This is a genomic window from Burkholderia sp. 22PA0106, from assembly GCF_047497155.1.
Taxonomy (GTDB): Bacteria; Pseudomonadota; Gammaproteobacteria; order Burkholderiales; family Burkholderiaceae; genus Burkholderia.
In genome coordinates, this window is sequence record NZ_CP163163.1 from 3309872 (window position 1) to 3367542 (window position 57671).

The 57671-nt window shown below is 65.5% G+C and carries 48 protein-coding genes and 1 tRNA gene (2 of these 49 running past the window's edge); 23 read left to right on the forward strand and 26 right to left on the reverse strand.

Annotation, left to right across the window (positions count from 1 at the left end; translation table 11 throughout):
- Positions 1-212, forward strand: the final stretch of a protein-coding gene (locus tag AB4850_RS29710; protein WP_414442985.1) for a DUF2946 family protein. The gene continues 385 nt to the left of window position 1, outside the view; only the last 212 of its 597 coding nucleotides appear in the window; its start codon lies beyond the left edge, outside the window; it ends in the stop codon at positions 210-212.
- 39 nt (positions 213-251) lie between these two features.
- On the opposite strand, the gene AB4850_RS29715 is transcribed toward AB4850_RS29710, so the two are convergent.
- Positions 252-2036, reverse strand: coding sequence for a M48 family metalloprotease (locus AB4850_RS29715; RefSeq protein ID WP_414442986.1), 1785 nt, complete (start codon positions 2034-2036; stop codon positions 252-254).
- A 148-nt stretch (positions 2037-2184) separates the two neighbouring features.
- Between AB4850_RS29715 and moaC the strand changes: the two genes are divergently transcribed.
- Complete coding sequence (gene moaC, locus AB4850_RS29720; protein ID WP_414442987.1) at positions 2185-2664, forward strand: cyclic pyranopterin monophosphate synthase MoaC; 480 nt, start codon at positions 2185-2187, stop codon at positions 2662-2664.
- A 96-nt stretch (positions 2665-2760) separates the two neighbouring features.
- Here the strand turns inward: moaC and AB4850_RS29725 are convergent, their stop codons facing one another.
- Both AB4850_RS29725 and AB4850_RS29730 read right to left on the reverse strand, forming a co-directional pair.
- Positions 2761-3222, reverse strand: coding sequence for a hypothetical protein (locus AB4850_RS29725; protein ID WP_414442988.1), 462 nt, complete (start codon positions 3220-3222; stop codon positions 2761-2763).
- Between the two features lie 129 nt (positions 3223-3351).
- A complete protein-coding gene (locus AB4850_RS29730) occupies positions 3352-4446 on the reverse strand; it encodes a porin (RefSeq protein ID WP_414442989.1) in 1095 nt (364 codons plus the stop codon).
- Here AB4850_RS29730 and AB4850_RS29735 point away from each other — a divergent pair.
- Entirely contained in the window at positions 4445-4663 is a 219-nt protein-coding gene (locus AB4850_RS29735) for a hypothetical protein (protein ID WP_414442990.1), read from the forward strand. The genes AB4850_RS29730 and AB4850_RS29735 overlap by 2 nt on opposite strands.
- 133 nt (positions 4664-4796) lie before the next feature.
- On the opposite strand, the gene AB4850_RS29740 is transcribed toward AB4850_RS29735, so the two are convergent.
- The 8 genes from AB4850_RS29740 to recA all read right to left on the reverse strand — a co-directional run bounded on the left by AB4850_RS29740 (position 4797) and on the right by recA (position 13953).
- Entirely contained in the window at positions 4797-5159 is a 363-nt protein-coding gene (locus AB4850_RS29740) for a TonB family protein (protein ID WP_414442991.1), read from the reverse strand.
- A 157-nt stretch (positions 5160-5316) separates the two neighbouring features.
- The gene (locus tag AB4850_RS29745; RefSeq protein ID WP_414442992.1) at positions 5317-5790 is read right to left on the reverse strand and encodes a DUF2501 domain-containing protein; all 474 of its coding nucleotides are present in this window, start codon (positions 5788-5790) and stop codon (positions 5317-5319) included.
- A 288-nt stretch (positions 5791-6078) separates the two neighbouring features.
- Positions 6079-7866 (reverse strand): PglL family O-oligosaccharyltransferase, encoded by a 1788-nt coding sequence (locus AB4850_RS29750; protein ID WP_414442993.1) that lies wholly within the window; start codon positions 7864-7866, stop codon positions 6079-6081.
- 150 nt (positions 7867-8016) lie between these two features.
- A complete protein-coding gene (locus AB4850_RS29755) occupies positions 8017-8658 on the reverse strand; it encodes a pilin (protein WP_414442994.1) in 642 nt (213 codons plus the stop codon).
- A gap of 218 nt (positions 8659-8876) precedes the next feature.
- Positions 8877-9758 carry a succinate--CoA ligase subunit alpha gene (gene sucD, locus AB4850_RS29760; protein ID WP_206129369.1) on the reverse strand — a complete coding sequence of 294 codons (882 nt, stop codon included), beginning with the start codon at positions 9756-9758 and terminating at the stop codon, positions 8877-8879.
- Between the two features lie 65 nt (positions 9759-9823).
- Complete coding sequence (sucC, locus tag AB4850_RS29765) at positions 9824-11005, reverse strand: ADP-forming succinate--CoA ligase subunit beta (RefSeq protein WP_414445653.1); 1182 nt, start codon at positions 11003-11005, stop codon at positions 9824-9826.
- Positions 11006-11776: 771 nt separating this feature from the next.
- Positions 11777-12865 carry a recombination regulator RecX gene (gene recX, locus AB4850_RS29770; RefSeq protein WP_414442995.1) on the reverse strand — a complete coding sequence of 363 codons (1089 nt, stop codon included), beginning with the start codon at positions 12863-12865 and terminating at the stop codon, positions 11777-11779.
- On the reverse strand, positions 12865-13953 hold the full coding sequence (gene recA, locus AB4850_RS29775; protein ID WP_414442996.1) for a recombinase RecA: 1089 nt from the start codon (positions 13951-13953) through the stop codon (positions 12865-12867). The genes recX and recA overlap by 1 nt, the downstream gene beginning before the upstream one ends.
- 201 nt (positions 13954-14154) lie before the next feature.
- Between recA and AB4850_RS29780 the strand changes: the two genes are divergently transcribed.
- The 7 genes from AB4850_RS29780 to AB4850_RS29810 all read left to right on the forward strand — a co-directional run bounded on the left by AB4850_RS29780 (position 14155) and on the right by AB4850_RS29810 (position 21923).
- The gene (locus AB4850_RS29780; RefSeq protein WP_414442997.1) at positions 14155-14898 is read left to right on the forward strand and encodes a response regulator; all 744 of its coding nucleotides are present in this window, start codon (positions 14155-14157) and stop codon (positions 14896-14898) included.
- A 19-nt stretch (positions 14899-14917) separates the two neighbouring features.
- Complete coding sequence (locus AB4850_RS29785) at positions 14918-16576, forward strand: sensor histidine kinase (RefSeq protein ID WP_414442998.1); 1659 nt, start codon at positions 14918-14920, stop codon at positions 16574-16576.
- Positions 16577-16796: 220 nt separating this feature from the next.
- Positions 16797-18455 (forward strand): MFS transporter, encoded by a 1659-nt coding sequence (locus tag AB4850_RS29790; RefSeq protein WP_414442999.1) that lies wholly within the window; start codon positions 16797-16799, stop codon positions 18453-18455.
- An 84-nt stretch (positions 18456-18539) separates the two neighbouring features.
- Positions 18540-18616 (forward strand) — tRNA-Met (locus AB4850_RS29795).
- Between the two features lie 78 nt (positions 18617-18694).
- Complete coding sequence (locus AB4850_RS29800; RefSeq protein ID WP_414443000.1) at positions 18695-20065, forward strand: site-specific integrase; 1371 nt, start codon at positions 18695-18697, stop codon at positions 20063-20065.
- Positions 20066-20174: 109 nt separating this feature from the next.
- On the forward strand, positions 20175-20504 hold the full coding sequence (locus tag AB4850_RS29805) for a hypothetical protein (protein ID WP_414443001.1): 330 nt from the start codon (positions 20175-20177) through the stop codon (positions 20502-20504).
- A 309-nt stretch (positions 20505-20813) separates the two neighbouring features.
- Positions 20814-21923 (forward strand): relaxase/mobilization nuclease domain-containing protein, encoded by a 1110-nt coding sequence (locus AB4850_RS29810; RefSeq protein WP_414443002.1) that lies wholly within the window; start codon positions 20814-20816, stop codon positions 21921-21923.
- 671 nt (positions 21924-22594) lie between these two features.
- Here the strand turns inward: AB4850_RS29810 and AB4850_RS29815 are convergent.
- Both AB4850_RS29815 and AB4850_RS29820 read right to left on the reverse strand, forming a co-directional pair.
- Positions 22595-23290, reverse strand: coding sequence for a DUF2971 domain-containing protein (locus tag AB4850_RS29815; RefSeq protein ID WP_414443003.1), 696 nt, complete (start codon positions 23288-23290; stop codon positions 22595-22597).
- Between the two features lie 49 nt (positions 23291-23339).
- Positions 23340-23558, reverse strand: coding sequence for a helix-turn-helix domain-containing protein (locus AB4850_RS29820; RefSeq protein WP_414443004.1), 219 nt, complete (start codon positions 23556-23558; stop codon positions 23340-23342).
- Between the two features lie 67 nt (positions 23559-23625).
- On the opposite strand from AB4850_RS29820, the gene AB4850_RS29825 reads away from it, so the two are divergent.
- The gene (locus AB4850_RS29825) at positions 23626-24054 is read left to right on the forward strand and encodes a hypothetical protein (protein WP_414443005.1); all 429 of its coding nucleotides are present in this window, start codon (positions 23626-23628) and stop codon (positions 24052-24054) included.
- A 281-nt stretch (positions 24055-24335) separates the two neighbouring features.
- Here the strand turns inward: AB4850_RS29825 and AB4850_RS29830 are convergent, their stop codons facing one another.
- Positions 24336-25391, reverse strand: coding sequence for a methyl-accepting chemotaxis protein (locus tag AB4850_RS29830; protein ID WP_414443006.1), 1056 nt, complete (start codon positions 25389-25391; stop codon positions 24336-24338).
- 328 nt (positions 25392-25719) lie between these two features.
- Positions 25720-26874 (reverse strand): methionine aminotransferase, encoded by a 1155-nt coding sequence (locus tag AB4850_RS29835; protein WP_414443007.1) that lies wholly within the window; start codon positions 26872-26874, stop codon positions 25720-25722.
- A gap of 228 nt (positions 26875-27102) precedes the next feature.
- On the opposite strand from AB4850_RS29835, the gene AB4850_RS29840 reads away from it, so the two are divergent.
- Complete coding sequence (locus AB4850_RS29840; protein ID WP_414443008.1) at positions 27103-27828, forward strand: NAD-dependent epimerase/dehydratase family protein; 726 nt, start codon at positions 27103-27105, stop codon at positions 27826-27828.
- Positions 27829-27918: 90 nt separating this feature from the next.
- Here AB4850_RS29840 and AB4850_RS29845 read toward each other — a convergent pair whose 3' ends face one another.
- The 6 genes from AB4850_RS29845 to AB4850_RS29870 form a co-directional block, all read right to left on the reverse strand.
- Positions 27919-29277, reverse strand: coding sequence for a sensor histidine kinase (locus AB4850_RS29845; protein ID WP_414443009.1), 1359 nt, complete (start codon positions 29275-29277; stop codon positions 27919-27921).
- The gene (locus AB4850_RS29850) at positions 29270-29947 is read right to left on the reverse strand and encodes a response regulator (RefSeq protein WP_414443010.1); all 678 of its coding nucleotides are present in this window, start codon (positions 29945-29947) and stop codon (positions 29270-29272) included. Before AB4850_RS29850 ends, AB4850_RS29845 begins: the two co-directional genes overlap by 8 nt.
- A gap of 20 nt (positions 29948-29967) precedes the next feature.
- Positions 29968-31263: an MFS transporter gene (locus AB4850_RS29855; protein WP_414443011.1), complete on the reverse strand. Its 1296-nt coding sequence runs from the start codon at positions 31261-31263 to the stop codon at positions 29968-29970.
- A 108-nt stretch (positions 31264-31371) separates the two neighbouring features.
- Positions 31372-32361 carry a quinone oxidoreductase family protein gene (locus tag AB4850_RS29860; RefSeq protein ID WP_414443012.1) on the reverse strand — a complete coding sequence of 330 codons (990 nt, stop codon included), beginning with the start codon at positions 32359-32361 and terminating at the stop codon, positions 31372-31374.
- Positions 32362-32417: 56 nt separating this feature from the next.
- Complete coding sequence (locus tag AB4850_RS29865) at positions 32418-33455, reverse strand: ABC transporter substrate-binding protein (protein WP_414443013.1); 1038 nt, start codon at positions 33453-33455, stop codon at positions 32418-32420.
- Positions 33456-33875: 420 nt separating this feature from the next.
- Complete coding sequence (locus AB4850_RS29870; RefSeq protein ID WP_414443014.1) at positions 33876-34700, reverse strand: phosphate/phosphite/phosphonate ABC transporter substrate-binding protein; 825 nt, start codon at positions 34698-34700, stop codon at positions 33876-33878.
- A 194-nt stretch (positions 34701-34894) separates the two neighbouring features.
- On the opposite strand from AB4850_RS29870, the gene AB4850_RS29875 reads away from it, so the two are divergent.
- A complete protein-coding gene (locus tag AB4850_RS29875; protein ID WP_414443015.1) occupies positions 34895-35917 on the forward strand; it encodes a fatty acid desaturase in 1023 nt (340 codons plus the stop codon).
- 1 nt (position 35918) lies between these two features.
- Here AB4850_RS29875 and AB4850_RS29880 read toward each other — a convergent pair whose 3' ends face one another.
- On the reverse strand, positions 35919-37568 hold the full coding sequence (locus tag AB4850_RS29880) for an MFS transporter (protein WP_414443016.1): 1650 nt from the start codon (positions 37566-37568) through the stop codon (positions 35919-35921).
- 110 nt (positions 37569-37678) lie between these two features.
- Between AB4850_RS29880 and AB4850_RS29885 the strand changes: the two genes are divergently transcribed.
- From AB4850_RS29885 to AB4850_RS29895, 3 genes are all read left to right on the forward strand, one after another.
- The gene (locus tag AB4850_RS29885; protein ID WP_414443017.1) at positions 37679-38554 is read left to right on the forward strand and encodes a LysR family transcriptional regulator; all 876 of its coding nucleotides are present in this window, start codon (positions 37679-37681) and stop codon (positions 38552-38554) included.
- 126 nt (positions 38555-38680) lie between these two features.
- Positions 38681-39661, forward strand: coding sequence for a hypothetical protein (locus tag AB4850_RS29890; RefSeq protein WP_414443018.1), 981 nt, complete (start codon positions 38681-38683; stop codon positions 39659-39661).
- Between the two features lie 284 nt (positions 39662-39945).
- Positions 39946-43080 (forward strand): transglycosylase domain-containing protein, encoded by a 3135-nt coding sequence (locus tag AB4850_RS29895; RefSeq protein WP_414443019.1) that lies wholly within the window; start codon positions 39946-39948, stop codon positions 43078-43080.
- An 85-nt stretch (positions 43081-43165) separates the two neighbouring features.
- On the opposite strand, the gene AB4850_RS29900 is transcribed toward AB4850_RS29895, so the two are convergent.
- Together AB4850_RS29900 and AB4850_RS29905 are read right to left on the reverse strand one after the other, a co-directional pair.
- Positions 43166-44845, reverse strand: a complete 1680-nt coding sequence (locus AB4850_RS29900) for a purple acid phosphatase family protein (protein ID WP_414443020.1) — start codon at positions 44843-44845, stop codon at positions 43166-43168.
- Positions 44846-45114: 269 nt separating this feature from the next.
- Positions 45115-46023 (reverse strand): CerR family C-terminal domain-containing protein, encoded by a 909-nt coding sequence (locus AB4850_RS29905; protein WP_414445654.1) that lies wholly within the window; start codon positions 46021-46023, stop codon positions 45115-45117.
- 91 nt (positions 46024-46114) lie between these two features.
- Between AB4850_RS29905 and AB4850_RS29910 the strand changes: the two genes are divergently transcribed.
- From AB4850_RS29910 to AB4850_RS29920, 3 genes are read left to right on the forward strand one after another with little or no spacing between them, the layout of a single operon-like run.
- Positions 46115-47227, forward strand: a complete 1113-nt coding sequence (locus AB4850_RS29910; RefSeq protein ID WP_414443021.1) for an HlyD family secretion protein — start codon at positions 46115-46117, stop codon at positions 47225-47227.
- The gene (locus AB4850_RS29915) at positions 47220-48830 is read left to right on the forward strand and encodes a DHA2 family efflux MFS transporter permease subunit (protein ID WP_414443022.1); all 1611 of its coding nucleotides are present in this window, start codon (positions 47220-47222) and stop codon (positions 48828-48830) included. Before AB4850_RS29910 ends, AB4850_RS29915 begins: the two co-directional genes overlap by 8 nt.
- Positions 48831-48843: 13 nt before the next feature.
- The gene (locus AB4850_RS29920; RefSeq protein WP_414443023.1) at positions 48844-50421 is read left to right on the forward strand and encodes an efflux transporter outer membrane subunit; all 1578 of its coding nucleotides are present in this window, start codon (positions 48844-48846) and stop codon (positions 50419-50421) included.
- Positions 50422-50451: 30 nt separating this feature from the next.
- Here AB4850_RS29920 and AB4850_RS29925 read toward each other — a convergent pair whose 3' ends face one another.
- The gene (locus tag AB4850_RS29925; protein WP_414443024.1) at positions 50452-51132 is read right to left on the reverse strand and encodes a FadR/GntR family transcriptional regulator; all 681 of its coding nucleotides are present in this window, start codon (positions 51130-51132) and stop codon (positions 50452-50454) included.
- 143 nt (positions 51133-51275) lie between these two features.
- On the opposite strand from AB4850_RS29925, the gene dgoD reads away from it, so the two are divergent.
- The gene (dgoD, locus tag AB4850_RS29930) at positions 51276-52424 is read left to right on the forward strand and encodes a galactonate dehydratase (RefSeq protein ID WP_414443025.1); all 1149 of its coding nucleotides are present in this window, start codon (positions 51276-51278) and stop codon (positions 52422-52424) included.
- Positions 52425-52564: 140 nt separating this feature from the next.
- Here the strand turns inward: dgoD and AB4850_RS29935 are convergent, their stop codons facing one another.
- Entirely contained in the window at positions 52565-53503 is a 939-nt protein-coding gene (locus tag AB4850_RS29935) for a CopD family protein (protein WP_414445655.1), read from the reverse strand.
- A gap of 507 nt (positions 53504-54010) precedes the next feature.
- Between AB4850_RS29935 and AB4850_RS29940 the strand changes: the two genes are divergently transcribed.
- The 3 genes from AB4850_RS29940 to AB4850_RS29950 all read left to right on the forward strand — a co-directional run.
- A complete protein-coding gene (locus AB4850_RS29940) occupies positions 54011-54793 on the forward strand; it encodes a c-type cytochrome (RefSeq protein ID WP_414443026.1) in 783 nt (260 codons plus the stop codon).
- A 19-nt stretch (positions 54794-54812) separates the two neighbouring features.
- Positions 54813-56120, forward strand: coding sequence for a cytochrome c (locus AB4850_RS29945; protein WP_414443027.1), 1308 nt, complete (start codon positions 54813-54815; stop codon positions 56118-56120).
- 132 nt (positions 56121-56252) lie between these two features.
- Positions 56253-57671: the 5' portion of a DEAD/DEAH box helicase gene (locus AB4850_RS29950; RefSeq protein ID WP_414443028.1), read on the forward strand. The gene runs 72 nt beyond the window's last position; only the first 1419 of its 1491 coding nucleotides appear in the window; the start codon lies at positions 56253-56255; the stop codon falls past the right edge of the window.

Here is a 57671-nt window from a genome sequence, read left to right on the forward strand (position 1 = left end):
CGCGCGTGGCCGCGCTGCACGATCACGATCTCGACCTGTTCGCCGATCACGCCACGCTCGACGACGGCGGCACCGGCGGCTGCTTCCACTGGCGGCCCGGCGTCGATCTCGCGCTCGCCGAAATTCGCCGCGACGCGGTGCCGGCGCACTTCGCGTTCGTCGCCAGCCCGGCCGAAAAGGCACAGGCCGAGGCCGCCCCGCCCGCGCGCTGATCTCGTACCCGGCCGATCGCCTCGGCCTCGACCTCGGCCTCAGCCGCGATCGTCGTCCTTGTCGTCCTGCTCTTCCTTGTAGCGCCGCTCGAAATCGTGCAGCCGCGCCGTGATGATCGATTGCTCGTAGAAACTGACCGCCTTGTCGTCGCGCGCCTCGCGCAGTTGGCGGATCGCCGACGGCCAGGCGCCGTCCAGCGCGAGCTTTTCGGCCTGCGCGCGCCGCCGCAGGATCGCATCGCCGCTGCCCTGCGCCGCCTGCGCGAGCCAGGCCCACCAGTCGGGCTGACGCGGATCGGCATCGGCCTGCCGCTGCGCGAGCGCCTGCGCCTCGCCAAACCGCTTCGCCGCCACCAGTGCCTGCAGATGCACGACGATCGCCGCGTGCGAGCCCGGCCAGCGCTGCTGCGCGCGTTGCGCGAGACGCACCGCGTCGGCGGCGCGGCCCGCGCGGCGCGCGATCTCGGCGGCCAGCACGTCGAGGCTCGGGGTGCTCGGGGCGCCTGACGCATTCGATACATTCGACGCGCCGGCCGCCACCGCGCCCTCGTCGCGCTGCACGGTCTCGAAGCGCTCGCGCGCGGCCGCCAGCGCCCGGTCGGCGTCGTCGAGATTGCCGAGCAGCATCTGGCCCAGCGCGATGCCGTACCAGTTCGCGGCCACGTTCGGCGCGACGCGGTCGTCGAGCTCGCCGCGCATGCGGCGTACCTCGGCTGCGATATCGGACGGCGTATGCGGCTGCAAAATCCGCAGCCGCGCGCGCACCAACGCGTATTCGGCCGACTGGCGCGGCTGCCGGTATGGCGCGCGGCGCGCGCGGTCGTCCATGTCGGCGATGCGATCGGTGGTCAGCGGGTGCGTGCGCACGTATTCGGGTACACCGGCGTCGCCCATCGTCGAGCGGTCGAGCCGCTCGAAGAAACCGGGCATGCCGTACGGGTCGTAGCCCGCGCCGGCCAGCAACTGGAAGCCGACGCGATCGGCCTCGCGCTCCGCGCCGCGCGAGAAGCGCAGTTGGTTGTCGACCAGGTAGGCCTGGCCGCCGAGCGCGATCGCGCTGCCGAGATCGCCGCTGCGCGCGAGCACGCCGGCCAGCACCCCCACCAGCATCGAGGCCAGCGCCGCGTAGCCGGATTTCTCGTTCGCGCCGATCATCCGCGCGATATGCCGCTGCAACACGTGGCCCATCTCGTGGCCGAGCACCGAGGCCAGCTCGGATTCGGTGCGCGTCATGATCACCAGGCCGCTGTTCACGCCGATGAAACCGCCGGGCAGCGAGAACGCGTTGATCTGCGGATCGCGCATCGGGAACAGGTCGAAATCGGGCCGCTCGCCGCCGATGAACTGCGCGGCCGCGGCGGCCGACAGCTTCGCCGCGACCGCGTCGAGATAGTCGCGCACGAGCCAGTCGTCGAGATAGTCGGGATCGCGCCGCACCTCGCGCATCACGCGCTCGCCGAGCCGGCGCTCGGCCTGCGGCGTCAGCGCGCCGCCGGAGCCATCGCCGAGGTCGGGCAACTGCTGCGTCTGCAACGGGCGGCGCAGGCTCGGCGTCGAGGCCGGCGTGCCCGACAGCCGCGCGCGCTCGCCGCCATAGGTGCCGAACACGCCGGGGGCGATCGCGTCGGGAATCTCGGGCGCACTGGAGAGGCCGTCGAGCAGGCGCGGCAGCGGCGCGCCGGGCGTGGATGGCGTGCGCGGGTCGGACGTGGCCGCATGCGCCGGGCTGCCGGGCGGCACGGCCAGCGCGATCGACAGCGAGACGGCGAGCAGCGACGACGGGATACGGGACGAGATACGGAACGAGATACGCATGAGCGGCATCGGACGCGGAAGCGGATCGGAAGCGATCGGCAACGATCGGGACGCCGGCCGAGCTCGTGCAGAGCACGCCGAGGCCCGGCTGGCGGCAACGGCTGCCATTGTAATGGCGGGGCGCTGCTATGATGAGCGCCCATCTCAGGAGCGAATCATGTCAGGACTTACTCACTTCGATGCGGCCGGCCACGCGCACATGGTGGACGTCGGCGACAAGCAGGAGACGCGGCGCATCGCCGTGGCGCGCGGCGCGATCCGCATGCTGCCCGACACGCTCGCGCTGATCCGCGACGGCCGTGCGAAGAAAGGCGACGTGATCGGCATCGCGCGCATCGCGGCGATCCAGGGCGCGAAGCGCACCGCCGACCTGATCCCGCTTTGCCACCCGCTCGCCCTGACGCGCGTCGCCGTGGATTTCGAGTTCGACGACGCGCTGCCCGGCGTGCGCTGCACGGCACAGGTCGAGACGTTCGGCCGCACCGGCGTGGAGATGGAAGCGCTGACCGCCGTGCAGGTCGGGCTGCTGACCGTGTACGACATGTGCAAGGCGGTGGATCGCGGGATGATCATCACCGACGTGGGCGTGGCCGAGAAGCGCGGTGGAAAATCGGGCGACTGGAAAGCCGAGGCGTGAAGCAACGCCACCTCGCCTGACAAAAAACCAAGGCCGCTTCGTCGCTACCGAAGCGGCCTGGTTATTTGATGCGGCTCGTTACCCGTATCGCGCGACTCAGGCGATTTGCGCCGACGAGAGCTTGGTTTCCAGTTGCGACTGCAGTTGATCGATAGTAAACGACGATTCGATGCGCTCCACTTCAAAACCCTTCGCCACCAGATCGCGGATATACATCTTGTTGTAAATCACCGCGAAAACGATGCCGGGGACGATCGCGCCGATCCCCATCGTGACCAGCGAAATGGCGCAGGTCGCGCCGAAGATGATGGCGGCCCACTTGAAATCGCCGCGAAACAGCGCCGGGAAAAAGCCGAAAAACAAGGTCGTCCAGGAAAAGCCGACCGGGGCTTTCTTGATCGAGCCGAACGTCGGATGCTTGAATACGATTGCGGAATGCGCCATTAATCCCCCGTAGTGCCGTTGTAAATACGTGTTCGCGGATTTTACACAGACAGGAATGAAAGGCAAGGCACTGAAAACGTATTCAGCGCGAATATTCGTGCGGCGATAGCGCATTCGCTACATCAGGCCTATTCAATTCATTTTAAAATCGCCATCGTGCAACACCGAATTTTCATATCAAAATAAAACCGGGCGGCATGTGCGATACATGCCGCCCGGTTCTTCAAACACTCGCTGCGCCAATCAGAACGCCGTGCGAATCCCGACGCGCGTCACCGTCTGATTATGCGAGGACGACTCGCCCAGGCTGCCGATCGAGGCAAACTGATTCCCCGACGTATGCTGATACAGCGCCTGCGCATACACCTCGGTGCGGCGCGACAGGTGATAACCGGCCGTCGCGCCGATCTCGTTGTAATGCGGATCGTTGCTGCGCCCCGCGATCTTCACCGACGAGTTCGTATAGAGATACATCGCGCCAACATAGAACGCCGACGTGAAGTCGTACTTCGCGTTGACTTCGACGTTGTCGAACTTCACGTTGCGCAGGACGCCGGCCAGCGGCGCCGCATCGAGGATCGTGTGCGTGTAGACCAGGCCGAGGGTGGCCGAGCCGAGCACGTAGCTCACGCCGGCCGCCGCCACGCGCTGCGTGCCCGCGTGATACGGCGAGCCGACCACCGCGCCCGAGGTGTTCTGATCCTCGCCGCCCGCGTTCATGTACGCCGCGGCGGCCGTCAGCGGGCCGCCGTCGTAGCGCGCACCGACGCTCCAGGCGCGGTTGGTCGCGAACTGGCCGGCCTGATTGCTGAAGCCGTACAGGCCGCCGAACTGCACGCCCGAGATTTCCGCGCTCGTGTATTTCACCGCGTTGTTGATGCGGAACGATTCGTCGAGGTTGTCGGCGTCGAACGGATGGCCGAACAGACCGCCGCCCCAACTGCCGGCCGCGCTCAGGGGCGCGACGTAGTCGACCACCGAGTCGTACTGGCGGCCGAGCGTCACCGTGCCGAAGCGGTCCGACGACAGCCCGACGTAGGCTTGGCGGCCGAACATCTCGCCGCTATCCGCCAATTGGCCGGTGCTGACACTGAAGTTGTTTTCGAGCCGGAAAATCGCGTGCAGGCCGCTGCCGAGATCCTCGCTGCCTTTTATGCCCCAGCGGTCGCCGAGTTGCCGGAGATTGCTGGCGAGCACGTAATTCGAATGCCCTGCCTGATTACTGATGTAATCGAAACCTTCATCGATCGTGCCATACAACGTGACGCTGCTCTGTGCATACGCCGTGCCGGCGGAAACGGCCAGTAACGCCGGGATCAGCGATTTTGCGATTCTCATGATTTCCCCAGGGAGTGAAGCGCGCATGGTTAATGGTTTGGTGGCGCGCTTCATGAATATGGCGAACGGGATTCTAGAGAAGCGAGCTTTCGGCACGATTACCGGTGTCGCCGTTGCGCAACAGCTTGCCAATCACGCGATTCAGGGCGCGGCTTGCCGCGCCCGAGCGCTTAAGGCGCGGGGGCTTTTCAATGCAAAACCCGACAATGAAAATTGACTACGCTTATCGAGTGACGCAGCGAATATCGGCGTATCTGTTTTTCAATTTACTTTCCGATTTCTGACGATTATCGATAACTACGCGGCAATATCGAACGGCAACGCGCCGGGCACACACCCGGCGCGCCGCGTCATTTCTGCGTCGCGCCTTTCGGCTCGAACACGAACGGCTGCGTCAGCGTAAACGGCGAGGGCATGGCCCCGTAGGCGCCCTGCTGCGTGCAATGGGCATGCGACATCGCCGCCACGGCCGCGCGATCGGCCGCGGGATTGCGGCTGCCGGTCGTGATCGTCACGTTTTCGGGTTCGCCCGCCGCGGTGATCAGCGCGCGCACCAGCACCGTGACCTGACGGTCCAGCGGACGTGCATCGTCGGGATAGATGGCCACGGGAATCTTGCAGGACAAGGTATTTTCGTGCGGCAGGAACATGGCGCAGCCGGCCAGTTGCGCGGCAACGAGCGGCAAGGCGAAATACTTCGCGTGGCGAATCATGACGAGGCTTCCCCAGGGTATGAACGTCGCGTTGGTCAGGCGCGATGGCCAAGCGGCGCCGGGGAGCGCGACGACGCCCGGCTGGGCGGAGCATCGCGCGCCTCGGCGCCGCTTGGCGGGTAATGAGCGTTTTTTCGTGTGCTGCCGAGTGCGCAGCTTACAGCAGCGACTTCGCCTGCGTCAGCACCTTGTCGCACACCTGCTTGGTCAGTTGTTGCTTGACGCCCGCACCGCTCAGGTCGAGCGTCTTGCCGTTGCCGGCGTCGAGGATGCCGCTGCTGCCGCTCGTGAACCCGCTGTCCGACTGCGGGTTGCCGCCGAGCTTGCCCAACAGTTGATCCTTGACCGAGCCGGCGCTGCCGCCGCCCAGGTATTGGTTCTGGATGCAGAACTGCAGCACGCCCGCGACATTGCCGAGGCTCGACGGCATCAACGACGAACCGCCTCCGCCCAGTGCGCCGCCCAGGCCACTCAAGCCGCCGAGGTTGCCGGCAAGGCCGCCGGAATTCTGCGTGGCGCCGCTGCCGGCTTGTTTCAGCATGTCGCCGAGTTGGGCGTAGGCACCGGTCGCCGTTAGCGACAGGCCGATCAGGGCGCCGGCTGCAATCGCCCGGCCAGTACGAAGCTTCATCATGATCCTCCCAGGTTACGAGATGACGGCGGCACTCACGATGTGCCGGAATGCCGGCAGCCAGCATAACCGAAGCGCCGGGGCGAACCGCGTCGCGAGTCGCGGATCGGGGCCGGGATTGACGATGTTTGACGGAATGGGCGTTGGCGGTGGGCGGTGGGCGGTGGGCGGTGGGCGACCGGATGGTGGCATCGCGCCGGCGTGGTGCGCGTGGGTGCGGGTGACTGCGTCAGCCATCGACGCGCCGCGGCGAAACTGCCGCGGCACCATGACAAGACTGCGAGCCGATCAGTCGTCGGAATCGTCACTGTCGTCGTCTTCGTCGCTGCTTGCCGCGCCGGCCGGTTTGCCGTAGCGCATCACCAGCGATTGACGGAAACCGGCCAGCGACGGTTGCGCATCCAGGAGCTTGTAGAGCGCGGCAAGTTGCACGGGCCAGTCGTGCAGTTCCTGCGCGAAGATCTTCAGGCGCGCGACCGTATCGAGCGCATCGCCCTCGCGGCCATCGAGCGCCTCGAGCACGGCATAGCGACGCAGCACGGTTTCGCCGGGCAGCAACGCAATGGCATGCTGATGTGCGGCGAGCTTGGCCGGCAGGTCGTCGCGCGAGATCGGCATCAGCGTGGCCGCCCCGTATTCGCCCCACGAGCCGAACAGAAACGACGGCGATTCGCGATACTGCTCGGCCGGATTCGAACCGTAATACAGCACCTCGGCGCGCTGGTAATCGCGCAGGATCGGATACAGCGCAAGCAGCGCCGCGACCGACACGACCGCGAACACGCCATAGGCCACGCGCCCCGGCAGCACGCGCATCGGCCGCGTTTCGAGCAGCCCGATCACGAACATCGCCGGCAGCGTGAAGAACGTGTACTGCTGCGGATACTCGACGAGCGCGTGCATCAGCAACACGCCGAGCAGCGCCAGGCCGAACAGGCGCTCGCCCGTGTGCGGCACCCGCAACACGCGCACGAACCAGAACGCCAGCGTGACCAGCAGTGCGCCCAGGCCCAGCACGCCCGACTTGGCAAGCAGGTCGATGAAGATGTCGTGCGAGTTGTTGGCGATTTCCACGCCCCCCAGCGCGCGCACCAGTTCGAACTGATGCAGCGGGAATTCGCCCCAGCCCACGCCGAGCCACGGATGCTCGCGGAACATCGTCAGCCCGTATTTCCACAACGCGAGGCGCGGCGCGATCTGCCCGGCGTCGCGCATGCGCTCGGCAGCCGATTCGGCCAGCCCGAGGTGGTAGCGCAGGTTGGCCCAGCGCACCGCGATATTGACCACGACGAACACCACCGCCAGCGCCAGCGGATACAACCATGCCGCACGATGGCTGCGCCCGCGCCGCGCCGCGGCCAGCGCCGTCCAGAGCCCGGCGACGACCATCACCGCCACCTGCAGCCACGGGCCGCGCGACACGGTGAAGGCCAGCCCCGCCGACAACACGATCGACAGCGGCAGCCAGCCCCACACCGGCAGCCGGCGCGCCTGCGCCAGATACAGCGTGCTGGCAAGCGCGAACGCGATGTAGGTGGCAAGGTGATTCGCCTGCGCCATGTTCCCGTACGGGCGGCGCTCGACCGTCACGCCGTAGTTCACGACGAACGGCGAGAACGTGTGCTCGAGATGCAGCAGCTGCACGACCTGGCAAGCCACCGCGAACACGCCGCCGACGACCATCGCGCCCGCCATCATCCGCGTGACGGTTTCGACCGAATGCACGCGGCCGAGCATATAGCCCGACTGCATCGCGATCAGCGCCGCCAGCAGGTAGCCGATGGCCAGCCAGTTCATCGCGGGCTGCGCGAGCGGCAGCACCAGCGTCTGCACGATCAGCACCGCGCCGAACGCGAGCGGGGTGGCCCAGCCGAGCGGCGCGGCGAACGGCTGCGCCGCTCGCTCGCCGCGCACGAGCAGCACCACCAGCCCGCCGAGCAGCGCATACAGGCCGAATGCCGTGAATTCGGAATAGAACGTCGGGATCGGATAGGTGTGATTGGTGACCGCGTAAGGCAGGATCAGGGCAACAGCAAGCGCAATCAGCGATAACGAACGCAGAACGGAAGAAGGCATGAGCGAACCGGATGTCAGCAACCGGCGCACTATACAAAAAATTTCCGGTGCTGAGTCGCTCGTGTGCCGTTCTGTCGGCTCATCGACAGTAAATCGCCGGTTACGCCACGGTCTGCCCCCGATTCATGCGCTCGCGGCCGCCACGCCAGGCTAGGTGCGGCACTCGGGCGGCGACAGCTTGCCGGCCAGCGTCGGCGCTTCGGACGGCACCGGCCCGGAGCCGGGCGGCGGCAGCGACGAGGCCGTCTTGCCGGCCGCGAAACATTCCCAGGTGATCGAGCCGGCCTGCAGTTGGCCCTGCTGGAGCGCCACGCGCGCGGTGGGTGCTTCGGCGTTGTCGGGCGCCGACGGCATCAGCACCAGCGTGTTGGCGCCGCTCGGCGCGACCCGCGTGGTGTAGGCGATGCGGATCTGGCCGGTATCGTTGCTCACCGTGATCGATTCGACGTTGCGCGTGGCCGGCGGCGACACATAGCCGCCCGACATGGCCGTGCCGCTTGCGGCGTTCTCGGCCACCGCAAGCCGCGCCGACGCGGCCAGCGCCATGCCCTCGCCCACCCGGCTGCGCGCGAGGTAATCCTGATAGGCCGGAATCGCATAGGCCGCCACCACGCCGACAATCGCCAGCACGATCATCAGTTCGATCAACGTGAAGCCGCACGGCTCGCGCGGCCGCAGGCGAGGCAGGCGCGGCACGAAACGCACGCGGCACGAGCGGCACATGCCGGCCGGCGCATGACGCAGGCGCCTTGAGAATTGATGGAACAGGGTGACGGACAACGCTTCGAACATGACGGGCTCCGGAAACGAAACAGGCCTGCCGACAGGGCAGACAGATCGATCGTAGCCAGCAGGCCTCGCGCCGGACAGTCGGCCGGATGGCCTAGGCGCGGTGCGTAGCGGCCCGTCGCATCGTCACGTTCGCATTGCGCGCGCGCATAAAAAACGCCGGCACGAGGCCGGCGTTCTGGCGAAGCGCGCAATGCCGCGGGACGAGCCCGCGAGCGCGCTTAGATCGCTGCCTTGAGCAGGCGACCCATTTCCGACGGATTGCGCGTGACCTTGATGCCGCACGCATCCATGATTTCCAGCTTGGCTTCGGCCGTATCGGCACCGCCCGAGATCAGCGCGCCGGCGTGGCCCATGCGCTTGCCCGGGGGCGCCGTGACGCCCGCGATGAAGCCGACGACCGGCTTCTTCATGTTCGACTTGATCCACTCGGCTGCCGTCGCTTCGTCCGGGCCGCCGATTTCGCCGATCATGACGACCGCATCCGTATCCGGATCGTCGTTGAACATCTGCATGACGTCGATGTGCTTCAGGCCGTTGATCGGATCGCCGCCGATGCCGACTGCCGACGATTGGCCGAGACCCAGCGCCGTCAGCTGTGCAACGGCTTCATACGTCAGCGTGCCCGAACGCGACACGACGCCGATGCGGCCCTTGCGGTGGATGTGGCCCGGCATGATGCCGATCTTCAGTTCGTCCGGCGTGATCGTGCCCGGGCAGTTCGGCCCGAGCAGCAGCGTCTTGCGGCCTTCGCGACGCATGCGGTCCTTCACTTCGATCATGTCGCGAACCGGAATGCCTTCCGTGATGCAGATCGCGAGATCGAGGTCGGCCTCGACGGCTTCCCAGATCGCGGCCGCCGCGCCTGCCGGCGGCACGTAGATGACCGACACGGTTGCGCCCGTTTCGGCCTTTGCTTCCTTGACGCTGGCGTAGATCGGAATGCCTTCGAAATCTTCGCCGGCCTTCTTCGGGTTCACGCCCGCGACGTAGGCTTCGCGGCCGTTCGCGTACTCGCGGCAAGCGCGCGTGTGAAACTGGCCAGTCTTGCCGGTGATGCCCTGCGTGATGACCTTCGTATCTTTGTTGATCAGAATCGACATGTATTGACCTCTGTTCGATCGGCGTCGCGTCTGCGCGCCGCCATGCGTGTTCAATGCAACGATGCTTACTTGCCGGCGGCCGCTGCAACAACCTTCTGCGCAGCTTCTTCCATGCTGTCAGCCGAGATGATCGGCAGGCCGGATTCGGCGAGCATCTTCTTGCCCAGGTCTTCGTTCGTGCCCTTCATGCGCACCACCAGCGGCACGCCGAGGTTCACGGCCTTCGAGCCTGCGATCACGCCTTCCGCGATCACGTCGCAACGCATGATGCCGCCGAAGATGTTGACGAGGATCGCCTTCAGGTCCGGGTTCTTCAGCATCAGCTTGAACGCTTCCGTGACCTTCTCGGTCGTCGCGCCACCGCCGACGTCCAGGAAGTTCGCCGGTTCGCCGCCGAACAGCTTGATGGTGTCCATCGTGGCCATCGCCAGGCCGGCGCCGTTCACGAGACAGCCGATGTCGCCGTCGAGCGAGATGTAGGCCAGATCGAACTTCGACGCTTCGATTTCAGCCGGATCTTCTTCGGCCAGGTCACGATACGCGACGATTTCCGGATGGCGGAACAGCGCGTTCGAATCGAAGTTGAACTTGGCGTCGAGCGCGATCACCTTGCCGTCGCCGGACACGTTCAGCGGGTTGATTTCGGCCAGCGATGCGTCGGTTTCCCAGAATGCCTTGTACAGGCCTTGCAGGATCGCGCGTGCTTGCGGAATCGAAGCAGCCGGCACGCCGATCTTCGCGGCGAGGTCGTCGGCCTGTTCGTCGAGCAGGCCCGTCGACGGCTCGACGATGACATGGTGGATCAGTTCCGGATGCGTTTCGGCAACTTCCTCGATGTCCATGCCGCCTTCGCTCGAACCCATCAGAACGATCTTTTGCGACACGCGATCGACGACGAGGCTGACATACAGTTCCTGCTTGATGTCCGCGCCTTCTTCGATCATCAGACGGTTGACCTTCTGGCCTTCCGGACCGGTCTGGTGCGTGACGAGCTGCATGCCGAGGATCTGTTCGGCGTATTCACGAACCTGCTCGAGCGACTTGGCGACCTTCACGCCGCCGCCCTTGCCACGGCCGCCTGCGTGAATCTGCGCCTTGACGACCCATACCGGGCCGCCCAGCTCTTCCGCCACCTTCAGCGCCTCGTCCACCGAGAACGCCGGCTTGCCGCGCGGGACCGCGACACCGAATTTCCGCAGGATTTCCTTACCCTGGTACTCGTGAATCTTCATGCGTGATTCCTTCAGTCTGGAGAGTTGGATTAAAAGTCGATTGACCGTCGCTTCTTTCTACTAATAGTTTCCGATTATTCGTGCGAGCCGCCCGCACCACCCGGTGCAAGGCGGCCCACGCCGGGCCATGTCGGAGTGAGCACCCGGTCGGCCGGGCATCGCACCGCGCGCCCTGCCGCACCGCGCCGTCGCGCAGCGGCGCCCGACTCCACCGCACGACGCCCAGCCGGTTGCGCAAGGCACGAACCGGTAACGGCGAATCGAACGGTGGAACGAAGCGGGAAGCGGCGGGAGAAAACGGGGCGGGGAACAGCGGAAAAAGCGGAGAGGCGGTGAGCGATGCGTGCTCGGCAGGCGGGGACGACGGCTTGGCTGCTGCGATCGGAACGGCAATTCCGGCCGGACGACGCGGCGGCGCCGGCGACACGGGGTTCGCGATCGGAGCGCATGTTGGGCCTGGGTTCATGGATCGGCTGTCCACTCGGCTGCATCACCTTGATCGCCGCCGCGCAATGCGACAGGACCGATGGATCGACGACGCTGCCCCACACGCCACCCCGTCGGTCGGTGAACGCCGGAGCGGCGCGCCAGAAGCGCGACGGGCGTGACACGGGCTTGGATGACGGCATGCGCAAGGTTGAAGCCGATAAGGAAAACCGCACGATCTTAGCATTATCGAGGGTTTGCCGCATCGCCACGAATATCCGGTTAGACCCTTATTGGCAACAGGATGCAGTGCAGCATCGAGGGCCGGACCCGGCTAAAAAGACAGCACGAAACAAGGGCTTAGGCGCCCTCGAACTCGTCCTCGCCGCCCTTCAGGATCTTGACGATCGTGCTGCTGGAAAAGCCGCGCGACGCCAGGAAGCGCGCCTGCTTGGCTCGCTCGGCCGGCGAGCCGGGCAGGCTGCCGAACTTCTTGCGCCAGACGGCCTGCGCACGGCTGAACTCGGTTTCGCGAAGCTGCTCGGTCACCGATTCCACCAGTTCGCCGTCTACCGAATGACGCTTCAGTTCGCCCAGGATGCGGGCCGTACCGAGGCGCGACGCGCGCCGATGCACGAGGCTTTCGGTAAACCGGGCGTCGGACAGCCAGTTCTCGCGCTCGAGCGCATCGAGCAAGGCCTCGGGATCCTCGCCCTCTTCCACGTACGGCGCGAGCTTGCGCGCCAGTTCGCTGCGGCTGTATTCACGGCGCGAAAGATAGCCGAGCGCCCGGCCCTTCAGCGAGCGCGCCGGGCGCGCGGGCGCGGCGCGGCGCGTGCCGCTCTCGGGCACGGATGCTTCGCGAGCGGAGGAAGAAGCGGCGGATGACGTGGCTTCGCCGCGTTCGCCGCGGCCGCTTCGCGCGTCGAACGGGCTGCTGGTGCGCCGCCGCGAGCGGCGCGTGGCCTGCTCGCTGGTGCGCGAATATTGATCGCCGCCGGTATTTTCGAAGTGACCCTGCCGGGCTGGAGCGCGGGTAGCTGACTCGAACGGTTCGGACGCCGGCGCTTCGCGACGTGACGCCAGCGGTTGTGATACCCCGGTTGCCGGGGTGGACGAGCCGCCCGCCCGCGACAGGCCGGTGGAGGCTGCCCGGCTTGCACCGTTGCGCACGGTACGGCTGCGGATGCCGCGCGCCGTATCGTGTGCGTCGAACGATTCGTCGGGATCGAACAGGTCGGCGGGATCACCGGGCGCGCCGACCCCACGCTGAAACGCAACGAGGGCATCGTCGGATGCCCTCGTTGCGGAGCGGCCATCCGGCCGCCCCTCCTGCGATTGCGCAGCACCGGAGCGCACTGGTCGGCTCGTTTGCCGTTCATCGGCCGCGCGATCCTCGCGCGACGACGTGGCCGACGAATCGTCCGGGCGCTCCCGGCCGCGACGCATCACTCTTCTTCGTCGAGGATCTCGTCCTCGGCAGCGCCGGCGCCAGCAACCACGCCGCCTTGCGGCATGGCCACCACACCAAGCGATTCGCGGATGCGATTCTCGATCTCGCGAGCGACATCGCTGTTCTCGCGCAGGAATTCACGCGCGTTGTCCTTGCCCTGGCCGATCTTCTCGCCGTTGTAGCTGTACCAGGCGCCGGCCTTGTCGACGATCTTCGCCTGCACGCCGAGATCGATGATTTCGCCCTGACGCGAAATGCCTTCGCCATACAAGATATCGAAGATCGCCTCGCGGAACGGCGGCGCGACCTTGTTCTTGACGACCTTGACGCGCGTTTCGTTGCCGATCACCTCGTCGTTCTTCTTGATCGAGCCGATCCGGCGGATGTCGAGACGCACCGACGCGTAGAACTTCAGCGCATTGCCGCCCGTGGTGGTTTCCGGGTTGCCGAACATCACGCCGATCTTCATGCGGATCTGGTTGATGAAGATCACCAGGCAGTTCGTGCGCTTGATCGTGCCCGTGAGCTTGCGCAACGCCTGCGACATCAGGCGAGCCTGAAGGCCCGGCAGCGAATCGCCCATTTCGCCTTCGATTTCGGCCTTCGGCACCAGCGCCGCGACCGAGTCGATCACGATCATGTCGATCGAGCCCGAACGCACCAGCGCATCGGTGATTTCCAGTGCCTGCTCGCCCGTGTCCGGCTGCGAGATCAGCAGCTCCGGCACGTTGACGCCGAGCTTCGAGGCGTACTGGACGTCGAGCGCGTGTTCCGCGTCGATGAACGCCGCCGTGCCGCCGAGCTTTTGCAGTTCGGCAATCACTTGCAGCGTGAGGGTGGTTTTACCCGACGATTCCGGGCCGTAGATTTCGACGACGCGGCCGCGCGGCAAGCCACCGACGCCGAGCGCGATATCGAGACCGAGCGAACCGGTGGAGACGACCTGGATGTCTTCCATGGCCTCGGCATCGCCGAGCTTCATGATCGAGCCCTTGCCGAACTGCTTCTCGATCTGGGCCAGCGCTGCCGCCAGCGCCTTGCTCTTTTCCGCGGTCAGCCCGGCGCCTTTCTTACTATCTTCCATGAATCGTCCTTTGCTATGATGAGCAGCGTCTGATTGGGGCGCACCGGGCGACAAGCCGTTAGGTGCACGAATGCAGACACTGTATAAAAAAACAGTAGTTTGTGCAAGCTCGAATTGCGGGTTCCGCACGACTCATCCCGACCCTCCGGAGACACCCGCGCAGGCGCCCGCACGCCGCCTCGCCCGCCGCGGCCACGCACCATGCGAATCCTGATTGCCGAAGACGACAGCATACTCGCGGACGGTTTGACTCGATCACTCCGCCAATCGGGCTATGCCGTCGATCACGTCGCGAACGGCGTCGAGGCCGATACCGCGCTGTCGATGCAGACGTTCGACCTCCTGATTCTCGATCTCGGCCTGCCGAAAATGCCCGGCCTCGACGTGCTGCGGCGCCTGCGCGCACGCAACTCGGTCTTGCCGGTGCTGATACTGACCGCCGCGGACAGCGTCGACGAACGCGTCAAGGGCCTCGACCTCGGCGCCGACGACTACATGGCCAAGCCCTTCGCGCTGAACGAACTCGAAGCGCGCGTGCGCGCCCTCACGCGGCGCGGCGCGGGCGGTGGCCCGACGGTGATCCGCCACGGCTCGCTGAGCTTCGACCAGGTAGGCCGGCTCGCTTACGCCAATGAACGCGTGCTCGATTTGTCGGCGCGCGAGCTCGGCCTGCTCGAAGTGCTGCTGCAACGGATCGGCCGGCTCGTCTCGAAGGAGCAGCTCGTCGATCACCTGTGCGAATGGGGCGAGGAAGTCAGCAACAACGCGATCGAGGTCTACGTGCACCGGCTGCGCAAGAAGATCGAGCCGAGCGGCGTGCGCATCCTGACCGTACGCGGGCTCGGCTATTGCATGGAGAAAACGTCAGCCGAACCGGCCGCGAGCGCCGCCACGGGCCCCGCGGCCACGTCGGAAGCACCGGCGGCGCTCCCGCCGCTGCGCTGACGGGCCGCCGCGCCCCGCGATGGCCACGCCGTTCCGCCCGCCGCGCGCCCGGCCCAGGCCTCGGCCGCAAGATCCGCACGACGCCGAACGCGACGCGCGCTACGAGAACCCGTTCGCGCCGCCCGACGAGGGCGAATCCACCGATACCGGCCGCCCGCGCTCGCTGTTCGGCGAAATCCTCGACTGGATGCTGGCGCCGCTCTTGCTGCTCTGGCCGATGAGCATCGCCGTTACCTATCTGGTGGCGAAAACCATCGCCGACGGCCCGTTCGACCGTGCGCTCGAAACCGACGCCTACGTGCTCGCGCGACAGATCACGCCCGTCAACGGCGTGGCCGAGCTGGTGCTGCCCAAGGCCACGCTCGACCTGCTGCGCACCGACAACGTCGACAGCGTCTACTTCCAGGTGCTCGGCACGCGCGGCGAACTGGTGGCCGGCGAAGCCGACCTGCCGCTGCCGCGCGACGACGACCGCCCGCCGCCCGGCCTCGTGCTGTTCCGCAACGACCTGCTGCGCGGCAACGACGTCCGCGTCGCCTACACCACCGTCGCGCTGCCCGGCGCGAGCGGCGCGCAACCGGTGCTGGTGCAGGTGAGCGAGACGCTCGACAAGCGCAACGCGCTCGCCAACGACATCATCAAGGGCGTGATCCTGCCGCAGTTCGTGATCCTGCCGCTGGCAATCGTGCTGGTGTGGTTCGGGCTGTCGCGCGGCCTCGCGCCGCTGACGGCGCTGCAGGCGCACATCCGCAACCGCCGCCCCGACGATCTCTCGCCCGTCGATGCGCAACGCGCGCCGCCCGAAATCGAGCCGCTCGTCACCTCGTTCAACGATCTGCTCGCCCGACTCGAACAGAGCATCGCGCTGCAAAAGCGCTTCATCGCCGACGCCGCCCATCAGATGAAGACGCCGCTGGCCGGGCTGCGCACCCAGGCCGAATTCGCGCTGCGTCACGAGGTTTCGGCCGAGGTCGGGCACTCGCTCGAACAGATCGCGGCCAGCTCCGAGCAGGCCGCGCGGCTCGTCACGCAATTGCTGGCGCTGGCGCGCGCCGAGAATCGCGCGAGCGGGCTGACGTTCGAGCCGGTCGATCCGCTGGCGCTGGCCCGCGTGACCGTGCGCGACTGGGTACAGGCTGCGTTCGCGAAACGCATGGATCTCGGCTACGAAGGGCCGGACGACATGCCGGACGCCGAAAACAGCGAGCCGCCCGACGAACCACCGGCCGGCAACGCACCGCCTTCGCCGCCTGCGCTCATCGACGGCAACCCCGTGATGCTGCGCGAGATGCTCGGCAACCTGATCGACAACGCGATCCGCTACACGCCGGAAGGCGGGCGGATCACGGTGCGCGTGGCCATCGACCCCGCCGCGACGCTGACCGCCGACGACGCCCATCACGTCCACCGCCCCGCCCCCGGCGTGGTGCACATCGATGTGGAAGACACCGGCCCCGGCATTCCCGCGCACGAACGCGGCCGTGTGCTCGAACGCTTCTATCGCATCCTCGGCCGCGACGGCGAGGGCAGCGGGCTGGGCCTGGCGATCGTGCGCGAGATCGTCACGCAGCACGGCGGCGAGATCGCGATCGACGACCACGTCTATCAGGCCTCCCCACGCCTGGCCGGCACGCTGGTGCGCGTCAGCTTCGCGCTGCGCCAGGCCGCCCCGGAATAACCCTGAGCCGCACGGCGGCGCTGCGAACCATACGCATAAATACGCGAACATAGAGCATCGATGGGCGACATTGACGAAATTTCACCACATTCTCGCCCGACGCTCCCAACAAACCCTGATCGGCTTTCCAGTCAGAACACCGTAAGTTTGCCCGCCAATAATCGTCGCAAGTTCGTCAGGATGGCGAACTGATACCGATATCAAGAACTGGAGACGACTCATGGCGACAGTAGGCGGGCACATCGCGCATTCGCCGATGACGAGCGACGAGAAACGCGTGATCTTCGCGTCCTCGCTCGGCACCGTGTTCGAGTGGTACGACTTTTATCTGGCCGGCTCGCTCGCGGCCTACATCAGCAAGAGCTTCTTCTCGGGCGTCAATCCCACCGCAGCGTTCATCTTCACGCTGCTCGGCTTCGCCGCCGGCTTCGCGGTGCGCCCGTTCGGCGCGATCGTGTTCGGGCGGCTCGGCGACATGGTCGGCCGCAAGTACACGTTCCTCGTCACGATCGTGATCATGGGCGTATCGACGTTCGTGGTGGGCTTCCTGCCCGGCTACGCCACGATCGGCATCGCGGCACCCGTGATCTTCATCGCGATGCGGCTGCTGCAGGGCCTCGCGCTCGGCGGCGAATACGGCGGCGCGGCCACCTACGTGGCCGAACATGCCCCCGCCAACCGGCGCGGTTTCTACACCGCCTGGATCCAGACCACCGCCACGCTCGGCCTGTTCCTGTCGCTGCTCGTGATCGTCGGCGTGCGCGCCGCGGTGGGCGAGGAAACGTTCGGCGCCTGGGGCTGGCGCGTGCCGTTCGTCGCGTCGATCCTGTTGCTGGCCGTGTCGGTATGGATCCGCATGCAGTTGAACGAATCGCCGGTGTTCCTGCGCATCAAGGCCGAGGGCAAGACCTCGAAGGCGCCGCTCACGGAAGCGTTCGGCCAGTGGAAGAACCTGAAGATCGTGATCCTCGCGCTGGTCGGGCTGACCGCCGGCCAGGCCGTGGTCTGGTACACGGGGCAGTTCTACGCGCTGTTCTTCCTGACGCAGACGCTGAAGGTCGACGGCACCACCGCCAACATCCTGATCGCCGCGGCGCTGCTGATCGGCACGCCGTTCTTCCTGTTCTTCGGCTCGCTGTCGGACCGGATCGGCCGCAAGCCGATCATCCTGGCCGGCTGCCTGATCGCGGCGCTGACCTACTTCCCGCTGTTCAAGGCGCTGACGCACTACGCCAACCCGGCGATGGAAGCCGCCACGCAGAAGGCGCCGATCACGGTGATCGCGAACCCCGACGAGTGCTCGTTCCAGTTCAACCCGGTCGGCACGGCGAAGTTCACCTCCTCGTGCGACATCGCCAAGGCGGCGCTCTCCAAGGCCGGCCTGAACTACGAGAACGTGGCGGCACCGGCCGGCACGCTCGCGCAGATCAAGGTGGGCGACACGGCGGTGGACACCTACGACGGCAAGTCCGGCGATGCCAAGGCCAAGGGCAGCGCGTTCGACAAGACGCTGGCGGCCACGCTGAAAGGCGCGGGCTACCCGGCCAAGGCCGATCCGTCGCAGATCAACTGGCCGATGACGATCGTGGTGCTGACGATCCTGGTGATCTTCGTGACCATGGTGTACGGGCCGATCGCCGCGATGCTGGTGGAGATGTTCCCGACGCGGATCCGCTACACGTCGATGTCGCTGCCGTATCACATCGGCAACGGCTGGTTCGGCGGCTTCCTGCCGGCCACTGCGTTCGCGATCGTGGCGGCGAAGGGCAACATCTATTCGGGGCTCTGGTATCCGATCGTGATCGCGCTGGCGACGTTCGTGATCGGGCTGCTGTTCGTCAAGGAGACGAAGGGGACGAATATCTACGCGCAGGATTGAGAGACGTGGTTCGGGGCCGGATGAAGATATTTCGAGAAAGGTATTGACAGACCTCGGCCCCTTCTTCATAATCGATTTTCTGTTGGCGAATTAGCTCAGTCGGTTAGAGCGACGGAATCATAATCCGCAGGTCCGGGGTTCGAATCCCTGATTCGCCACCATCTTCAAAAAGCCCAGCATAATCAATAGGTTATGTTGGGCTTTTCTCATTCGGTGGGTCACTTGGTGTGTCACTTCACATGCACAAGTTGCCCCGTCTGTACCTGTCACGTCATGGCGTGTACTACTTAAGAATCATTCGCAATAAACAAAAGTACCGCTGGTCCCTTGGAACCAAGGACTTCAAGCAGGCTAGAATTCATGCACTAGACCTGAACATGAAACTGGCGATGAATGACTTCGACCTGAGCAAAATTAAAAAACTAGACGTTGAGGTAGCACCAAACGGTGCAGTCAGTTTCAGGGACGTGAAGCCCGCTGACGTGGATATTGTGTCCCTAATTATTGAGAAACTGGGACTGACACCCACCCAGTTTAGCCAACTCAGCACCGCTGAATTGGCGTCAAAGTTAGCTGGCAACCCCCATCCCCCAAGCTTGGGGGCTTCCATTGGGAATGTGCCTAACGGCTCTGTCCAAGGACGACGTGCTACGCAAAAAAGTCAGTTGTTTAGTGAGGTTGTAGTTTTATATCTCACTGAAAAGAAAATTGACAACGTGGCAAAAACGCTCTACGACAAAGAACGCACTTACGATGAGTTTAAATCGTTCTTTGGTGATTTAGACATTAATCATTATGCCCCAGAGCAAGCGGTCGCCTACAAGAACCGACTTTTGGCTTTGGGCGGCTCTGCCAGCCAGATTAACGCGAAGACATCATTTCTGCGTTCGTTGTTTGAATACGCCATCAACAATAATCTGTTTTTTGTTGGCAATCCGTTTGAGCGGGTCAAAATCTCAAACAAAGCCAAACTAAAAAAACAAGTTCGGTCTTACAAGCCATTCGAAGATGAGGACCTCAAACTTATTTTTGAGGAACTGAAGTATAGGGCTTTTTTTAAAAAACCAGACTATCATTGGTTGCCATTTTTGAGCTTGTACACCGGTGCTCGCGTTGAAGAACTGGCAAGTTTGAGGCTTGAACAGATTACAAAAATTGACGGCGTTCTTGTGTTTGATATCCAGCATGACGCTGCTAAAAATTCGAATTCTGTTCGAAAAATTCCACTACCCAATATTATCTTGAAATCAACGTTTCTAGAATACGTTGAAAAAGTTAAGGCAACAAAAGCAACGCATCTTTTTCAACACTTGAAAGATGGGAAGAACGGATTTTCTAAAAATATGTCCAGACGTTTTGGCGAATACTTGGACAAACTTGAAATCAAAGACGACAGAAAAGTATTCCATTCTTTCCGAACTACGTTCATCAATTCGATGACCAATCTGAACACACACCCAGCTATTTTGATGGCAATTGTTGGGCATTATGAACAAGGGAAAGTCGACTTTTCATCACCCCACTTCACAAACTACCAGCAGGACAAACCGATGAAGATTCTCAAGGAAGCAATGGATAAATTGACCTTCCCCCTTAAATTGTTTCATTAATTACCCTAAGGGCGCGTGTGCGTGGACGTGCGCGCCCTTGGGGCAAGGAGCACCGGAAACTTGACTTATTGCCTGAATTTCATACCTTGAACCAAAACAGGAGATAGGTATGAAATGGCTTCTCGAATTTTTCGGAAAAATCAAAATTTTGGCTATGAAAATTCATATCACCTCCAAGCTGAGAGGCTTGAGTCCCGATGAGAATGCTTTTGTTGACATGCTTATTTCACTAGAACAAAACGAGGACATAATAGTCGCCCAAGTCAAGGCACTTAGGCTTGGAAAGCAAATTGAGAACCTCAAATACCTTCTAAAAGAGGCTGGGTACGGCGATGGCCAAATAAACGACTTGATTAAACAATACATGCCTGACCTCGCATCGAAAAAGAAGATAGGCGATTTATTGAAATTTATCAAATTGTCTCACCCACCCTCGTAACAATGCACATGAACGACAACCGAATGTCAAAAATTAATCCTGCCAACGAGCAGGATTTTTTTGGCATTCGGAATTGGGGAAAGGGACCAGTCCCATAGGTTTGAATTTGATTTTAGCCTCGCAGAGTCCCCAGACAGGGCCGCGCTTATGGAAACTCGAAGAGTTGGAATAAGCATAGTCGGTCGCTATGCTTGTTGACCATATCCAATAAACCCCTACAATATAAAAGCGGAGATCGTTTTTTAGAGCGCAGCGAAGATAGATTTTCGCCTCACGACACCACACAAAAATAACAACAAGGAGTCAAGAATGGGCTACCAATTCTACCACATTGAAGGCTATGCACGCGAGACTTCAAAGCAGAAGAAAAAAGGCAATTGGAATGCACGCGATATTATTAACGAGGTAAAGCGTAGCCCAGGTGCTTGCGATCACGTTGACAGCCCTGAACCTCCGACATTGCTTTATGGTGTCGCCCCTGAATTTGCGCTGCAAGAGGCAGAAAAATGGGCCGAGCAGGCGACCGATCTTAAAGGTCGAAAATTGCGAAAAGATGCCTCCTGCCTCATGGCTGGTGTCATTAGCCTGCCTCGTGCCGAAGAGCACAAATGGGAAAAATTCAAGCAGTCGTCAATTAAATGGCTTCAACACAAATATGGGGATAGATTGAGGTCTGTCGTTGAACATACCGACGAACCTCACCCCCATATTCATTTCTATGTCGTCCCTCGTATCGGTGAGCGTTTCGAGGTCGTGCATGATGGCATTAGAGCGCGTGAAGAGGCCAAAGCCAACAACGTGGTCAAAGGCAAACAAAATATGGCGTACATAAAGGCAATGCGTGCCCTTCAAAACCAATTTGGCCTTGACGTGGCGTCAAGGTATGGGTTGACTCGTTTGGGACCTAAGCGTCGTCGTTTGACCCGAAAAGAATGGAAAATTGAACAGCAGAATGCTGAGTACAATGGCTTGGTTAATACCCGCCGCATTGAAGCCGAAGCTAAGGGTTATAAGAATGGCGAAAAGAGGGGTTTTAACGATGGTTATAGTAGTGGGGTAGCCAAAGCCTCCAAAACTGGTAAAAAAGCGGGTAATTTTCTTACAGGCATGATGGCTGCCTTGCACCAGCCTACCCAGAAAGCAAAAGAACAAGCTGAAAATTCGGATCAGAAAGCCAAGGAAGAAAAGAAAAGACGACTTGAGGCTGAGGATAAGGCGAAACATGCCAAGAAATTAGCTCAAAGTGAATTTGAAAAACAATATGAGAACGAGTTAGATATGCTTCGCTCCGAAATCCAGAAAAAAGATAGGATTATTGAAAGTCAAGACAAAGACATCGAACGCATAAATAAGGAACTTGCTTCCTATGGCGCAATTTACAGGGCAAACCCTGAAAAACATCGAAAAAATGCAGTTTAAGCATCGCCGTCCTTTTTGCATTCACTACCGTGAATACTTTACCCTACGGGTAAATGTGCTTCGCTAGATCTCCAGTACACCCTTTGTACTAAACTTGTACTTCTAGCTTTGCCCCTATGTAGTAGGTCTTCGCTTCTCTCAGACTACTAATATCGGCAAAGCCTCACCCTACCCGCTGAAAAGCAGGTGGATGGCTTGCCGATATTAGTAGCGACTACACAACCGGACGGAATTAGTTAAGTATTCCTGTTTTGCGGATTCGGTGTCTTAACACACCTTTGAGCCAGGTTCCGCAATCACGCCTCCTGTGTGGCTTTGCTCAAATTCCCATTTTAACCACTTTCACCATAGCAATGGTGTCGCTATCGCCCTTTCCAGTTATCAATGAATTATTCAGTCTTTTCAGTCACTCACCGACTATTTTTACCTGTGCGAGTTTGCGTTAGCAACTTTCCAAATCGTGAGAATTAACTGACGCATAAAAAATTGCTCTGCCTTATCCCCAGCAGAGCAATTTAAATCGAATTCACATTGACAAATTTATCAAAATGATTATTATTAATTTGCTCACGTCGGGGGACGAGACACTTTACCTTAATAAAATTTACGTTTTTGTCAAGGTGATTTAATAAAAAAGCCACCATAGATATGGTGGCTTTTTTATTAGACTACTAACCCAAACGTTCAACTCGCACACCTCCTCGAAAGTTCGCTTTATCCGGATAAGCTATCCATACTGGTATTTTTTTACCAGAAAGCATCGCTAAATATTTTTCTTTCTGTGTAGCAGCCATAGCATGCCCAAGGTATACGCCAGATACTAACGAGGCAGGTATATGGTACTGCTGGGATTCCTTAAAAAACAAACGAAACTCTTTTTCATAAGACCAAGCGACGTTTTTCTGACTAAATAGTTTTCTAATGAGATTGAATAAGTTCTCTTTTTTAAAATCTTCAATGTCCGCATATAACGGAAAATCCGCATATCTCATTGATAATCCACTAATGAGAACCATTGAATTATGAATTTCCCTCAGCTCATAAAAAAATTTACCCGGATCAGGCGCGTTATACTCTATGCACAAACCTTTCCAATTATTCGCATAATGAGCCCACATCAATTGCGATGAATTTTCAGTGCTCAAACAATAAATTCCGAAATTATTGATGTTATGAAAAAAGTCATCGGCCAATTTCTTGGCAGGTGAATTACTCAACTTCTCAATCACCGAGGGATCAAGAAAGTTATTCGGTGCATCCCACGGATCATTCAAACTTGAAAAATTTGATGCGTGTATTTTTTCTTGTTCTAATGTTTTGAAATCTCGATCATTGTGAGCTACATCACCAAGAAATTTGTATAGCACTGTTCCCCCGATAATCAATATCGATATTTATAAAAATTCTCTTAATCTGCTAAATTTTTTTGATAACAATTGAAGCGTCAGCGCCACATGCTTCAAGCCATTCCAGCAACTCAATCACGTCTACGTACTGCTCTCCACGTTCCATCTTTGAGACGTAGCTCTGCCCCTTGCCGAGCCGCTCAGCAAGCTGTAGCTGTGTGAGACCGGCGTCTTTGCGCACTTGCTTCAACGCTCTGCGGACGGACTCGTACCGTTGACCATAGATCATCAGACGATGCTATAGTCTCGTTCAGAATAGTCGATTTGAGACTATTTTTCACCCTATGGGAGAGGACATGAAGGTCTACGAAGGTGAACTTTTGGAAGGTGGCGTGAGTGATACCGATGGGCGCTGGAAGAAATACACCTACTTGAAAATCGGAAGCCAGCAGATTAATAATATCCGAATTGATCCGAAATTTGACCGCATTCTGCATAACCAGATTAATCGTGGCGCAGTGAAGTTGTGGGTGGATCGTTGGTTTTCGAAAGATATTATTATCGGAATTACACAAGCCGATGGACAAACATTCCGCCAAGGAGTTGGTCAGTTTTATTTTCAATTAACTATCCCAGCCGTGATTGGCGTGGTTTGTCTGCTCGTAGGGCTTGCCAGTGGTAGCATTTTGGCAATCCTTCCAGCACTGCTCATGTTGGGTGTCTGCACGGTGCCCCTGAGCTTTATCAACAAAGTTAAAGCGGTGAAGGCTGACCACGTTTATTAGTAAGGGCTTCCATTTCACGAGAAAAAGCACCCTATGGGGTGCTTTTTTATCTGTAAAAATTAACAGGTCGTTGTTCATTGGTGGCGAACGTGAGACACTACGTGTGTCCGTTTTTTTCTTAAACAGACCCGCTTTTTGAGGTAAGGTGTTGATAGAAAAGGGAGTTTTTCAATATTGAAAAAAGCTCCCTGATTCGCCACCAAATTCAAAAGCCCGCAACGCGAAAGTGTTGCGGGCTTTTCCTTTTGCGCGAGCCCGCCACGACGGCGGGCTTCACCGCGCTAGTGCGTCGACCCGCCATTCCCCGCCGGCTTCTGACAAATCACCCCATACCACCCCAACCCCTTATAAGTCTCATACCCCGGCGTGGCCGCGAACGACACCGTGGTGCGGTCGCTGTCCTGGTAGAACCCCACCGCCGCGCCGTTGGTGCGCAACCGGAACGTCTCCTGCAGCACGCCCTGCCCGTCCGAACTGGCGATCACCCGAAACGACGCGTCCACGATCATGCAGCGCGTGCGCGACCACTCCTCGTCGCTGAACCGCACGCCCTTCACCACCGCCAGCGCCTGCGGCGCCCAGTCGAAGAAGATCACCAGCGCACCGAGCACGCGCCCGTCGGCCTGCCCGCCCTCGCGGATCGCGGTGGCGTACGACGCGACCTGCGCGTTCTGCAATTGCGGCATCGTCTCGACGTCGAACGCCACGTAATCGGCGCCGCTCGCGGTGCCCATCGCGGCCTGGAACCAGCGCGCGCCGTTCACCTTCTGCCCGGCCACCGGGTAGGTCGAGGCACGGCCGTTGGCCACCACGGTGCCGTCGGCGTCCACCACCCACAAATCCTTGTAGACGGTGTAGCTGTCGAGAATCACCGACAGCCGCTCGCTCGCATGCCGGCTCAACTCGTCGCTGTCGTAGGTCACGCAATCGACCAGCGCCGAATCGGTGGCCCACCAGCGCACGTCGCAGGATCGCTCGTAGAGGTTGCGGTCGACGATGTCGATCATGTTCAGCGCGAGATCGGCGCAACGCTGGCCGTCGTGCGCGTGCATGCGGTCGATCATGGTGTCGCCGAGCTCGGTCAGGCGCGTCAGCGAGCCGGCCAGCTCCTTGTTGAGAATGTCGGTGATCTCGCCGATGCGCTTGGACACATGCTTGACCTGATTGGCCACGACGGCGAAGCCCTTGCCCGCCTCGCCGGCGCGCGCGGCCTCGATCAGCGCGTTGAGGGCGAGAAAGGTGGTCTCGCGGTTGATGTCGTTGATGTCCCCGATCTTGCCGGTGGCAAGCCTGCGGACTTCATGCGTCAGGTCGACGATTGCGCGTGGATTGGCCATGTGTGTCACCCGTATGTTTTGTGTTGCCTTGCGTGTGCTGCTGTCGGTTTTAAGCAAACAACAGACCAATTTGCACAATTCGATCTCGCATGACCACGGGTGAAACGCGCGCGGCGTCGCTACAGGATTGTATTTACATAGGAAATGTTGGAATCGGCGGCGCGCCGAAAGCACAGCGGGGCCACCGCCGCATCGCGCCAGGCGCGTTGCGCGCCTCAGGCCGGCGGCTCGCAGGCCCGCGAATGGTGCGCACGGCGCACCACGCAAGTGCCGCCACGCCGCTTCCGGCACGACCGGCACGACCGGCACACCGTGCCATCGCCCGCGCCTACACCCGCGCCAACCGCCGCCCGCCTTCGCGCAGCGTCGCGTCATCCTTGCAGAATGCAAGCCGGACGATGCCGGTATTGCGGCGGTCCTGGTAGAAGCTCGCCAGCGGAATTGCGCCGACGCCATGCGTTTTCAGCAGGTCGAACACGAACGCGTTGTCGTCGAGCGTAGACACGCCGTCGAAGCGCGCGAGCATGAAGAAGCTGCCGCCGCACGGCAGCAGCGACAGCCGCGTGCCGGCCATCGATTCGATCAGCAGGTCGCGCTTGGCCTGATAGAACGCGGCCAGGTCGAGATAGCTGCGCGGCGCGGCGAGCATCTGCGCGAGCGCGGCCTGCAGCGGCGCCGGCGCGGAGAACACCACGTACTGATGCACCTTGCGGATCTCGGTGCTCAGTTCGGCCGGCGCGAGGCAATAGCCGACGCGCCAGCCGGTGGCGTGATACGTCTTGCCGAGCGACAGCGCGATCACGCTGCGCTCGGCCAGCTCGGGGTAGCGCGCGAGGCTCAGGTGCTCGCGCCCGTCGTACACCATGTGCTCGTACACCTCGTCCGACAGGATCACGATGTCGGTGCCGCGCGTGATGGCGGCCAGGCGCGCGATGTCGTCGGCGTCGAACGACATGCCGGTGGGGTTGTGCGGCGTGTTGACGATGATCATCCGGGTGCGCGGCGTGACGGCGGCGGCGACTTCGTCCCAGTCGATCCGCAACGTGTCGAGCCGGATGCCGATCGCCACGGGCGTGGCGCCCTGCAGGCGGATCGACGGCTCGTACACCTCGAACGCGGGCTCGAAGAAGATCACCTCGTCGCCGGCATGCACGAGCGCGGCGATGGCCGAATAGATCGCCTCGCTCGCCCCGGCGGTCACGGTGATCTCGCTGTCGGGGTGGTAGCGTGCGCCGTGCAGCCGCTCGGTTTTCTCGGCGATCGCGGCCTTCAGCGGCCCGTAGCCGGCCATCGGTGCGTACTGGTTGAGACCGGCCTGCATGGCCTGCCCGGCGTGAGCGATCAACGCCGGATCGGTCGGAAACGACGGCGCGCCCTGCCAGAGATTCACGGCCTCGTGCCGGGCAGCCAGCTCGGCGATGCTCGAAAACACGGAAATGCCGCTTTGCGGCAGCTTGGTCGCGATTCGGCATGAATGGCGCATTCGGTGAACTCCTGGCTCGATGACGGCGCGCGCGAAGCCGCCGCGCCCGGGGCGCCAAGCTTCGCACAAGGGCCGGCGGCAGGCAACGAAGCGGCCGCGCCCGATGTCCCAGCCGATTGACGATAATTTGGCTCTATCGCACGGGACATCGACACCGCTACGCTGGCGTCATCCCTGTGCCGTGGCGCACCGCCACGGCCTCAACGAACGCCATCGGGAGTGTTTCTCATGAGTCAGACCGTATTCGTGGCCGGCGCGAGCGGCGTGATCGGCCGCGTGCTGGTGCCGTTGCTGGTGGAGGCCGGCTACGCCGTGCATGGCGCGACGCGCCGGGCCGAGCGAGTCGGGCAGATCGCGCAACTCGGCGCGCAGCCGGTGATTGTCGACGTGTTCGATCAGACCGCGTTGACGCGCGAGCTGGAACGCATCGCGCCCGACGCCGTGATCCATCAATTGACCGACCTGCCCGCGGGCCTCGATCCGGCGCAGATGGCGCAGGCGATCGCCAATAACGCCCGCTTGCGCAGCGAAGGCACGCTGAGCCTGGTGCAGGCCGCGCTGGCGGCGGGCTGCCGGCGCATGGTCGCGCAGAGCATCGCCTGGGCCTATGCGCCCGGCGCGCAACCATATGACGAGGATCATCCGCTCGATCTGAATGCCGAGGGCGGCCGGCGCATTTCGGTGGGCGGCGTGGCCGCGCTCGAACAGGCGGTGCTGAACACGCCGCCGCTGCGCGGCGCGGTGCTGCGCTACGGCCGGCTGTACGGCCCCGGCACCGGCGCCGACACGCCGCCGGCCGCGCCGGCAGTGCATGTCGACGATGCGGCGCGCGCCGCCCTGCTCGCGCTGCGCACCGAGGCAGCGGGCGCGTTCAACATCGTCGACGACAACGGCGAGGTGACCAACCGGAAAGCACGGCAGGTGCTGGACTGGACGCCCGGCGCGCACGGCTGAAAGCCAGGGGGAACGGCGGAGGTCGATACGCGGCGGGAAAACCGCGACGAAAAACAAGGCAATAACACGCGGAGAAAAATCACCCCGATCTCAAGCGCGCGGAAACTCCGCGGTCACCGTCAAGCCGCGCCCGTTCGCCCCGTCGTCGAGCCGCAGCGTGGCGCGATGCGCCCGCGCGATCTCGCGCACGATCGCCAGCCCGAGCCCGCTGCCCGGCTGCGGCGAGGCGCGGAAGAACGGCTCGAACACCTTCTCGCGCAGCGCGGCCTCGATGCCCTCGCCCTCGTCGCTGACGCGCAGCCGAATCGTCTCGCCGGCCTCGATCGCGACGGTCACGGTGCCGCCTTCGGGCGAATAGCGGATCGCGTTGTCGACCAGATTGAACACCAGCACCGACAGCAACTGCTCGTTGCCCGACACGGACACCGCGTCGGCATCGGCCAGCGTCGCGACCAGCTCGACGCGGCGGCGCTGCGCGAGCAAGGCCAGTTGCTCGATGGTGCCGGTGGCGATTTCCCGCAGGTCCACGCGCACGCCCGCGTACTGCGCGTAGTCGGCCGCCTCGGCCTGCGCGAGCGTCAGCAACTGGTTGGTCAGCGCGACCAGCAAACGGTTGCTGCGGTCCATCGCCTTGAGCGTGTCGTGCACCTGCTCGGGATCATTCTGCCGGCGTGCGTACTGCAACTGCGTGCCGAGCAGGGTGAGCGGCGTGCGCAACTGGTGCGCGGCGTCGGCGATGAAGCGCCGCTGCATCGCCGTCTGCTTCTCGATGATTTCGAGGCATTGGTTGAACGCGCGCACGATCGGGCGCAGCTCGCTGCGCAGCGGCTCGACGCTCAGGCGTACCGACGAGGTCTGCACGCGCTCGGGCATGCGCCGCGCGAGCCGTGCCAGCGGCCGCAGTTCGAGCGTCAGCCCGAGGCAGACCAGCACCACGGCGATCGTCAGGATGGCGGAGAAATAGAACATCTGCGGGCGCCACAGCGCGAGCACCAGCGCGTCGCGCTGCCGGAGCGTGCGCCCGACCGAGATCACCACGCGGCGCGTCACGCCCGCGTCGTACATCGGCCGGATCACCGACACGGCGCGCACCGGCTCGCCGTTGACCACCGCGTCGTACCAGGTCGGCGACACCTTGGGCACGCTCTGCGGAAAATCGGAGGTGCCGGCGATCATCGGGCCGTCGATCTCCTGCACGCGAAAGAACACCTGATCGGCGCGCGGCGTGCCGAGAATCTCGATCGCGCTCGGCGAAATCGACGCGCTCAGGTCCTTGCCGTCCCAGCCCACGTTGCCGGCCATCACGCGCGCGGCCGACAGCAACACTTCGTCCTGCAGAAGATTCGCGGTATGCCACGCGTTGCTGCGCGTGATCAGCCCGGCCGCGACGATGAACACCGTCATCGGCAACGCGAGCCACAGCAGCAGCCTGACGCGCAGGCTATTCATCGGACGCGCCGTCCTCGAGCAGATAGCCGAGGCCGCGCAGCGTGATGATGGTGGCGGTGCTGCCTTCGAGCTTCTTGCGCAAGCGCGACACGTAGATCTCGATCGCGTCCTCGCTGGTGGGCGCGTCGGCGGCGCTGACCGATTCGGCCAGGGTGGTCTTGGAGACGGTTTTCTTGGCACGCAGGATCAGCGCTTCGAGCACCGCGTGTTCGCGCGGCGTGAGCACCAGCGGCAGGTCGTCGATCGCGAACTGCAGGCGATCCATGTCGTAGACGAGGTTGCCGCAGCGCAGCCGGTTCGAGCGCGACGGCGCCTGCCGCCGCGCCAGCACCTTGATGCGCGCCACCAGCTCGCGCGCATCGAACGGCTTGACGATGTAGTCGTCGGCGCCGGCGCCCAGGCAGATCACCTTCTCGTCGACCGCGCCGGTGGCCGTGAGGATCAGCACCGGGGTGGCGTCGCCGCGCTCGCGCATGCGGCGCAGCACGGTCTTGCCGGAGATGCCGGGCAGGTTCAGGTCGAGCAGCACCACGTCGTAGGTCGACGCGCGCAGCGCATCCTCGGCCGTTTCGCCGCCGCCGACGCGATCGAGCGCGAAGCCGTCGTCCGTCAGCGTCTTCGCCAGCCAGTGCGCCAGCTCCTCATTGTCCTCGACGAGCAACAGCCTCACGCATCCCTCCGAACTTGCCACTACGCGAGCTTGTACTGTTCCCGTGCGGTCTTCGTCCGGTACAGCAGCAGCGTCGCAATCAGGCCGCACACGGCGGCGACACCCATCCACGCACCCGGCGCGGCCTTGTCGCCCGTCGCGTGGATCAGCCAGGTCGAGATCGCCGGCGTGAAGCCGCCGACCATCGTGGCGAGACTATAGGCCATCGAGAAGCCGGTGGTGCGAACGTTCACCGGCATCAGTTCCGTCAGCGCGACGACCATCGCGCCGTTGTACCACGCGTAGAGCAGCGAGAGCCACAGCTCGACGGCCAGCAGCTTGCCGAACGACGGCGAGCCGACCAGCCACTGCATCGCGGGATACGCGGTGAACACGGTCAGCAGCGTGAACGCGAGCATCACCGGGCGGCGGCCGAAGCGGTCCGACACGGCGCCCGAGATCGGCAGCCAGATGAAGTTCGAGATGCCGACGCAGGCCGTCACCAGCAGCGCGTCGAACGACGACATCTTCAGCACGACCTTGCCGAAGGTGGGCGTGTACGCGGTGATCAGGTAGAACGAGGTGGTGGTCATGATCACCAGGCCCATGCCGGCCACGATCAGGCCGAAGTTGGCCAGGATCGCGCGCGTGATCTCGCCGATGCTCGGGTGATGCTTGCGGGCGACGAATTCATCGGACTCCTGCAGGGTGCGGCGGATGTAGAACAGGAACGGCACGATCAGGCAGCCGATCACGAACGGCACGCGCCAGCCCCAACTGGTCATCTCCTGCGCGGGCACGAACGCGTTGAGCAGCACGCCGAGCGAGGCGGCGAACACCACCGCCACCTGCTGGCTGGCCGATTGCCACGAGCAGAAGAAGCCGCGATTGCCCTTGGTGGCGATTTCGGCCAGATAGACCGACACGCCGCCCAGTTCCGCGCCGGCCGAGAAGCCCTGCAGCAGCCGCCCGAACAGCACGATGGCCGGCGCGATCAGGCCGATCGCGTGATAGCTCGGCACGAAGGCCACGCACATGGTGCCGACCGCCATCAACGACAGCGACAGGATCAGGCCCTTGCGGCGGCCGTGACGATCCATGTAGGCGCCAAGCACGATCGCGCCGATCGGACGCATCAGGAAGCCCGCGCCGAACACCGAAAACGCCAGCATCAGCGAGACAAACTCGTTGCCGGCCGGAAAGAACGTCGCCCCGATCGCGGCGGCGTAATAGCCGTACACGGTGAAGTCGTACATTTCCAGGAAGTTGCCGCTGACGGCGCGAAACACCGAACGCGCCCGCGAATCGCGGCGTTCGACGACAGGAGTGGCTGACATGGTGGGAACATCCTCGCGACTGCGTCGCATCGTGCCGCGGCGGCCCGGCGGGCCACCATTGCGGCGTGGTATCTATCTGAACTCGGACGGGCCGCGCACGGCCCGTCTTCAATGAATCCGCATCACCGATTTGCCGAGCTGGCGGCGCTCCTCGAGCGAGGCATGCGCCAGTTCGACGTCGTCGAGCGTGTAGCGCCCGTTGATCTCGATGGTCAGCGCACCTTCGGCCAGCGCCGCGAAGATCTCGTCGGCGCGGCGCTGCACGGTGTCGCCGTCGGCCAGGTGATCGGCCAGGCGCGGGCGCGTCAGGAACAACGAACCGGCCTCGCCCAACTCGTACGGATCGAGATCGTTCAGCGAGCCGGCCACCGCGCCGTAATTCACCACCAGCCCGCGCACGCGGGTGGCGCGGAAGCTGTCGCGCAGCGTCGGGCGGCCCACGGCGTCGAACACCACGTCCACGCCGCGCCCATTGGTCAGCTCGCGCACCCGGTCGGCGAAGCGGCCGTCTTCGTAGAGCATCACGTGATCGGCGCCGTGCGCGCGGGCCACGGCGGCTTTCTCGTCGGTGCTGGTGGTGGCGAACACCGTCGCGCCGCGCCGTTTGGCGAGCTGCACCAGCAACTGGCCGATGCCGCCCGAGGCCGCGTGGACGAGGCAGGTGCTGCCCGCGCCGATATCGGCCACGTCGTCGAGCAGGTAATGCGCGGTCGAGCCCTGGAAGATCGCGGCGGCGGCCACGTCGAGTGCGATCGCATCGGGCAGCCTCGCAAGCCGCGCGGCCGGCACCACCGCGTATTCGGCGTAAGCGCCCCAGGCGATGCACCAGGCCACGCGCTGGCCCGGCGCGAAGCCGGTCACGCCCGCGCCGGCCTTCACGACCTCGCCCGAGCCTTCCATGCCGAGCGTGCACGGAATCCGCACCGGGTACGTGCGCGAATCGCGATACTTGCCCTGGCGCGTGTGGACGTCCATGAAGTTGATGCCCGCATAGGCGACCTTCACCAGCACCTCGCCGGCGCCCGGTTCCGGCACAGCCAGCTCCACGCGCTGCAGCACTTCCGGTCCGCCGTGTCGTTCGATTCGAATCGCTCTCATGCCCGCCTTCACTCCTCAATCATCCGCGCCGCGCCGGCTGCCGCTGGTTTGTGCGGTCAGTGGAACGTGTCGCGCTGCGTGCCGTCGACGAACGCATTCGTGTAGGTACGCGACAAGTCGACGTGCCGGGCCATCAGCCCGCTCCCGTTCGACACCAGAACCTTGAGCACCGTCGCCGGCGCGTCGTCGGGCATGCGCCCGTCCGGAGAAAACGACGGCTTCGCCAGCGCCAGCGCCTTCACGTAGGCCGCGCGATCGGCGCCCACCGCGCTGTCGGGCAACGCATCGGCGATCTGCTGCGCGTCGTGGCCGGCGATGAAACGCAGCGTGCGCGCGAGCGCCCGCACCATCCGCTCGGTTTCGTCGCGATGCGCCAGCACCCAACTGCGCCGCATGTACAGACACGCGCCGACGTAGGTGCCGCCCAGTTGCGCGCGCGTGCCTTCCACGCTGCGCAGATCGACCAGCACGCGCGCCGCGCCGCTCGACAGCAGGCGCGTGGCGGTCGGCTCCTCGACCATGCCGGCGTCGATCGTGCCGTGCGTGATCTCGTCGACGAAACGCGTATCGGCGGCCAGCGGCACCACGGTGTAGTCGCCCGGCGCGATGCCGGCGCGCGTCGTGAGGTAGCGCGTCAGCGCCCAGGTCGACGCGCCGAAGCCGGTCACGCCGAAGCGGCGGCCACGCGCGTCGTCGATCGAGCGCATCGGCTCGCCCGTTTTGGGGCGTGTGGTGGCCAGCTCGGCCAGGCCGGCGGCGCGCACGAACGTGATCACCGACAGCACGTCCTGCCCGCGGCTCTGCAGATCGATCGTGTGATCGTAGAAACCCACTGCGCCCTGCACCGCGCCGGCGATCAGTTCGGTCGAGGTATCGATGCCGGCCGGCACCGACAGCACGCGTACGTCGAGCCCCTCGTCGTGGAAATAGCCGAGCTGCGAGGCAAGCATGGCGGGCATGTAGACGATCTTGGACATCCCGCCGACCATCAATTCGATCGGCTCGGCGCTGGCGGGCGCGGCCACGCCGGCGAGCGCGGCGAGCAGCAGCAGGCGTCCAAGCGGACGACTGAGCGGGCGGACCAGGGAATGCATCGGGATCTGTCTCCTTCTCGCGGCATCCTTGCCGGACGGCTGGCAGTGTCGTGCCGGGCCGTGGCGGGCAGGTGCCGCGTCAACGTTGCCAAGTATAGAAATCCGACGCCTTCTGATTCCCTTCTGCGATTCCGGAGTTTTCTCGGTATTTACCCTCGGCGCGGGGCGGGATCGGGCGGCGGTGCGGGTGGATGGCGAGATTGTGACGTAGGTGGGGGTGGTGCGGATGCGGACGCGGCTGGTGGGCGGTGGAGGGAGGGATGGCGCGCGGCGGAGCACAGGGCGCGAGCGACCAACGGCTGTGGACAAGCCGCGATGGATCGCGCACCAGCCGGGGCGAAATCGAATCGGCAAGCCGAGCCTGTGTGGATAACCGCCGTGCCGGAGGGGCGACGCGGCCGGTTTCCCTTTTAGCGCGCCTCAGGCCAGTTTTGGATATCCAAGCGCCACAGCCTCGTCGGCAAACCGCGCGATCGCGTCGTAAGCACCGACCGGCAGCGTTTCGAAGCGCCGCAGCCGCAACGCCTGCGCCCGCGCCGAGTCAGCCGCCAGCGCCCAATCGAGCGCATCGCGCAGCCACCCGGCCTGGCGCGCGTCGAGCGCATTCGACGCGATCAGCGGCAAGCCCGGCGCACTGGCCGTCGCGCCGATCACGTGCACGGCCGCAATCTGCTCGGGCTGCGCGTCGCGCAGATACGAAAACGTCACGCAATCGATCGCCGCGCAATCGGCGCGCCCGTCGGCCACGGCGGCCAGCGCGAGGCGGTGCGCGCCGAACGGCGTGGCCGACGCGAAGAAGCGGCCGTCGCGCGCGAACGGCGCCACGGCGTGCCGCAGCGCGTTCATGCCGCTGTGCGAATCGTCGCCGTTGTAGGCCGCGCGCAGGCCACGGCAGTCCGCCAGCGTCGTCGCGCCGGCCGCATGCGCGGCGGCCGACACGATCAGCACGCTCGAATACTGCACGCCGCTGCAGCCATCGACATCGAACACCGGCGTGGCGATCGCCTGCGTCACGGCGTTCAGCCCGAGCATGCGGAACGGATAGCCGCAGGTTTGCGACAGCAGCAGATCAGCGCGCCGCCACAGCGGCATCAACTCGCCGAACGGTTCGTCGAGCAGCGTCACCTCGCGCGTGCCGCCCGCGCGCGCGAACGCGTCGAGCGCATCGGCCAGCAACCCGCGCCAGAGCGCGCCGAGGCGCGGCGTGACGTTGTACATCGGCAATCCGGCGACGCGACGGTCCATGCGATGCGGCTCCTCAGAGTGGAAAAAGATGACGACAACGCGGGCCGAGAATGCCCGCCGCACCGACTATAAGGAGGCCTGATCAGCGAAGCAAGCCACCCACCGCCTGATAAGCAAATGCGAATCCATTGATTGGCGCGCGGCCTCTGCTTCGTTAGAGTTTTTGCTTGAACAGGCATCGCCGCCCCCGCACCATGGCCGAATATTTCGACGTAGACCACGCCAACGCGATCCGCGCGCTCGGAACGCGCCTGACCGCGCGCACCGAGTGGCCGACCTGGCTGCTGATCGCGACGATCTACGGCGGCTGGCTCGCGGTGCTGTGGGGCGTGCGCATCGGCACGCTGTCGTTCGCGGCGGCCGTGCCGCTGCTGGTGCCGATCGCCACCTGGCAGATGTCGCTGCAACATGAACTGATGCACGGCCACCCCACCCGCATCGACTGGCTGAACCGGCTGCTCGCCAGCCCGCCGCTGGCGATCTGGTATCCGTATCCGCTCTATCGCGACACGCATCTGGCCCATCACCGCGACGAGGATCTGACCGTGCCCGGCGTGGACCCGGAAGGCAACTACATCCCGCGCGGCCAGTGGGCGGCGCTGCCGCGCTGGCTCAAGGCGCTGTGGGTGCTGCGCAAGACGTTCCTCGGCCGGCTCGTGATCGGGCCGCCGATGAGCGTGGCGGCGATGGCGCTCGACGCGTTCCGCAAGATCCGCCGCGGCGACCGCGCCACGCTGCGCATGTGGCTCGCGCACGGCGTGGCGGTGGCGGCGCTGCTGGCCGCCGTGCAGTGGGCCACCGGCATCGCGTGGTGGGCGTATCTGCTGGCCGTGAGCTGGCCGGCGCTGTCGCTGGCGATGGTGCGCTCGCTGTACGAGCACCGCGCCGCCGTGCATCCGAAGGCACGCATCGTGATCAACGAGGCCGGCTTCGCGATGCGCCTGCTGTTCCTCAACAACAACTACCACCTCGTCCATCACGACCTGCCGGGCCTGCCGTGGTTCGACCTGCCGCGCGCCTACCGGATGCGCCAGGCGGCCTACGCCGAGAAGTGCGGCGGCTTCGTGATTCGCGGCGGTTACCTCGAACTGCTGCGCCGCTACGCCTGGCGGCCGACCGACGCGCCCGAGCATCCATTCCGGCATGCGAGCGCCGCGCTGTCGAACAGCGGCGCGCGCATCGCCGTGATCGACGGCTGCCTGCAGGTCAGCAGCTAGGCTAGACGCGCTCGCGCTGCCCGGAAGCCGAGGCCGAAACAGCCAGCCCCGCCTCGGCCGCATGAGCCGGGGCACGCGCACCCAGCCACCCCACCGCCGCCGCCACCGCGATCGCCAGCCCCCCCGCCACGGCCAGCGCCGCCGCGAACCCGCTCGCGAAACCGCCCGGCGCGGCGGCCGCCACCGCATCGCGCAACCCAGCCGGCAAACCGGCGATCGCATGGGCCGGATCGCCGGCCAGCAGGTCGGACATGAAACCCGCGTCGAGATGCGGCAGCGCAGCCGGATACGCGGCGAGCGCGCCGGCCAGCGCCGTATGGGTGCGCGCGGCCAGCACCGCGCCGAGCACGCCGATCGACGTGACGATCGCCGCGAAGCGCGTGGTGGTGCTGATGCCCGACGCCATGCCGGTCCGTTCGGCCGGCACGCAGGCCATGATCGCCTTCTGCGTGTCGCCGTTCAGCACGCCCGCGCCGAGGCCGGTGACGATCATGCCGAGCGCCACCCAGCCATAGCCGGCCGCCGAGGCCACCGCCGCCGTCAGCAGATTGCCCGCGCCGACCAGCACCAGCCCCGCCACCAGCATCGGCGAGCCGGCGCGACGCCGCGCGAGCCACGCGCCGAGGTACGGCCCGGCCACCATCGCCACCGCGAACGGCAGCATGCCGACACCGGCCCGCACCGCCGGCCAGCCGAACGCGTTTTGCAGATAGAGCGGCAGGAACGTCATCATCACCTGCGCGCAGGCCGCATAGCCGGCCATGCCGAGCACGGCGGCCACGAAGCGCGGCTGCGCGAACAGCGCGAGATCGATCATCGCGTGATCGCGGCGGCGCTCGACCTGCACGAACACCAGCAGCAGCAGCACGCAGATCGCGGCGCGCAGCAGCGTGGCCGTGCCGGCCCAGCCGTCGTCCTGGGTGCCGATCAGCGCCCAGATCCCGCTCGCCAGGCCGCCGCCGAACAGCGCGCTGCCGAGCGCGTCCACGCGCTTGGCCTGCGCATGGCGCGATTCGCCCACCGCGCGCCACGCGCACATCAACAGCACCGCGCACACCGGCAGGTTCAGCAGGAAGATCCAGCGCCAGCCGATCCACTGCGAGATCACGCCGCCCACCAGGGGCGCGACGGTGGCCGCGATGCCCATCGTCATGCCCCAGATCGCCCAGGCCCGCGCGCGTTCCCTCGGCTGCGGGAACGCGTTGGCGATCACGGCCAGCGCCGACGTGAGCAGCATCGCCGCGCCGACGCCCTTGGCAGCCCGCGCCAGATTCAGGAACAGCACGGTGGGCGCCAGCCCGCACGCCAGCGAAGCCGCCGCGAACGCCAGCAGGCCGAGCAGCATCATGCGCTTGCGGCCGTAGCGGTCGGCCAGCGCGCCCATCGGCAACAGGCACGACGCGAACGACACCATGTAGGCGCTGACCACCCATTCGGCGTCGGCGAAGCCGGCATGGAACGCGCGCGCGATCGACGGCAGCGACACGGCGACGATATTGGTGTCGAGCGTGATCAGCGCGCAGGTGGCCGACGCAGTGGCCAGCAGAAAGCCGGGCGACGCGCGACGCGGCGGCGGCTCCGATACACGAGCGCCGGCCGCCGCCGCGCCTCCGGGCTGAGTCGAACTGTCCGCTGCCTGCTGCCTGCCCATCGCATCGCTCCTTGATTCGGGTTACCGACGGTCGAAATGCTAGCGACGCCCGTATTTCCAGTCGATGCCATAAAATCGCAACTTCATTCACGAATTTGTTAACAGCCGCCGTGAAGCTCGAACTCCGTCATATCCGCAGCGTGCTGGCCGTCGCCGAGCATCTGCACTTCGCGCGCGCAGCCGATTCGCTCGGCATCGCGCCGCCCTCGCTGACCAAGCTGGTTCAGGAAGCCGAAAGCATGTTGCAGTTCCGGCTGTTCCACCGCACGCGCCGCTCGGTGGCGCTGACGGCGGCCGGCAGCGCCTATCTGCCCGAAGCGGCTCGTGCGCTGGCCGCGCTGGCGCGCGCCCACGAGCTGGGCCAGCGCGCCGAGCGCGGCGAAATCGGCCGGATCCGGATCGGCTACGTCGGCTCGGCCGCGTTCACGGGCGTCATGCAACAGGCCGTGATCGGCTTTCGCGCGCTGCATCCGCTGCTCGACGTTCAGGTGACCGAACAGCCGCTCGACACGATCCCCGCCATGCTCGACGACGGCCGGCTCGACCTCGCCTACGTGCGCCCGCCGGTGGCCTGCCCGGACGGCCTGCAGGCGGTGCGCGTGCACGCCGACGAGTTCGTGGTGGCGCTGCCCGAGCATTCGCCGCTGACCGCGTTCGAGCGGATCGCGCCGCGCCAGTTGCGCGACGCGCGCTTCACCGTGCCCGAGCAGGAAGGCGGCACGCTGGAAGTCGCACGGCGCGGGCGCTTCGCGCCGCAGATCGAATCGCGGCCGGGGCGGCTGGTGGAGGTGATCGCGCGCGTCTCGCTCGGCGACACGGTCGGCATCGTGCCGCGCGCCGTGTTCGACTGCGTGCGCCTGCCGGGCGTGGTCTGCCGCCCGCTGGCCGGCAAGCCGGTAGCCTCCGAGATCGCGCTGCTGTTCCGCCGCCACGAGCGCTCGCAGGCGGTGCGCGCGTTCCTGCGCCACGCGCGCGGCGAGGCCTGAGCGCGCCGCGTCGGACGCACGCCACGCCTGCGTACTCCACTTGTTCGGCGGGCCGCCGCGCGCTTATCATCGTGCGAAACCCGCCGCGCCGCCGAGGCGCGCCGCCACACCTATATTCGACCATCGATGCTCGCGCTCCTGTTGCTGATACCGCTCCTTGCCGGCCTGATTGCCGGCGCCCGGGACGGCGTGTTGTCGGGTCTGGCCGCCGGGGCGGCCGCAACCGTCCTCGAATTGCTGCTGCTGTTCATCGCCGGCGTGGTCGCGAAACGGCGCGAGACGAAACGGCAGGCTGCCGCCGCGCTGCGCGAGGCCGAAAACGGCCCGTTGCCGGAGGCCTCGGCGGCGTCCGCCGACAACGCGACCAACCCCGCCCCGCACGCCCACGCAGCCGAAGCGAACGCCGCCTACCCGACCGACGCCCCGCCACCCAACCAGCTCACCGCGTTCCGCGCACGCCGCTTCGGCGATCGCACCCGCCCGATCGACCTGCTGCCCGCCCCGCTCGGCGCCCGCTCGGCCTGGCCGCAGCTCGACGACGGCCAATGGCTGCCCGGCTATCTCGGCGCCTACGCCTGCTATCAGCGCATCTTCATCGACACCGACGCGCGCGCCACTTCGGCAGCCGTCGTGTTCCGCCAGTTGTACGACGGCCTGCGCGGCGTGTGCGAGCAGCACATCGAGGTCGAATCGAACGTCGCCGAAGCCTTGCCCGAGATCGCGCCGCTCGACGACCTGCCCGAACACTTCAACGCGCGGCATCGCGCCGACGACACGCTGTTCGTCGCGTTTCGCAGCCGCGACGCCGAATGGGCCGGCTTCCGGCTCGGCCGCGACAGCTTCCGCTTTCCGCTCGACCGGCTGGCCGGCTTCTCGCTGAACGTCGGCATCCCGGCGCGCGGGCCGGGCGGCTACGAAATCGAGGCGATCTTCGACCGCCCGCATCGCGACACCGAGGCCGATTCGGAATGGCAGCGCCACGGCAGCGCGTTCCAGCCGTCGCTGCCCTACGCGGATCGCCATTCGTTCGCACTGCTTCAGGCGCTGACCCACATCGCGCAATTGTTCGACGTGCGGATCGTCTGCTCGACCTTCTCGGACTGCTGACGATCGGCGGGCGCGGGCACGGCGTGTTTGCCGATCGGCACGCCGCCACCGAAGCGCCGCACTGATCCGACGAAACGCCTCGCGGCACGCTAAATCCGCCCCCAATTGCCCGCTCGGGCTACCCGCCAGACGCGTATTCGCACGTCAAGTTCTCCGTAACGATCGGCCGGTTGCATCGGCGTCACAGTCGCCGATTTTCTGTGCCACGACGCGCATCATTCAGGACTACACTGCATCCAGTGCGGCGCTCGGGGGTCGGACGATTTGCGCCGCGGGGAGATGCCATGAATCGGCCCGTGATCCGGATCTCGCTGCGCGACTCCGCACCCGTACCGGTGTGGAAACGCGTCAAATGGTTGCTCATCGCGGCCGTGCTGATCGCACTGGTCGTGGTGGTACGGCTTTTCCAGATCGAATTCGCGACCTCGCGCTGGCAGGCCCGCTACCTTTCCTCGGTGGCGAGCGACGTCGGCTACACGGTCGGCGACGGCCCGAGCGACAGCATCCGCTATCCGCTGAACGGCCCCTACGACACCCGCCTCGGCTATGCGCTGCTGCCGTCCATCGAGCAACGGCTCGCGGCGCGCGGCTACGCCATCGAGGCCCAGGCGCGCGGCTCCGAGCGCCTGCTCGCGCTGGCCGACCAGGGCCTGTTCCCGCCGTACGACGAAAAAGACCAGGCCGGCCTCACGCTGCGCGACGCGACCGGCGCGCCGATCTTCGACGCCACCTTCCCACACCGCGTCTACCTCGATTTCGATGCGATCCCGCCGCTGATCGTGCGCTCGCTGCTGTTCATCGAGGATCGCTACCTGCTCGACCCCGACGCACCGAACCGCAACCCCGCGATCGACTGGCGGCGCTTCGGCCGCGCGCTGTCCGATCAGGCGCTGCGCTTCGTCAATCCGCATCAGGCCGCGCCGGGCGGCAGCACGCTCGCCACGCAGATCGAAAAGTTCCGCCACTCGCCCGACGGCCGCACCGCCAAGCCCGCCGAGAAGCTCCGGCAGATCGCCTCGGCCTCGGTGCGCGCCTATCTCGACGGCCCGCAAACCTTGCCCGCGCGCCGCCAGATCGTGGTGCGCTATTTGAATTCCGTACCGCTCGCGGCGCGCGCCCACATGGGCGAGGTAACCGGCATCGGCGACGGCCTCGCCGCCTGGTACGGCCGCGATTTCACCGACGTGAACCGGATCCTCTCCGCGCCGAGCACGGCCGCGAACCTGCCCGAGCAGGCCGAAGCCTATCGCGAGGTGCTGTCGCTGCTGATCGCGCAGCGCGCGCCGTCGTTCTTCCTGAACCGCGGCTACGCCGACCTGCAAAAACTGACCGACAGCTACCTGCGCCTGCTCGCCACCGAGGGCGCGATCACACCGGCGCTGCGCGACGCCGCGCTGGCCGCGCAGATCGACAAGCATCCGCCGCCCGCGCTGCCGGCCGAAACGTCCTACGTCGCGCGCAAAGCGATCACCTCCACGCGCTCGCGGCTGATCGGCGCGCTCGGGCTGTCGAGCGTCTACCAGCTCGACCGGCTCGACCTCGACGCCACCGTCACGCTCGACAACGCGGTGCAGCAGGCGGTGGCCGACAAGCTCGCCGCCATCACCACCCGCGACGGCGCGCGCGAGGCCGGCCTGATCGGCTTCCAGATGCTGCGGCCCGGCGACGATCCGTCGAAGATCGCCTACAGCTTCACGCTCTACGAACGCCAGGGCGGCGCGAACCTGCTGCGCGTGCAGACCGACAGCGTCGATCAGCCGTTCGACGTCAATCGCGGCGCGCGCCTGAACCTCGGCTCCACGGCCAAGCTGCGCACGGTGGTGACCTACCTGCAGATCGTGTCGCAGTTGCACCGCGATTACGCCGACCAGCCCACCGAGGCGCTCAAGCGCGTGCAGCCCGACCCGCAGGACGCGCTGTCGCGCTGGGCGCTCGACTATCTGATCGCCGCGCGCGACCGCTCGCTGCCGGCCATGCTCGACGCCGCGCTGGAGCGCAAGTATTCGGCCTCGGCCGGCGAGACGTTCTACACCGGCGGCGGCGCGCAAACCTTCACCAATTTCGACAAGAGCGAAAACGGCCAGATCCTGACGCTGCGCCTCGCGTTCCGCAACTCGGTGAACCTGGTGTTCGTGCGCCTGATGCGCGACATCGTCCGCTACGAAATGGTCAGGACGACTGGCGTGTCGGCGCAATGGCTCAACGATCCCGAACTGCGCGCGCACTACCTCGGGCAATTCGTCGACCAGGAAAGCCGCGTGTACGTGAAGCGCTTCTATACGAAATACGCGGGCAAGCCGCCCGACGACGCGCTCGCGCTGATGCTGAAGACGGTGCGCAAGTCGCCGCCGAAGGTGGCCACCGTGCTGCGCAGCGTGGCGCCCGACGCGCCGCGCCCGTGGTTCGACGCCACCATGCGCACGACGCTGAAGGGCACGCCGGCCGCCGGGCTGTCCGACGACGACCTGGCCACGCTCTACGCGAAATACGGCGCCGACCGCTTCAGCCTCAACGATCGCGGCTATATCGCGAGCGTGCATCCGCTGGCGCTCTGGACGCTGGCCTACCTGCGCGCGCATCCCGATGCGCCGCTCGACACGGTGCAGACGGCCAGCCACGACGTGCGCATCGCGTCCTACGCCTGGCTCTACAAGACGAAATACCACGCCACCCAGGATCGCCGGATTCGCCGCATGGTCGAGCTGCGCGCCTACGATGCGATCGGCAAGTCGTGGCAGGCGCTCGGCTATCCGTTCGCCGCGCTCACACCGTCGTACGCGGCGGCGATCGGCGCGTCGGGCGACCAACCCGATTCGTTGGCACGCCTGATCGGCCTGATCGGCAACCACGGCGCGCAGATGCCGACCGAGAGCATCGTGCGGCTCGACTTCGCCAAGGACACGCCGTACGAAACGCGCTTCGTGCACACGGGCACGCCGCCGCATCAACTGGTGTCGCCCGAGATCGCCGCCGCCGTGCAGCCGATGCTGCGCGACGTGGTGGCGAACGGCACGGCCAAGCGGCTCGCGCAGGGCCTGAGCTTCCCCGACGGCAAGACGCTCGACGTCTACGGCAAGACCGGCACCGGCGACCAGCGCTTCAACGTGTACGCACCCGGTGCGCGGCTGATCGAATCGCGCAAGGTGAACCGCAGCGCGACGTTCGTGTTCGGCATCGGCGACCGGTTCTTCGGGGTCCTGACGGCCAACGCGCACGAGCCGTATGCGGCTCGCTACGAATACACCAGCGCGCTGGCGGTGCAGTTGCTGAAATCGCTGGCGCCGGCGCTGCAACCGCTGGTCGATACGCCGGCCGGAACGCGCGAGGCGGGAGCGAAGCCGGCGCAGGCCGGCAAGCCGCAGGCTTCGCCGGCCGCGGCGGCCGAAACCGCCACGGTGGCCACGGCGAAGCACGGCTGAATCGAACGAATCCGGAACCCGAAACGCACGCGGGGCGGCGGCCCGTCAAGGACCACCGCCCCGCGCTGTGCTTCGGCTTGCCGGATCAGCCGCGATGCGGCTTGCTCAGCACGATCGTCTCGAACAGCACGTACTCGCTGCTCGGCGTATCGCCGCCGGTGGCGTGGTAGTAGTTGACGGTGATCGACGTGTGCTTGCCCGCCTCGCCCGGGTCGTAGTCGAACACCGCGATCCCGTAGGCATTGCCGGCATCGCGCCGCGCCGACCAGATCGCATCCTCGCGCGCATCGGGGCCAGGCCGCGCGAACACGCCGGTCGTCGTGCCCGGCACCGGGCGGTTGGGCTTGGTGAACACCATCGCCTGCGGCAAGCCGGTGGCCGTGTCGTCGCCGTAGGTATCGGTGGGCGCGCTGGTGCCCCCGCCGCCGAGGATCAGGTGGATCGTGCCGTGGCGCGTGTCGAACGTGCGGTCTTCCGGGTCGGACGTCACCACCGGTTGCGGCTGCAACGTATCGACCACCGAGCCGGTGGACGCATCCACGCCCGCATGATGGCGGCAGCCGCGCACCGGGAAGCTGCGCTCGTAATCGTGATCGTGGCCGCACAGCACCAGATCCACGCCGTAGCGGTCGAACAGCGGCAGCCACGCCTCGCGAATGCCCTTGTCCGAGCCGTTGCCCGACTTCGACGAACTGAGCGCGTCCTGGTGCATCTGCACCACGATCCAGTCCACGGCTTCGTCATGCGAAGCATGGCGCAGCACCGCTTCGAGCCAGCGCGTCTGCTCGCCACGGCTGTAGCCGCGCACGTAGAACGAGGTGCCCGGCTGGATCGGCTGGTTGCCGGTGCTCGGCGCCGGCACCAGCGGCGCGGGGCCGGCCACGAACGCGGCGGCGTCCTGGTACACCACGTCGTCGGCGTCGAGCGAGACGAACAGCACCGCCCCCACCCGGAAGCTGTACCAGCGGCCCGGAAAGCGCGTGCCGTTCTCGGGCAGCACGTAGCGCGCGAGATACGAATCGTAGCCCTGCGGGCCGTTGTTGAACTCGATCTCGTGATTGCCGGGGCATGGCATCCACGGGCGGTTCGCGGCCGAGGTCTGGTTGTTGTTGCCGAAGTCGCGCCACACGTCCGGCTGATGCGCCGGGTTCAGGTTCGCGTAGCAGAGATCGCCGTTGAGCAGGTGGAACAGCGGCTGGAAGCGCTCCACCGCCTGCACCGCGAAGCGGCTTTGCGGCGACGACAGCACCCAGCCCGTGTTCGGCGTGGCGAGATCGCCGTAGCTGGTCCAGCGAAACGGCGTGCGGCCGCGCGGCGCGGTCTGGAAGCTGGCCGAGAACGGGTGGGCGGCGTTCGCGTCGTTGTCGGCCGTCACCTCGTAGCGGAACGTCGCGCCGGGGCGCAGCCCGTGCAGGCGCGCGTGATAGGTGAACACCACGGCGCCGTTCAGGCCGTCGGTGTAGGTGCGCTGCACCGCGTGCACGGAGAACGGCCGGCCGTAGTCGCTCGACACGCGCACGCGCGGGTTCGCGGCCGGCGCAAGCGACGCCCACGACACGGTCACTTCGGACGACGGATCGTCGCCCCAGGTCAGGTGGATCTGTTCGGGCGTGCCGTCCGGCGTGGACGCCGCCGACGCGCGCGTGGCGGCCAGGCCGCTCGCGGTCGCCAGGCCGGACACGCCGGCCAGCTTCAGGAAGCCGCGGCGCGAGACCGGCGCATGCTGGCCGGCCTCGGGCGTTTCGGGATGATTCGGTTTCGACATCGGTTCGCTCCGATCTTATGGTTCGCGACTGGGGGCACGCGGCGACGCGCGCAACGCGCAATCACCGTCTCGGATCGCGACGATAGACCGGCAATCGTGACACCCGCATGTCATCGGCCGCGAGCGCAACCTTTCCGAAAGACGGCACGGTAAGGGGCCGGCGATGATCAGGATTACCAAGGATTTCACCGGTAATTCCGGCGTGCTTCGGTGGGGAAGCGGACAGACGCGCCGGCGGGAGCCGGCGCGGGGTGGAACGTACTCGCCGCTCAGTGCGAGGAGGCTTTGCCGGCGGCGGCGCGACTGCGCTTCGCTGCAACGGGGCGAGCGGCAGCGGGTTGGGCCGCTTGCGTGGACGGCGCGACGGGCTTCGCCACCCGCTTCGACGCGGGCTTGGAGGCCGGTTTGGAGGTCGGCCTCGCCGTGAGCTTCGAGCCCGGCTTCGCGGCGGACTTCACAGCCGGCTTGGCCGCCGGCGTGCGCTCCGCATGCCACATCTGCAACAGTTGCCGCGTCTGCGAATAGACGGTCGATTTCAGCAGCTCGCCGTTCTCGCCGGTAAACGCGTCCCAGCCCAGCAACGCCAGCGCCGAGCGCGGCGCCATATGGAACACGGTCAGTTGCCCGAGCAGGCTGAACGCGCGCAGTTGCGTGAGCGGCTGCTTCGGATCGGTGCCCGAGATGCGCCCGACCAGCTCCGCGCAGATCGCATTCACTGGCCGGCGCACGCGCTCCATCAGCATCTCGCTGGCGAAGGCCGGCTCCAGGCCGGCCTGCTCGCGCGCGAAGAACATGCGCTGGTGCACGGTTTTCGGCGTGTCGAACATCTTCGACGCGATCACCTGCATGACGCCCACGAACGCGTCGATCAGCGTGTCGAGGTCGGCATCCTGGGCGAGCATCGCGCGCGCGTGCTCGACGGCCGGGCCGAACGATTCGCTGGCGTGATCGCCGATCGCCTCGACGCAGGCGCGCAGCACGCCTTCCTTGTTCTCGAAGTAGTACTGCAAAGCAGGCGCATTCACGCCCGCGCGCGCGGCGATGTCCCGCGTCGATGCGCCGGCGAAGCCGCGCTCGCCGAACAATTCGATGGCGGCTTCGATGATCCGCCCGCGTGTTTCGTCGCCCCGCGCATAACCACATGCCGACGTGCGACGCAGTTTCTTCGCGTCCGTCATAGACCCCTCACATTCGTACTTGCGACATTCTACTTGACACAATTTTTCCAAGTGGAATAATTCTTCCGCTCGGAATAATTTGGATACCCGAATGTCGTCGACCCTTCAAGAACCGCCGAAAGGCAATCGTCAGGAACCCTTGGAACCCGCCGCGAAGCGCCCATCGCGTCGGATCGTCCTGATCGCAATCGCCGTGGTCGCGCTGATCGGCGGGGCTATCTGGCTCGTCCATTGGTGGACCGTCGGCCGCTTCATCGAATACACCAACGACGCCTATCTGCAGGCAGACAGCATGACCGCCGCGCCGAAGGTGTCCGGCTACATCACCGATGTTTACGTTCGCGACAACCAGACGGTCAAGGCCGGCGATCCGCTCGTGAAGCTCGACACGCGCCAGTACCAGGTGTCGCTGCAGAACTCGCAGGCCACCGTCGATTCGCGTCGCGCCGACATTGCTCGCGCCCAGGCCGACATCGGCCAGCAGCGCGCCAACCTCGAACAGGCGCAAGCCCAGGCCCAGGTATCGAGCATCAACCTGCGCCACGCGAGCGAGGAATACACGCGCTACGCGCCGCTGGCGGCCACCGGTGCGGAAACGCACGAACGCATCGCCGACCTGAAGAACACCCGCGATCAGGCGCAGGCCACGCTCGCGGCGAACAACGCATCGATCGCGGCGGCCCGCACGCAAATCGCCTCGAGCACGGCGCAGTTGCAGCAGGCGCAGGCCCAGCTCGAAGCCGCGCAGGCCAGCGCCGCGCAGTCGCAGCTCGATCTCGACAACACCGTGGTGCGCAGCACGCTCGACGGCCGCGTCGGCGATCGCACGGTGCGTGTCGGCCAGTACGTGCAGCCCGGCACGCGCCTCCTGACGGTGGTGCCGGTGCAGGACATCTACCTGGTCGCGAACTTCAAGGAAACCCAGGTCGGCCGCATGCGCGTGGGCCAGCCGGTCACGCTCAGCGTCGACGCACTGTCGGGCCAGGAGTTGCACGGCACGGTGGAAAGCTTCTCGCCGGGCACCGGCTCGCAGTTCGCGCTGCTGCCGGCCGACAACGCCACCGGCAACTTCACGAAGATCGTGCAACGCGTGCCGGTGCGCATCCACGTGGAGGCCAACGACGAAACGCGCCGCGTGCTGCTGCCGGGGCTGTCGGTGGACGTGAACGTCGATACCCGCGACGACGGGCAGCATCATGGCTGAAGCCGTCACGCCGCCCGCCGGCGCGCCGGCGCCAGCGCCACACGCCGAGGAACGCGCCAGCGCCACCGACTGGATCGCGGTTGCGGCCGGCTCGCTCGGCGCGCTGATGGCCACGCTCGACATCTCGATCACCAACTCGGCGCTGCCGCAAATCCAGGGTGAAATCGGCGCAACCGGCACCGAAGGCACCTGGATCTCCACCGGCTACCTGATGTCGGAAATCGTCATGATTCCGCTCGCCGCGTGGCTCACGCGCGTGTTCGGACTGCGAAATTTCCTGCTGGTGTCGGCGGTGCTGTTCATCGCGTTCTCGATGATGTGCGGCTGGTCGAACACGCTCGCGCTGATGATCGTCGGCCGGATCGGCCAGGGCTTCACCGGCGGCGCGATGATCCCCACCGCGCAGACCATCATCCGCACCCGGCTGCCCACCTCGCAGTTGCCGGTCGGCATGACGCTGTTCGGCCTGATCGTGCTGCTCGGGCCGCTGTTCGGGCCGGTGCTCGGCGGCTGGCTGGCCGAGAACGTCAGCTGGAGCTGGTGCTTCTTCATCAACCTGCCCGTCTGCCTGATCCTGATCGCGCTGCTGGTGCTGGGCCTGCCGTCCGACAAGCCGCAGTGGCCGCAGTTCTTCAGCGCCGACTGGGTGGGCATCGCCGGGCTGTCGGTCGGCCTGTCGTCGCTGACGGTGGTGCTGGAAGAAGGCCAGCGCGAGCGCTGGTTCGAATCGAGCATGATCGTCGCGCTCAGTTGGGTGACGTTCGCGGGCTTCGTGCTGATCGCGATCTCGCAGTTCACGGCAAAGCGGCCGATGCTGCGGCTCTCGCTGATGCGCAACCCGCGCTATGCCAGCGTGATCGTGATCGTGGCCGCCGTGGGTGCGGGGCTGTACGGCATTTCGTACCTGCTGCCGCAGTTCCTCGCGATCGTCTCGGGCTACAACGCCGAGCAGGCCGGCGAGATCATGCTGCTGTCGGGCCTGCCCGCGTTCCTGATGATGCCGATCCTGCCCAGGCTGCTCGGCAAGGTGGATTTCCGCATCCTCGTGATCACCGGGCTGCTGCTGTTCTTCCTCAGTTGCATGCTCGACATCTCGCTGACGGCGCAAAGCGTCGGCCACGATTTCGTGTGGTCGCAACTGATTCGCGGCGTCGCGCAAATGTTGGCGATGATGCCGCTGAACCAGGCCTCGATGGCCGCCGTCTCGCGCGAGGAATCGGGCGATGCGGCCGGGCTCTACAACATGGCCCGCAACCTCGGCGGCTCGATCGGCCTGGCGATCATCGGCACCATCATCGACCGCCGCACCACCTATCACACGGCCGTGATCCGCGAATCGGTCAGCAACAACTCGCTGATCGGCCAGGATCGCATTTCGCAATACGCGTCGAACTGGTTCTCGTACACGGGCGACATGGCCTACGCGAAGATGCGCGCGCTCGGGCAACTGGCGCAGCAGATCAACGTGCAGGCCACCGTGATGACCTATTCGGAAACCTTCTACCTGCTCGGACTGGCGCTGATCGCCTGCGTGCCGCTCGCGCTGCTGTTGCGCACGCCGCCGCGCCGAGGCGCTCCGCCGCCCAACTCGTCCGGCCACTGAACCGATTGATTCGATGACGTCCTTCTCCTTGCCCCGCCGCCCTGCCCTGACGCTGATCGCCGCCGCGAGCCTGCTCGCCGGCTGCACGGTCGGCCCGAACTACCACGGCGCGCCGGCCGCGCCGAGCGCCGCCAGCTTCGTGCGTGCACCGCAAGCCGGTGTGGCCGCCAACGCGCCCACCCCGAGCGCCTGGTGGGAAGCGCTCGGCGATCCTCAGCTCAACGAACTGATCGCCGCCGCGCTGGCCCACAATCCCGATCTGCACGCGGCGCAGGCGCGCCTGCGCGAAGCCCGCGCCCAGTTGAGCCAGCAGCGCGCCAACGCGCTGCCGAAAACCACCGCCGACCTGGCCGCGATCCGCACCCGCTCCCCCGACATGAACGCGCTGTCGGCGCTGACCGGCTCGAACAATTCGAGCAACGGCTCAGGCAGTTCCGGCAGCTCGACGGCCGGCAGCGGGCCGATCCAGCTCTATTCGGCCAGCTTCGACGCGACCTGGGAAATCGACCTGTTCGGCGGCACGCGGCGCGCGATCGAAGCCGCCTCGGCGCAGGCCGAAGCGGTCACGGCCGACCTGGCCGACACGCAGGTGTCGATCGCGGCCGAAGTCGCCAATGCCTACATCGACCTGCGCGACCAGCAGCAGCGCCTCGCGCTGTCGCACCGCACGGCCGATCTGCAACAGAACCAGCTCGATCTGACGCTGCAACGCCGCGCGCGCGGCGTGGCGGCCGATGCCGATGTGGAACGCCTGACCACCCAAGTGGAAAACACCCGCGCCACGCTGATCCCGCTCGATGCTCAGGTGACCGAATCGCTCGACCGGCTCGCGACCCTGACCGGCCGCGCGCCGGGCGCGCTCGACGCGCAACTGGCCAGCGAGACGGCCGCGCTGCCGACGTTGCCCGCCTCGGTGCCGATCGGCGATCCGGCCGCCCTGCTCAAGCAGCGGCCCGACGTGCGCGCCGCCGAGCGCCGGCTCGCGTCGAGCAACGCGCAGATCGGCGAGCACATCGCCGATTACTTCCCGAAGGTCACGCTGCTCGGCGACATCGGTTTCAGCGCAGGCGACCCGGGCCACCTGTTCCGCAAGCAGAACTACTCGTGGGTCGGCGCGCCTTACCTGCAATGGAACATCTTCGATTTCGGCCGCACGCGCGGCGCGGTGCGGGCCGCCGAGGCCTCGCGCGACGAAGCCGAGGCGAACTACACGAAATCCGTGCTCGGCGCGTTGCAGGATGCGAACACGGCGCTGTCGCGCTACGGGCACCAGCGCGATCACGTCGTCACGCTGGCCAAGGTGGAAACCTCGGCCACGCATTCGGCCACGCTGATGGATCAGCGCTACCGCGCCGGGGTTTCGTCGATGATCGATCTGCTCGACACGCAGCGCGAATCGCTGTCGGCGCAGCAGAACGTGATCGCCGGGCAAGCCGAGCTGATCAAGGATTACGTGTCGCTGCAGAAGAGCCTGGGACTGGGCTGGCAGACCGAGGCGGCGGCCGACGCCGGCACGCGGCCGGCCGGCGCGACGAACGCGACGAGCGCAACCGGCACGGCCAAGCCCGCCGACGCGAAACCGGCAAGCTGATCCGGGCCGCAGCGCTCAGTCAGCGCCCAGTCAGCGCTCGATCCGCTCGCGCGTGGTGCCGAGCAGCGCGGCCATCGCGTCGCGTGCGGCCCGCGCATCGCGCGCGCGGATCGCCTCCACCACGCGCGTATGTTCGGCCAGCGAAGCGTTGTACACGTCCGCGCGCTTCGCGTTCAAATGCAGCTGCGCCTCGAGCGTGCGTGCGATCAACGCGCCGAGCGGCATCAGCAATTCGTTGCCGCCCGCTGCCAGCACGCCCAGGTGAAAGCGCAGATCGGCGCGCACCCATTCGTCCACATGCCGCGCCGCGCACATCGCCGCGTGCGCGTGCTCGATCGCCGCGAACGTGGCCGGCGTCTGCGCGTGCGCGGCCAGCCCCGCCGCATACGGCTCCACCATCTCGCGCATTTCCTGCAGCTTCATCGCGAACGCCAGCGGCGGCGCGACCTGCGAATACCAGTCGAGCAATTCCGCGTCGAGCAGGTTCCACGCCTCGCGCGGCCGCACGCGCGTGCCGACCTTCGGCCGCGATTCGATCAGGCCCTTCGAGGTCAGCGTACGCAACGCCTCGCGCAGCACCGTGCGACTCACACCGAACGCCAGCATCAGCTCCGCCTCGCGCGGCAGGATCGAATCCGGCGCGTAGTCGCCGCGCAGGATCGCCGTGGCCAGCGTGAAGGCGGTTTTTCCATGCAGATCGCGTTGAATCACGTTTCTCCCGGTCGGCACGGCTCCGAATAGCGGGGCCGCATCACTATGTGCGCAATAGTGCTATTAATACTACTTTTTAGCGGCATCGTGTAGGATCGTCGCCATCGACGCTGCCCTGACGCGTCCATCTCACGGAGACACCCATGAAGATCACCCGCCTCGAAACGTTCGTCGTCCCGCCGCGCTGGCTGTTCCTGAAGATCGAGACCGACGAGGGCATCGTCGGCTGGGGCGAGCCGATCGTCGAGGGGCGCGCGCACACGGTCGAGGCGGCGGTGCAGGAGCTGTCCGATTACCTGGTCGGCCGCGATCCGCTGCTGATCGAGGATCACTGGCAGGTCATGTATCGTGCCGGATTCTATCGCGGCGGTCCGGTCACGATGAGCGCGATCGCGGGCGTCGACCAGGCGCTCTGGGACATCAAGGGCAAGTACCACAACGCCCCCGTGCACGCGCTGCTCGGCGGCCAGGTGCGCGACCGCATCAAGGTCTATTCGTGGATCGGCGGCGACCGCCCGAGCGACGTGGCCAGCAACGCAAAGGCGGTGGTCGATCGCGGCTTCAAGGCCGTCAAGATGAACGGCTCGGAAGAGCTGCAGATCGTCGACACCTACGACAAGGTCGAGAAGGTGATCGCCAACGTGGCGGCCGTGCGCGAGGCGGTGGGGCCGCACGTGGGGATCGGCGTGGATTTCCATGGCCGCGTGCACAAGCCGATGGCCAAGGTGCTTGCCAAGGAACTCGATCCGTACCGCCTGATGTTCATCGAGGAGCCGGTGCTGTCGGAGAACGCCGAGGCGCTGCGCGACATCGTCAACCAGACGGACACGCCGATCGCGCTCGGCGAACGGCTCTATTCGCGCTGGGATTTCAAGCATGTGATCGCGGGCGGCTACGTGGACATCATCCAGCCCGATGCGTCGCACGCGGGCGGCATCACCGAATGCCGCAAGATCGCGTCGCTGGCCGAGGCCTACGACGTGGCGCTGGCGCTGCATTGCCCGCTCGGCCCGATCGCGCTGGCCGCCTGCCTGCAGATCGACGCGGTCAGCTACAACGCGTTCATCCAGGAACAGAGCCTCGGCATTCACTACAACCAGGGCAACGACCTGCTCGATTACATTCGCAATCCTGAAGTGTTTCGCTACGAAGATGGCTTCGTGTCGATCCCGCAAGGGCCGGGCCTGGGCATCGAAGTCAACGAGGAGAAGGTGCGCGAGATGGCGAAGGTCGGCCACCGCTGGCGCAATCCGGTGTGGCGTCACGCGGACGGCAGCGTGGCGGAGTGGTGATCGGCTGAATTCCCGGGGTTGTCTACGCTCCCACGGATCGGCGCCGGTTCGCGCCGCCGATCCGGTACCGATGCGCCGCCGCAAACCGGCGCGCATCGGCCCGCTGAAACCGGCGCGCGCCTGCGCCGGTTTTGCAGTCCTTACTGAATGATCGCCGCCGCGCCGGGCACGCTGAATGCGAGCACGGCCGCCGCCACGAACACCCCGATCATCGCGATCGACTCCAGATTCAGCACGTTGGCGAACGTGCGCGCGTCCTCGGTGGCCGCCGTGCGGCGCAGGCGCGGCAGCGCCGAGAAGCGGTTCAGGCCGCCCAGCACCAGCGCGAGCGCCACCAGCGCCAGCTTCAGCAGCAGCACGTGGCCCCAGGTGCTCGCGTCCAGCACCGCCAGATCACCGCCCGTGCCGCGATAGCCGTTGAACGCGCCGGTCGCCAGCACCAGCACCACCGACACCATCGACAGCCGCGACACGCGCTGCGCCACGCGAATCAGCACGCCGCGCGCGATCGACGCGCCGAGCGCCGGCACCACCACCAGGCCGCCCGCCAGCACGATGCCGCCCCACACCGCCGTGGCAAGCAGATGCAGCATCTGCACGCCGACCGCCGGCGAGAACGCGCCCGCGTCGGCCGCATGGCCGATCGAGGCATTGCCGGCCTCCACCACCAGTATCGCGAGCCACAGCAGCGCATCGCCCGCCGCGCCGGCGGGCCGCAGCAAGGCCAGCACCAGCAGCGCCAGCGCGCCGCCGAACAGCAGGCCCCAGGCGTGGCCGACGTGCGTCATCTGCAACACCGTGCCGAGCGCACCGAACGCGCCGCCCAGCCCCGCGCCGCTCATCGACGCCGCCTCGTAGACGATCCAGCCCGCCTCCGCCAGCACGAACACCAGCGCGGCGGCCGTCAACGAACCGCGCGCGCGCCGCCAGGCCAGATGCGCGGGCGACAGCTTGACGCTCGCGCCTTCCGCGGCGAGCCATGCGCCGAACAGCAGCGAGCCGACCGCCACCGCGAACGCGATCTGCGCGAGCGAGGCCATCGCGACCTGGCCGAGCCAGAGGCTGTCGATTTTCGGCATCATCGCGCGCCGCCTCGCGCCGTCATGGCGCGCTGCGGCAACGGGCCGGCTGCGAGGGAAAACACCGACGCCGAGAGACGGCAATCGTCTGACGCAAAACGCAACGGAGGCAACGGGAGCAGCGGGGAGATCGAGGACATCGGCAAGTGAGGTGGGGGTTTCGTCGGTATTTCGGAGTGGAAACGATCTTGCAGTACGGCTCAAAACGACATAAAACGCCGATAGGGCGCCTCGGCCATGCGCGAGCAGCGAGTGTACGGCCTTCGACGCAATAGAGGCACGCGGGTTCATCAAAAAGCGTAGGATTCCCGCATGGGTCGCCGTGGTTTCGCGGCGGCCGATGCGCATTGAATGCGCGGTATCGAGGCCTGTCTCGCGGTGCATGGCGGCCAGGCGCCGATGCCAAACTTCGCAGCGCAGCCGCCAGGAGACAACCAGGGCTGCCGAAACACGTGTAGTCAAAGCCCGAGCCGACATGAGCCGGCCAGGTCCCCGACGAATAAAAAATTGGAGCCTCGCGTGTCTTCAATACGTGTATTCCGCCCCCTGCTCGCCGCGCTGGCGATCGGCGCCGCATGCTTGCCGGTGGCCTCGCAGGCCCAGGCTCCCGCAACGCCCGCCCCCGCCTCCGGGGCCGCATCGAACGCCTCGCCCGCGCCGCTCAAGGCGCCCGACACGATGGCCGAACGCGTGCGCGGCTGCACCGCCTGCCACGGCGTGCACGGCCAGGGCACCGCCAACGACTACTTCCCGCGCCTGGCCGGCAAGCCCGCCGAGTATCTGTACAACCAGTTGATGAATTTCCGTGACGGGCGGCGCAAGTATCCGCCGATGAATTACCTGCTCACGTATCTCGGCGACGACTATCTGCACGAGATCGCCGTCCACTTCTCGAACGAGCATCCACCTTACCCGCCGCCCACGCAGCCGAACGTGTCCGCCGATGTCGTCGCACGCGGGCAGGCGCTCGCCACGCGCGGCGATCCGGCCCGCAAGATCCCGGCCTGCATCGCCTGCCACGGCGCGCAACTGACCGGCATGCAGCCGGCCATTCCGGGCCTGGTCGGCCTGCACAGCGATTACCTGAGCGCGCAGATCGGCGCGTGGCGCTCCGGCAACCGGCGCGCCAAGGCGCCCGACTGCATGCGCGAGATCGCCGCGCACCTGACCGACGAGGACGTGACCGCCGTGACCGCCTGGCTCGCCGCGCAACCGGCGCCGGCCAACCCGGTGCCCGCGCCGGCCGGATCGTCGAAGCTGCCGCTCGCCTGCGGCAGCGAACCGCAATAAGAACCAGGAGACAGACGCCATGAAACGCCAGTCCCTGTATGCCTGCTCCGCCCTCCTGCTGGTCGCGGCCGCGACGCTCGGCACCGCCCTCTGGCCCGGCGTCGCGCGCTGGTCCAGCGAACTCGCCCACGCCGCGCCGCCGGCCGCCACCGCCGGCAACGCGGCGCTCGTGAAGAAGGGCGAATATCTTTCCCGGATCGGCGACTGCGTGGCCTGCCACACGGTGCGCGGCGGCCAGCCGTTCGGCGGCGGCCTGCCGATGCCGACCCCGTTCGGCACGCTCTACACGCCGAACATCACGCCCGACAACCAATACGGCATCGGCACATGGAGCGCCGACGATTTCTATCGGGCGATGCACGCCGGCCGCTCGAAGGACGGCAGCCTGCTCTACCCCGGCTTCCCGTTCACGAGCTACACCAAGGTGACACGCGCCGATTCGGACGCGATCTACGCCTACCTGCGCTCGGTCCCACCGATCCACGCGGCAAGCCGCGCGCACGAGCTGAAATTTCCGTTCAACAACCGCAACCTGCTGATCGGCTGGCGCACGCTGTTCTTCAAGGAAGGCGATTTCAAGCCCGATCCGGCCAAGTCGGTCGAATGGAACCGCGGCGCCTACCTGGTGGAAGGGCTCGGGCATTGCAGCATGTGCCACACCTCGATCAACCTGATGGGCGCGCCGCGCAGCTCGTCGGCGTTCGCCGGCGGCCTGATCCCGATGCAGAACTGGTACGCGCCGTCGCTGACCAACGACACCGAGTTCGGCCTGGGCGACTGGCACGTGCAGGAGCTGACCGATCTGCTGCAGGCCGGCGTATCGAATCGCGGCGCGGTGTTCGGGCCGATGGCGGACGTGGTGCACAACAGCCTGCAATACCTGAGCGACGACGATGCGCGTGCGATGTCGGTGTATCTGAAGTCGATTCCGCAGAAGGGCGACGCGCCGACCAACCTGCAATACGAACCCTCGCAGCAGTTCGGCAATCAGCTGCTCGAACAGGGCCGAAAGATCTACGCGGACAACTGCGCGACGTGCCACGGACCGGTCGGACAGGGCAAGCCGCCGGCCTATCCGCCGCTCGCGCAGAACCATTCGATTATGATGGAGTCTGCAGTGAACCCGATCCGGATGGTGCTGAACGGCGGATACCCGCCCAGCACGTTCCGGAATCCGCGTCCTTACGGGATGCCTCCGTTCGCACAAGCCCTTTCGAATCAAGAGGTTGCCGCCGTCGTGTCGTATATCCGATCGGCCTGGGGCAACAAAGGTTCGCCGATTTCGCCGCAACAAGTGAGCGATTTGCGTTCGGCGCCGCTCGACTGACGGACGGTTCATGAACACGGGGGCGTGGCCGCGCGACACCGCGGCCACGCCCTTTTTGCTTTTTTTGTATGACGATGCCTCGCGGTGCCCACCGGCGCCGCGGCGGTGTCTTTCCGAACCCCAAGAGAGTTTATGTCTTTTGCTTCCCTCGGCCTCGCCGAACCCCTCGTGCGAGCCGTCAATGAACTCGGCTACAGCGAACCCACTCCGATTCAATCCCAGGCGATTCCCGCCGTGCTCGGCGGCGGCGACCTGCTCGCCGGCGCGCAAACCGGCACCGGCAAGACGGCCGGCTTCACGCTGCCGATCCTGCAGCGCCTGAACGACATGCCGGCCCCGCAGGCGGGCGCAAAGCGCCCGGTGCGCGCGCTGATCCTCACGCCCACGCGCGAGCTGGCCGCGCAGGTCGAGGAAAGCGTGCGCGCCTACGGCAAGTACCTGAAGCTGCGCTCCACCGTGATGTTCGGCGGCGTCAGCATCAATCCGCAGATCGATGCGCTCAAGCGCGGCGTCGATATCGTGGTGGCCACGCCGGGCCGCCTGCTCGACCACATGCAGCAGAAGACGATCGACGTGTCGCAGCTCGACATCCTCGTGCTCGACGAAGCCGACCGCATGCTCGACATGGGCTTCATCCACGACATCAAGCGCGTGCTGGCCAAGCTGCCGGCCAAGCGCCAGAACCTGCTGTTCTCGGCCACCTTCTCCGACGAGATCAAGACGCTCGCCGACAACCTGCTCGATTCGCCGGCGCTGATCGAAGTGGCGCGCCGCAACACCACGGCCGAATCGATCGCGCAGAAGATCTACCCGGTGGACCGCGACCGCAAGCGCGAGCTGCTCACGCACCTGATCCGCGAACACAACTGGTTCCAGGTGCTGGTGTTTACGCGCACCAAGCACGGCGCGAACCGCCTGGCCGAGCAACTGGCGAAGGACGACATCAGCGCGCTGGCGATCCACGGCAACAAGAGCCAGTCGGCCCGCACGCGCGCGCTCACGGAATTCAAGGCGAATACGCTGCAGGTGCTGGTCGCCACCGACATCGCCGCGCGCGGCATCGACATCGACCAACTGCCGCACGTCGTCAACTACGAGCTGCCGAACGTGCCGGAAGATTACGTGCACCGCATCGGCCGCACCGGCCGCGCGGGCGCGACGGGCGAAGCCGTGTCGCTGGTGTGCGTCGACGAAAAGCAATTGCTGCGCGACATCGAACGCCTGATCAAGCGCGAAATTCCGCAGGAAGTGATCGCCGGCTTCGAACCCGATCCGAACGCCAAGCCGGAGCCGATCCAGCGCCGCAGCGGGCAGCAACCGCAACGTGGCGGCGGCGGTGGCGGTGGTGGCAATCGCCAGCCGCAGGGCGGCGGCCAGGGCCGCGCGCAGACGGCACGGGGCGGCCAGCCCTCGGCAAAGCCGGCGGGCAGCAAGCCGGCAGCCAAGCCCGCCGCCAAGCCGGTCAAGGCCGCGCAAGGTGCGGGCAATGCCGGCGGCAACAAGCCGGCAGCCAAGCCGCGTGCGGCACAACCGGGCAGCGCACGTCCGGCC

Bases quoted from the DNA above. Each gene is read 5' to 3' on its own strand.
- AB4850_RS29735 (WP_414442990.1), top strand. From the start codon at position 4,445: ATGATTTCCCCAGGGAGTGAAGCGCGCATGGTTAATGGTTTGGTGGCG.
- AB4850_RS29910 (WP_414443021.1), top strand. From the start codon at position 46,115: ATGTCGTCGACCCTTCAAGAACCGCCGAAAGGCAATCGTCAGGAACCC.
- AB4850_RS29800 (WP_414443000.1), top strand. From the start codon at position 18,695: ATGCACAAGTTGCCCCGTCTGTACCTGTCACGTCATGGCGTGTACTAC.
- AB4850_RS29715 (WP_414442986.1), bottom strand. From the start codon at position 2,036: ATGCCGCTCATGCGTATCTCGTTCCGTATCTCGTCCCGTATCCCGTCG.
- AB4850_RS29920 (WP_414443023.1), top strand. From the start codon at position 48,844: ATGACGTCCTTCTCCTTGCCCCGCCGCCCTGCCCTGACGCTGATCGCC.
- AB4850_RS29865 (WP_414443013.1), bottom strand. From the start codon at position 33,455: ATGCATTCCCTGGTCCGCCCGCTCAGTCGTCCGCTTGGACGCCTGCTG.
- AB4850_RS29945 (WP_414443027.1), top strand. From the start codon at position 54,813: ATGAAACGCCAGTCCCTGTATGCCTGCTCCGCCCTCCTGCTGGTCGCG.
- AB4850_RS29875 (WP_414443015.1), top strand. From the start codon at position 34,895: ATGGCCGAATATTTCGACGTAGACCACGCCAACGCGATCCGCGCGCTC.
- AB4850_RS29905 (WP_414445654.1), bottom strand. From the start codon at position 46,023: ATGACGGACGCGAAGAAACTGCGTCGCACGTCGGCATGTGGTTATGCG.
- AB4850_RS29785 (WP_414442998.1), top strand. From the start codon at position 14,918: ATGGCCACGCCGTTCCGCCCGCCGCGCGCCCGGCCCAGGCCTCGGCCG.
- recX (WP_414442995.1), bottom strand. From the start codon at position 12,865: ATGCGTCGCGGCCGGGAGCGCCCGGACGATTCGTCGGCCACGTCGTCG.
- AB4850_RS29900 (WP_414443020.1), bottom strand. From the start codon at position 44,845: ATGTCGAAACCGAATCATCCCGAAACGCCCGAGGCCGGCCAGCATGCG.
- AB4850_RS29915 (WP_414443022.1), top strand. From the start codon at position 47,220: ATGGCTGAAGCCGTCACGCCGCCCGCCGGCGCGCCGGCGCCAGCGCCA.
- AB4850_RS29745 (WP_414442992.1), bottom strand. From the start codon at position 5,790: ATGAAGCTTCGTACTGGCCGGGCGATTGCAGCCGGCGCCCTGATCGGC.
- AB4850_RS29935 (WP_414445655.1), bottom strand. From the start codon at position 53,503: ATGCCGAAAATCGACAGCCTCTGGCTCGGCCAGGTCGCGATGGCCTCG.
- AB4850_RS29790 (WP_414442999.1), top strand. From the start codon at position 16,797: ATGGCGACAGTAGGCGGGCACATCGCGCATTCGCCGATGACGAGCGAC.
- AB4850_RS29740 (WP_414442991.1), bottom strand. From the start codon at position 5,159: ATGATTCGCCACGCGAAGTATTTCGCCTTGCCGCTCGTTGCCGCGCAA.
- sucD (WP_206129369.1), bottom strand. From the start codon at position 9,758: ATGTCGATTCTGATCAACAAAGATACGAAGGTCATCACGCAGGGCATC.
- AB4850_RS29840 (WP_414443008.1), top strand. From the start codon at position 27,103: ATGAGTCAGACCGTATTCGTGGCCGGCGCGAGCGGCGTGATCGGCCGC.
- AB4850_RS29825 (WP_414443005.1), top strand. From the start codon at position 23,626: ATGAAGGTCTACGAAGGTGAACTTTTGGAAGGTGGCGTGAGTGATACC.
- AB4850_RS29755 (WP_414442994.1), bottom strand. From the start codon at position 8,658: ATGTTCGAAGCGTTGTCCGTCACCCTGTTCCATCAATTCTCAAGGCGC.
- recA (WP_414442996.1), bottom strand. From the start codon at position 13,953: ATGGAAGATAGTAAGAAAGGCGCCGGGCTGACCGCGGAAAAGAGCAAG.
- moaC (WP_414442987.1), top strand. From the start codon at position 2,185: ATGTCAGGACTTACTCACTTCGATGCGGCCGGCCACGCGCACATGGTG.
- AB4850_RS29730 (WP_414442989.1), bottom strand. From the start codon at position 4,446: ATGAGAATCGCAAAATCGCTGATCCCGGCGTTACTGGCCGTTTCCGCC.
- AB4850_RS29845 (WP_414443009.1), bottom strand. From the start codon at position 29,277: ATGAATAGCCTGCGCGTCAGGCTGCTGCTGTGGCTCGCGTTGCCGATG.
- AB4850_RS29835 (WP_414443007.1), bottom strand. From the start codon at position 26,874: ATGCGCCATTCATGCCGAATCGCGACCAAGCTGCCGCAAAGCGGCATT.
- AB4850_RS29725 (WP_414442988.1), bottom strand. From the start codon at position 3,222: ATGCGCTATCGCCGCACGAATATTCGCGCTGAATACGTTTTCAGTGCC.
- AB4850_RS29880 (WP_414443016.1), bottom strand. From the start codon at position 37,568: ATGGGCAGGCAGCAGGCAGCGGACAGTTCGACTCAGCCCGGAGGCGCG.
- dgoD (WP_414443025.1), top strand. From the start codon at position 51,276: ATGAAGATCACCCGCCTCGAAACGTTCGTCGTCCCGCCGCGCTGGCTG.
- AB4850_RS29890 (WP_414443018.1), top strand. From the start codon at position 38,681: ATGCTCGCGCTCCTGTTGCTGATACCGCTCCTTGCCGGCCTGATTGCC.
- AB4850_RS29855 (WP_414443011.1), bottom strand. From the start codon at position 31,263: ATGTCAGCCACTCCTGTCGTCGAACGCCGCGATTCGCGGGCGCGTTCG.
- AB4850_RS29780 (WP_414442997.1), top strand. From the start codon at position 14,155: ATGCGAATCCTGATTGCCGAAGACGACAGCATACTCGCGGACGGTTTG.
- AB4850_RS29750 (WP_414442993.1), bottom strand. From the start codon at position 7,866: ATGCCTTCTTCCGTTCTGCGTTCGTTATCGCTGATTGCGCTTGCTGTT.
- AB4850_RS29870 (WP_414443014.1), bottom strand. From the start codon at position 34,700: ATGGACCGTCGCGTCGCCGGATTGCCGATGTACAACGTCACGCCGCGC.
- AB4850_RS29820 (WP_414443004.1), bottom strand. From the start codon at position 23,558: ATGATCTATGGTCAACGGTACGAGTCCGTCCGCAGAGCGTTGAAGCAA.
- AB4850_RS29810 (WP_414443002.1), top strand. From the start codon at position 20,814: ATGGGCTACCAATTCTACCACATTGAAGGCTATGCACGCGAGACTTCA.
- AB4850_RS29895 (WP_414443019.1), top strand. From the start codon at position 39,946: ATGAATCGGCCCGTGATCCGGATCTCGCTGCGCGACTCCGCACCCGTA.
- AB4850_RS29805 (WP_414443001.1), top strand. From the start codon at position 20,175: ATGAAATGGCTTCTCGAATTTTTCGGAAAAATCAAAATTTTGGCTATG.
- AB4850_RS29860 (WP_414443012.1), bottom strand. From the start codon at position 32,361: ATGAGAGCGATTCGAATCGAACGACACGGCGGACCGGAAGTGCTGCAG.
- AB4850_RS29830 (WP_414443006.1), bottom strand. From the start codon at position 25,391: ATGGCCAATCCACGCGCAATCGTCGACCTGACGCATGAAGTCCGCAGG.